At 71.6% G+C, this 55,383-nt stretch carries 54 protein-coding genes and 1 pseudogene (2 of these 55 cut by a window edge); 17 read left to right on the plus strand and 38 right to left on the minus strand.

All coding sequences use genetic code 11. The features are described 5' to 3' along the window. Positions 1-297, minus strand: partial view of an alkaline phosphatase PhoX gene (locus tag ACIGAN_RS20845; RefSeq protein WP_399859409.1) — the 5' portion only. 1,149 nt of this gene lie to the left of the window's left edge; 297 of the gene's 1,446 nt are visible here — the first part of the coding sequence; the start codon lies at positions 295-297; its stop codon lies beyond the left edge, outside the window. Between the two features lie 212 nt (positions 298-509). Further along, positions 510-1,928 (minus strand): hypothetical protein, encoded by a 1,419-nt coding sequence (locus ACIGAN_RS20850; RefSeq protein WP_399859412.1) that lies wholly within the window; start codon positions 1,926-1,928, stop codon positions 510-512. A 304-nt stretch (positions 1,929-2,232) separates the two neighbouring features. Between ACIGAN_RS20850 and ACIGAN_RS20855 the strand changes: the two genes are divergently transcribed. After that, on the plus strand, positions 2,233-4,062 hold the full coding sequence (locus ACIGAN_RS20855) for an endonuclease/exonuclease/phosphatase family protein (protein WP_399859414.1): 1,830 nt from the start codon (positions 2,233-2,235) through the stop codon (positions 4,060-4,062). Between the two features lie 42 nt (positions 4,063-4,104). Here the strand turns inward: ACIGAN_RS20855 and ACIGAN_RS20860 are convergent, their stop codons facing one another. From ACIGAN_RS20860 to ACIGAN_RS20880, 5 genes and pseudogenes are all read right to left on the minus strand, one after another. Further along, positions 4,105-4,800, minus strand: a complete 696-nt coding sequence (locus ACIGAN_RS20860) for an antibiotic biosynthesis monooxygenase (protein ID WP_399859416.1) — start codon at positions 4,798-4,800, stop codon at positions 4,105-4,107. 221 nt (positions 4,801-5,021) lie between these two features. Continuing rightward, a complete protein-coding gene (locus tag ACIGAN_RS20865; RefSeq protein ID WP_365739857.1) occupies positions 5,022-5,387 on the minus strand; it encodes a DUF3618 domain-containing protein in 366 nt (121 codons plus the stop codon). Beyond that, positions 5,384-5,599: pseudogene (locus tag ACIGAN_RS20870) on the minus strand (phage holin family protein); the annotation flags it as partial. The gene ACIGAN_RS20865 and the pseudogene ACIGAN_RS20870, both read right to left, overlap by 4 nt. Before the next feature lie 125 nt (positions 5,600-5,724). After that, positions 5,725-6,450, minus strand: a complete 726-nt coding sequence (locus ACIGAN_RS20875; protein WP_399859419.1) for a hypothetical protein — start codon at positions 6,448-6,450, stop codon at positions 5,725-5,727. After that, positions 6,447-6,611 (minus strand): hypothetical protein, encoded by a 165-nt coding sequence (locus tag ACIGAN_RS20880; RefSeq protein ID WP_365089083.1) that lies wholly within the window; start codon positions 6,609-6,611, stop codon positions 6,447-6,449. Before ACIGAN_RS20880 ends, ACIGAN_RS20875 begins: the two co-directional genes overlap by 4 nt. Positions 6,612-6,763: 152 nt before the next feature. Here ACIGAN_RS20880 and dapA point away from each other — a divergent pair, with 152 nt between their 5' ends. Continuing rightward, positions 6,764-7,660, plus strand: a complete 897-nt coding sequence (gene dapA, locus ACIGAN_RS20885) for a 4-hydroxy-tetrahydrodipicolinate synthase (protein WP_399859423.1) — start codon at positions 6,764-6,766, stop codon at positions 7,658-7,660. A 173-nt stretch (positions 7,661-7,833) separates the two neighbouring features. Here the strand turns inward: dapA and ACIGAN_RS20890 are convergent, their stop codons facing one another. From ACIGAN_RS20890 to ACIGAN_RS20905, 4 genes are all read right to left on the minus strand, one after another. Then, the gene (locus ACIGAN_RS20890) at positions 7,834-8,064 is read right to left on the minus strand and encodes a hypothetical protein (protein WP_365089082.1); all 231 of its coding nucleotides are present in this window, start codon (positions 8,062-8,064) and stop codon (positions 7,834-7,836) included. Between the two features lie 105 nt (positions 8,065-8,169). Beyond that, a complete protein-coding gene (dapD, locus tag ACIGAN_RS20895) occupies positions 8,170-9,159 on the minus strand; it encodes a 2,3,4,5-tetrahydropyridine-2,6-dicarboxylate N-succinyltransferase (protein WP_365739863.1) in 990 nt (329 codons plus the stop codon). Between the two features lie 279 nt (positions 9,160-9,438). Beyond that, a complete protein-coding gene (locus ACIGAN_RS20900) occupies positions 9,439-9,993 on the minus strand; it encodes a TetR/AcrR family transcriptional regulator (protein ID WP_399859426.1) in 555 nt (184 codons plus the stop codon). Then, positions 9,993-10,313 carry a DMT family transporter gene (locus ACIGAN_RS20905; RefSeq protein WP_365739865.1) on the minus strand — a complete coding sequence of 107 codons (321 nt, stop codon included), beginning with the start codon at positions 10,311-10,313 and terminating at the stop codon, positions 9,993-9,995. The genes ACIGAN_RS20900 and ACIGAN_RS20905 overlap by 1 nt, the downstream gene beginning before the upstream one ends. 199 nt (positions 10,314-10,512) lie before the next feature. On the opposite strand from ACIGAN_RS20905, the gene ACIGAN_RS20910 reads away from it, so the two are divergent. After that, the gene (locus ACIGAN_RS20910) at positions 10,513-11,349 is read left to right on the plus strand and encodes an AbfB domain-containing protein (RefSeq protein ID WP_399859429.1); all 837 of its coding nucleotides are present in this window, start codon (positions 10,513-10,515) and stop codon (positions 11,347-11,349) included. A 57-nt stretch (positions 11,350-11,406) separates the two neighbouring features. Here ACIGAN_RS20910 and ACIGAN_RS20915 read toward each other — a convergent pair whose 3' ends face one another. Genes ACIGAN_RS20915 through ACIGAN_RS20950 form a run of 8 tightly spaced genes read right to left on the minus strand, consistent with a single transcriptional unit; the run spans position 11,407 to position 18,000 of the window. After that, the gene (locus tag ACIGAN_RS20915) at positions 11,407-11,739 is read right to left on the minus strand and encodes a metal-sulfur cluster assembly factor (protein ID WP_006131178.1); all 333 of its coding nucleotides are present in this window, start codon (positions 11,737-11,739) and stop codon (positions 11,407-11,409) included. Beyond that, entirely contained in the window at positions 11,736-12,206 is a 471-nt protein-coding gene (sufU, locus tag ACIGAN_RS20920) for a Fe-S cluster assembly sulfur transfer protein SufU (RefSeq protein WP_062926164.1), read from the minus strand. Before sufU ends, ACIGAN_RS20915 begins: the two co-directional genes overlap by 4 nt. An 18-nt stretch (positions 12,207-12,224) precedes the next feature. Next, on the minus strand, positions 12,225-13,481 hold the full coding sequence (locus ACIGAN_RS20925; protein WP_362282160.1) for a cysteine desulfurase: 1,257 nt from the start codon (positions 13,479-13,481) through the stop codon (positions 12,225-12,227). Beyond that, positions 13,478-14,242, minus strand: coding sequence for a Fe-S cluster assembly ATPase SufC (sufC, locus tag ACIGAN_RS20930; protein ID WP_365089074.1), 765 nt, complete (start codon positions 14,240-14,242; stop codon positions 13,478-13,480). Before sufC ends, ACIGAN_RS20925 begins: the two co-directional genes overlap by 4 nt. Positions 14,243-14,249: 7 nt before the next feature. Then, a complete protein-coding gene (locus tag ACIGAN_RS20935) occupies positions 14,250-14,567 on the minus strand; it encodes a non-heme iron oxygenase ferredoxin subunit (RefSeq protein ID WP_020273986.1) in 318 nt (105 codons plus the stop codon). Then, positions 14,564-15,784: a Fe-S cluster assembly protein SufD gene (gene sufD, locus ACIGAN_RS20940; protein ID WP_365739867.1), complete on the minus strand. Its 1,221-nt coding sequence runs from the start codon at positions 15,782-15,784 to the stop codon at positions 14,564-14,566. The genes ACIGAN_RS20935 and sufD overlap by 4 nt, the downstream gene beginning before the upstream one ends. A 54-nt stretch (positions 15,785-15,838) precedes the next feature. Further along, complete coding sequence (gene sufB, locus ACIGAN_RS20945) at positions 15,839-17,260, minus strand: Fe-S cluster assembly protein SufB (RefSeq protein ID WP_365089070.1); 1,422 nt, start codon at positions 17,258-17,260, stop codon at positions 15,839-15,841. After that, entirely contained in the window at positions 17,257-18,000 is a 744-nt protein-coding gene (locus ACIGAN_RS20950; RefSeq protein WP_365089069.1) for a helix-turn-helix transcriptional regulator, read from the minus strand. The genes sufB and ACIGAN_RS20950 overlap by 4 nt, the downstream gene beginning before the upstream one ends. A gap of 161 nt (positions 18,001-18,161) precedes the next feature. Between ACIGAN_RS20950 and ACIGAN_RS20955 the strand changes: the two genes are divergently transcribed. Genes ACIGAN_RS20955 through ACIGAN_RS20970 form a run of 4 tightly spaced genes read left to right on the plus strand, consistent with a single transcriptional unit; the run spans position 18,162 to position 21,750 of the window. Further along, positions 18,162-18,956, plus strand: a complete 795-nt coding sequence (locus tag ACIGAN_RS20955; protein ID WP_365089067.1) for an aminoglycoside N(3)-acetyltransferase — start codon at positions 18,162-18,164, stop codon at positions 18,954-18,956. Between the two features lie 49 nt (positions 18,957-19,005). After that, complete coding sequence (locus tag ACIGAN_RS20960; RefSeq protein ID WP_399859436.1) at positions 19,006-19,929, plus strand: ABC transporter ATP-binding protein; 924 nt, start codon at positions 19,006-19,008, stop codon at positions 19,927-19,929. Next, on the plus strand, positions 19,926-20,696 hold the full coding sequence (locus tag ACIGAN_RS20965) for an ABC transporter permease (RefSeq protein WP_365089063.1): 771 nt from the start codon (positions 19,926-19,928) through the stop codon (positions 20,694-20,696). The genes ACIGAN_RS20960 and ACIGAN_RS20965 overlap by 4 nt, the downstream gene beginning before the upstream one ends. A 46-nt stretch (positions 20,697-20,742) precedes the next feature. Next, positions 20,743-21,750 (plus strand): COX15/CtaA family protein, encoded by a 1,008-nt coding sequence (locus ACIGAN_RS20970; RefSeq protein ID WP_399859438.1) that lies wholly within the window; start codon positions 20,743-20,745, stop codon positions 21,748-21,750. A 5-nt stretch (positions 21,751-21,755) separates the two neighbouring features. Here ACIGAN_RS20970 and ACIGAN_RS20975 read toward each other — a convergent pair whose 3' ends face one another. From ACIGAN_RS20975 to ACIGAN_RS20985, 3 genes are all read right to left on the minus strand, one after another. Further along, on the minus strand, positions 21,756-22,871 hold the full coding sequence (locus ACIGAN_RS20975; protein WP_365089059.1) for an amidohydrolase family protein: 1,116 nt from the start codon (positions 22,869-22,871) through the stop codon (positions 21,756-21,758). A 149-nt stretch (positions 22,872-23,020) separates the two neighbouring features. Next, positions 23,021-23,353, minus strand: coding sequence for a hypothetical protein (locus tag ACIGAN_RS20980; protein WP_399859440.1), 333 nt, complete (start codon positions 23,351-23,353; stop codon positions 23,021-23,023). A gap of 67 nt (positions 23,354-23,420) precedes the next feature. Then, positions 23,421-24,374: a heme o synthase gene (locus ACIGAN_RS20985; protein ID WP_399859443.1), complete on the minus strand. Its 954-nt coding sequence runs from the start codon at positions 24,372-24,374 to the stop codon at positions 23,421-23,423. A 346-nt stretch (positions 24,375-24,720) separates the two neighbouring features. Between ACIGAN_RS20985 and tkt the strand changes: the two genes are divergently transcribed. Genes tkt through pgl form a run of 5 tightly spaced genes read left to right on the plus strand, consistent with a single transcriptional unit; the run spans position 24,721 to position 31,350 of the window. Next, positions 24,721-26,808, plus strand: coding sequence for a transketolase (gene tkt / locus ACIGAN_RS20990; RefSeq protein WP_365089054.1), 2,088 nt, complete (start codon positions 24,721-24,723; stop codon positions 26,806-26,808). A gap of 34 nt (positions 26,809-26,842) precedes the next feature. Next, positions 26,843-27,961 carry a transaldolase gene (gene tal / locus ACIGAN_RS20995; protein ID WP_365739872.1) on the plus strand — a complete coding sequence of 373 codons (1,119 nt, stop codon included), beginning with the start codon at positions 26,843-26,845 and terminating at the stop codon, positions 27,959-27,961. A gap of 4 nt (positions 27,962-27,965) precedes the next feature. Continuing rightward, positions 27,966-29,489 (plus strand): glucose-6-phosphate dehydrogenase, encoded by a 1,524-nt coding sequence (gene zwf, locus ACIGAN_RS21000; RefSeq protein ID WP_365739873.1) that lies wholly within the window; start codon positions 27,966-27,968, stop codon positions 29,487-29,489. Then, positions 29,486-30,568, plus strand: coding sequence for a glucose-6-phosphate dehydrogenase assembly protein OpcA (opcA, locus tag ACIGAN_RS21005; RefSeq protein ID WP_365739874.1), 1,083 nt, complete (start codon positions 29,486-29,488; stop codon positions 30,566-30,568). The genes zwf and opcA overlap by 4 nt, the downstream gene beginning before the upstream one ends. Beyond that, positions 30,565-31,350, plus strand: coding sequence for a 6-phosphogluconolactonase (gene pgl, locus ACIGAN_RS21010; RefSeq protein ID WP_399859447.1), 786 nt, complete (start codon positions 30,565-30,567; stop codon positions 31,348-31,350). The genes opcA and pgl overlap by 4 nt, the downstream gene beginning before the upstream one ends. An 85-nt stretch (positions 31,351-31,435) precedes the next feature. On the opposite strand, the gene ACIGAN_RS21015 is transcribed toward pgl, so the two are convergent. Then, positions 31,436-32,017 carry a TetR/AcrR family transcriptional regulator gene (locus ACIGAN_RS21015; RefSeq protein WP_399859449.1) on the minus strand — a complete coding sequence of 194 codons (582 nt, stop codon included), beginning with the start codon at positions 32,015-32,017 and terminating at the stop codon, positions 31,436-31,438. Positions 32,018-32,144: 127 nt separating this feature from the next. Here ACIGAN_RS21015 and ACIGAN_RS21020 point away from each other — a divergent pair, with 127 nt between their 5' ends. Beyond that, positions 32,145-32,597, plus strand: a complete 453-nt coding sequence (locus ACIGAN_RS21020) for a nuclear transport factor 2 family protein (protein WP_365745051.1) — start codon at positions 32,145-32,147, stop codon at positions 32,595-32,597. Beyond that, positions 32,594-33,451: an NmrA family NAD(P)-binding protein gene (locus ACIGAN_RS21025; RefSeq protein WP_399859452.1), complete on the plus strand. Its 858-nt coding sequence runs from the start codon at positions 32,594-32,596 to the stop codon at positions 33,449-33,451. Before ACIGAN_RS21020 ends, ACIGAN_RS21025 begins: the two co-directional genes overlap by 4 nt. A 16-nt stretch (positions 33,452-33,467) precedes the next feature. Here the strand turns inward: ACIGAN_RS21025 and ACIGAN_RS21030 are convergent, their stop codons facing one another. The 5 genes from ACIGAN_RS21030 to ACIGAN_RS21050 all read right to left on the minus strand — a co-directional run bounded on the left by ACIGAN_RS21030 (position 33,468) and on the right by ACIGAN_RS21050 (position 40,067). Further along, positions 33,468-34,307, minus strand: coding sequence for a carbohydrate ABC transporter permease (locus tag ACIGAN_RS21030; RefSeq protein ID WP_365089044.1), 840 nt, complete (start codon positions 34,305-34,307; stop codon positions 33,468-33,470). Further along, positions 34,304-35,668, minus strand: a complete 1,365-nt coding sequence (locus ACIGAN_RS21035; RefSeq protein ID WP_399859455.1) for an ABC transporter permease subunit — start codon at positions 35,666-35,668, stop codon at positions 34,304-34,306. Before ACIGAN_RS21035 ends, ACIGAN_RS21030 begins: the two co-directional genes overlap by 4 nt. Positions 35,669-35,674: 6 nt before the next feature. After that, positions 35,675-37,000, minus strand: a complete 1,326-nt coding sequence (locus ACIGAN_RS21040; protein WP_365745057.1) for an ABC transporter substrate-binding protein — start codon at positions 36,998-37,000, stop codon at positions 35,675-35,677. 37 nt (positions 37,001-37,037) lie between these two features. Further along, complete coding sequence (locus ACIGAN_RS21045) at positions 37,038-38,660, minus strand: glycoside hydrolase family 13 protein (protein WP_365745059.1); 1,623 nt, start codon at positions 38,658-38,660, stop codon at positions 37,038-37,040. A 135-nt stretch (positions 38,661-38,795) separates the two neighbouring features. After that, on the minus strand, positions 38,796-40,067 hold the full coding sequence (locus ACIGAN_RS21050) for an ABC transporter substrate-binding protein (protein WP_399859458.1): 1,272 nt from the start codon (positions 40,065-40,067) through the stop codon (positions 38,796-38,798). Between the two features lie 120 nt (positions 40,068-40,187). On the opposite strand from ACIGAN_RS21050, the gene ACIGAN_RS21055 reads away from it, so the two are divergent. Genes ACIGAN_RS21055 through ACIGAN_RS21065 form a run of 3 tightly spaced genes read left to right on the plus strand, consistent with a single transcriptional unit; the run spans position 40,188 to position 43,777 of the window. Further along, a complete protein-coding gene (locus ACIGAN_RS21055; RefSeq protein ID WP_309097075.1) occupies positions 40,188-40,703 on the plus strand; it encodes a PadR family transcriptional regulator in 516 nt (171 codons plus the stop codon). Continuing rightward, entirely contained in the window at positions 40,700-41,455 is a 756-nt protein-coding gene (locus ACIGAN_RS21060) for an ABC transporter ATP-binding protein (protein ID WP_365745062.1), read from the plus strand. The genes ACIGAN_RS21055 and ACIGAN_RS21060 overlap by 4 nt, the downstream gene beginning before the upstream one ends. 39 nt (positions 41,456-41,494) lie before the next feature. Beyond that, positions 41,495-43,777, plus strand: coding sequence for an ABC transporter permease (locus ACIGAN_RS21065; RefSeq protein ID WP_365089035.1), 2,283 nt, complete (start codon positions 41,495-41,497; stop codon positions 43,775-43,777). A gap of 30 nt (positions 43,778-43,807) precedes the next feature. On the opposite strand, the gene ACIGAN_RS21070 is transcribed toward ACIGAN_RS21065, so the two are convergent. From ACIGAN_RS21070 to whiA, 10 genes are all read right to left on the minus strand, one after another. Next, complete coding sequence (locus tag ACIGAN_RS21070) at positions 43,808-44,686, minus strand: hypothetical protein (protein ID WP_399859462.1); 879 nt, start codon at positions 44,684-44,686, stop codon at positions 43,808-43,810. A 105-nt stretch (positions 44,687-44,791) separates the two neighbouring features. Next, complete coding sequence (pgi, locus tag ACIGAN_RS21075; RefSeq protein WP_399859465.1) at positions 44,792-46,444, minus strand: glucose-6-phosphate isomerase; 1,653 nt, start codon at positions 46,442-46,444, stop codon at positions 44,792-44,794. Positions 46,445-46,519: 75 nt separating this feature from the next. After that, positions 46,520-47,764: an MFS transporter gene (locus tag ACIGAN_RS21080; RefSeq protein WP_399859468.1), complete on the minus strand. Its 1,245-nt coding sequence runs from the start codon at positions 47,762-47,764 to the stop codon at positions 46,520-46,522. Between the two features lie 144 nt (positions 47,765-47,908). Then, a complete protein-coding gene (locus ACIGAN_RS21085) occupies positions 47,909-48,244 on the minus strand; it encodes an RNA polymerase-binding protein RbpA (RefSeq protein ID WP_010352468.1) in 336 nt (111 codons plus the stop codon). A 207-nt stretch (positions 48,245-48,451) separates the two neighbouring features. Then, a complete protein-coding gene (secG, locus tag ACIGAN_RS21090) occupies positions 48,452-48,682 on the minus strand; it encodes a preprotein translocase subunit SecG (protein ID WP_009300451.1) in 231 nt (76 codons plus the stop codon). Positions 48,683-48,783: 101 nt separating this feature from the next. Continuing rightward, a complete protein-coding gene (tpiA, locus tag ACIGAN_RS21095; protein ID WP_365737575.1) occupies positions 48,784-49,560 on the minus strand; it encodes a triose-phosphate isomerase in 777 nt (258 codons plus the stop codon). A gap of 5 nt (positions 49,561-49,565) precedes the next feature. Beyond that, a complete protein-coding gene (locus ACIGAN_RS21100; protein ID WP_399859470.1) occupies positions 49,566-50,777 on the minus strand; it encodes a phosphoglycerate kinase in 1,212 nt (403 codons plus the stop codon). Positions 50,778-50,916: 139 nt separating this feature from the next. Beyond that, on the minus strand, positions 50,917-51,924 hold the full coding sequence (gene gap, locus ACIGAN_RS21105) for a type I glyceraldehyde-3-phosphate dehydrogenase (protein WP_309094746.1): 1,008 nt from the start codon (positions 51,922-51,924) through the stop codon (positions 50,917-50,919). Between the two features lie 265 nt (positions 51,925-52,189). Then, the gene (locus ACIGAN_RS21110) at positions 52,190-55,144 is read right to left on the minus strand and encodes a M14 family metallopeptidase (RefSeq protein WP_399859474.1); all 2,955 of its coding nucleotides are present in this window, start codon (positions 55,142-55,144) and stop codon (positions 52,190-52,192) included. Positions 55,145-55,312: 168 nt separating this feature from the next. Then, positions 55,313-55,383 carry the 3' end of a DNA-binding protein WhiA gene (gene whiA / locus ACIGAN_RS21115; protein ID WP_365089487.1) on the minus strand. The gene runs 919 nt beyond the window's last position, so only the last 71 of its 990 coding nucleotides appear in the window; its start codon lies beyond the right edge, outside the window — the gene reads right to left on this strand; its stop codon occupies positions 55,313-55,315.

Raw genomic sequence — 55,383 nt, forward strand, 5'->3', positions numbered from 1 at the left:
GCCGTCGTGGTTGGACGGCGTGAACTCACCCGACTCCAGCTTCGTCCTGCCGCTGTAGGTGATGATCCGGTACGAGAACCCGGCGGGCAGGGCGAGGATGCCCCGGGGGTCGGGCACGAGCGGCCCGTAACCGGCCCCGTGCCGGGCGTCCGCCGTGCCCTCCGCGCTGTCGGTGTCGGTGTCGTAGGACGCGAGGGCGTTCGGCGCGGTGGCGAGGGCGCCGACGCTGCCGGCCAGCGCGACACCGGCACCGGTGATCGCGGAGGTTCTGGCGAAGTCCCTGCGGGTGAGCGACATGGTGTCTCCTGTGACGGGATGCCGTGGAGGGTGGCGAACCTCGTTCGCCGACACCGTCCCGCCCACAGGTGAACGAGGACTGAACAACACCCCGGGCCCACGGAGAACGCCCCGCCAAGCGACGAGGGCGCCCCGGTCGCACCCCCGCACCGGGAGAGCCACACGCGGGCCGGCGCCGTGCCCTCGGCCGCGGTCGGGCTCGCCCCGGCAGGTCAGCCCCCCTGCTGTGACCGCGCCTTGAACGCCGCCTTCCGCGCTTCCTTCGCCACCTTCTTGTCGGGATGCAGCCGCCCCATCGCCTCCAGCACGTCGGCAGTGGCGGGGTGATCGACCCGCCACACCGCCGCGAAGAACCCGCTGTGCTGCTGCGCCAGCCCCTCGACCAGCGCCCGCAGCTCCTCGGAGTTGCCCTCCGCCGCCAGCTGCGCGGCCACCGTGTCGATGGTCAGCCAGTACACCATCGCCTCGGACGGCGCGGGCACGTCCGTCGCGCCCTGCTCGGTCAGCCACACCCGGGCGAGCCCGCCCAGTTCGGCGTCGTCGAGCACCTCGCGCAGCGCCGGCTCGGCCACCGGACCCACCAGCGACAGGGCCTGCTGGCACCGCAGCCGCCGCAGCGGCGCCCCCGTGTCGGAGCCGCGGGCCGCCGCCAGCAGCTCCCGGGCCGCCGTGAGGGCCTCGCGCCGCTGCAGCCACTGCTCGGTCTCGGCCTGCGCCGCGGCCGGCGGGAACATCGCCGTGCCGTCGAGCAGCGCGTCGGCCCCCTTGTCCGCGAGGTCCCCGACGGCCGGCGCCTGGAACCCGGCCTCCAGCAGCCGCGCCCGCATCCCGTACAGGCCGAGCGGGGTGAGCCGGACCATGCCGTACCGGGAGACGTCGGTGTCGTCCACGGGCGCTGCGGGTTCCTCGTCGGCGTCGACCATGAGCGCCTCGTCGACGGGCTGGTACTCCACCAGGCCCACCGGCTCCAGCATGCGGAACTGGTCGTCCAGGCGCATCATCGCGTCGGAGACCTGCTCCAGGACGTCGTTGCTGGGCTCGCCCATGTCGCCGGGCACGAGCACCGAGGCGGCCAGCGCCGGCAGCGGCACCGGGGCCCCGCCGGGCGTGTCGTCGCCGGCGGTCAGCAGGTAGAGGTTGCCGAGCACGCCGTCGAGGAACTCGGCCTCGGCCTCCGGGTCCCAGTCGAGGGCGGAGAGGTCGACCTCGCCGGCCTCGTCCAGCAGTCCGTCGAGGTCGGGCACGCTCGCGTCGGCGAGCACGGTCTCCAGGGCGGCGAGCCACACGGCCAGGACGTCCTGCGGCGAGCCGCCGGTGAGCAGCGCGAGGTCCTCGCCCGCGCGGACGGTTCCCCGCTCCTCGTCGACGACCTCGACGAGCCCGGCGTCCAGGGCCACCCGCCACGCCTCACTGGCGTCGGCTGCGGCGTCGTCCCCGCTCAGCCCGAGCGCCTCGGCGGCGGCGGGCAGCTGTGCGTCGACGAGCCCTCCCCCGGCGTCCACGCGGGTGTCCGGCCCGGCCCAGCGGGCGAGCCGTACGGCCCGGGACAGCAACGGTGTGGACAGCGCGTCGCGCGCCAGCTCCGCTTCGGGGTGCAGCCGCACCGGCGGCAGGGGGGAGCTGTCTGACATCGGCTTGTTTCTCCTAGCGCGCCTCAGGTGACTCAGCCGCTCAGCCTAGACGGATTTCCACCCATGCCGCCCACTTCATCTCCCCGTCGACTGCCGTACATGGCCGAAACCTTGACAAGTGACATGGACAGGCTGGAGATTGACGCGCGTAGAAGTCGGCGGACACTTGTTCACCGGACCTGCCCCACCAGGCACCCGGCCCGCCGTCGTCCACGCGCGTCATGCCGCCCGTCCCCCAGGTGGCGGCCCAGTCCGAGCACCACCCTCGTCCCGGCGCCCTGTCACGTCCCCGGAGGGAATCCCGTTGCCCAGCAAGTCCTCCGCGCGCCTCGCCGCGCTCACCGTCGCCGCCGCGTGCTCCGCGGCCTCCACGATCGTCCTCACCACCCCCGCGCACGCGGAATCGGTCCGCGTCCACGACATCCAGGGCAACACCCGGACCTCCCCGTACGCCGGGCGGCAGGTCACGGACGTGACCGGAATCGTGACCGGTGTCCGCACCTACGGCTCCTCCCGCGGCTTCTGGATCCAGGACCCGAGCCCGGACGCCGACCCGGCGACCAGTGAGGGCGTCTTCGTCTTCACCAGCTCCACCCCCAAGGGCGTCGCCGTCGGCGACTCCGTCGAGGTCAGCGGCACGGTCTCGGAGTTCGTGCCCGGCGGCACCGCCTCCGGCAACCAGGCCCTGACGGAGATCACCAAGCCGACCACCACGGTCCTGTCCAGCGGCAACGAACTGCCCGCCGCCACCCCCGTCACGGCCCGGTCGGTCCCCGCCGCCTACACCCCCACGGGTGACACCGCGGCGAACGGCTCGATCAACGCCCTCCCCCTCCAGCCCGCGAAGTACGCCCTGGACTACTACGAGTCCCTGGAGGGCATGACCGTCGCGGTCGCCGACACCCGCGTGGTCGGCGCCACCGACCCGTACACCGAGCTGTGGGTGACGGTGAAGCCGCACGAGAACCGCACCCGCCACGGCGGCACGGTCTACGGCTCCTACGACGACCAGAACACGGGCCGTCTGCAGATCCAGTCCCTCGGCCCGACGGCCGACTTCCCGAAGGCGAACGTCGGCGACACCCTGACGGGCACCACCGAAGGCCCCCTGGACTACAACCAGTTCGGCGGCTACACCCTGGTCGCGAGCGAACTCGGCACCCTCAGGAGCGCCGGTCTGCAGCGCGAGACCACCCGCAAGCAGCGCTCCTCGGAACTGGCCGTCGCCACCTACAACGTCGAGAACCTCGACCCGGCCGACGACACGTTCGCCGCGCACGCCTCCGCGATCGTGAACAACCTGCAGTCGCCGGACATCGTGTCCCTGGAGGAGATCCAGGACAACAACGGCGCGAAGAACGACGGCACGGTCGCGGCCGACCAGACCCTGACGAAGCTGATCGACGCGATCGTCGCGGCCGGCGGCCCGCGCTACGACTGGCGCTCGATCGACCCGGCCGACGGCACCGACGGCGGTGAGCCCGGCGGCAACATCCGCCAGGCGTTCCTGTTCAACCCGGAGCGCGTCTCCTTCGCGGACCGCCCGGGCGGCGACGCCACGACGGCCACCGGCGTGACGAAGATCCGTGGCAAGGCGCACCTCACGCTCAGCCCCGGCCGCATCGCCCCCGCCGACGAGGCGTGGAAGAACAGCCGCAAGCCCCTGGCCGGCGAGTTCGTCTTCCGCGGCCGCACGGTCTTCGTGATCGCCAACCACTTCAACTCCAAGGGCGGCGACCAGGGTCTGACCGCCCAGTACCAGCCGCCGTCCCGCAGCTCGGAGACGCAGCGCCACCAGCAGGCCACGCTGGTCAACGCCTTCGTCAAGGACATCCTCGACACCCAGAAGAACGCGGACGTCGTCACGCTCGGCGACATCAACGACTTCGAGTTCTCCCGGACCGCGGAGCTCCTGGAGGGCCGCGGCGAGCTCTGGTCGGCGATCAAGTCCCTGCCGCGCGGCGAGCGTTACTCGTACGTCTACCAGGGCAACAGCCAGGTCCTCGACCAGATTCTGATCAGCCCGTCGATCCGCCGCGGCTGCGACTTCGAGTACGACAGCGTGCACGTCAACGCGGAGTTCCACGACCAGATCAGCGACCACGACCCGCAGGTCCTGCGGTTCCGCCCTTAGGGGGACGGGCCGGCCGAACCCGGTGTTCGGCCGGCCCACCCCTCAGGGCACCAGCCCCAGGACGTGGTCGTAGCGCCGCACGGCGCTCTCCCGCAGGCCCGGCCAGTTCTGCACGCGCTTCCACTGCTCGGTCGCCGAACCGACGCCGTCGCCCGGCGCGGCCAGGGCGTCGATGTGCGCCTGGGCGCTTTCCCACTCGGCGTAGTTGAGCACCCGGGTGCCGTCCGTACCGAGGTGGAAGTGGGCGGAGATCCCGCCGGGGTGCTGTTCCGGATCGCTCTGCAGGGCCTCGAACACCGCGTCGACCCAGGCGCGCTGCCGCTCCGCGTCGGGCCCGTCGAAGCGGACGTCGACGATCACGACGCACCCCGGGACGGCCGCGTCCTCCCGCCGGGCGCTGCGGTAGTGCCGGTACCGGCCGAGCCACACCCGCTCGATGCCCGGCACGGCCGTGTCGATCTCGTCGACGCGCTCCTGCCGGTGGGTCTTCACGAACGCCTCGTAGGCCTGCTCGCTGCGCCACTGCGAGTAGTGCAGCAGGGTGTCCCCGTCGTGTCCGGCGTACACGTGGTATCCCAGCAGGTCCCCGGTCGGCCAGGGCCGCCGCTCCCAGGCCCGCGCGATCGCCTCCACGGCCTGCCGCTGCCGCTCGGGGGTTCCCACCCGCCAAGTGCTGAAGAAGGGAGCACCGATGCGGGGGTCGGTGAGATCCGGATGCCGTGAGGTTCGCCGGGCCATGGGAGCACTCCAGTCGTGTCGGCCGATCGTTACGCCCTCACCTTCGGACCTCGACCGAACTTGAGGTCAAGTGGGCTCCTCGGGCCCGGCTTTTCCACCGGCGACGGACGACCGCGCGACGACGCGAAGCCACGACGACACGGCCACGCGGCACACCACGGCGACGCCATGACGCCACGACGCCACGACATCACGACGTCACGACGCCACTGTCACGACTGTCACCGGTGTCCGTGCGCATGCCTCCACCGCGCGACCCCGACCGCCATGACGGCCCCCGCCGCCCCGGCCATCAGCACCGGCTTGGGATGCCGCATCCCGGCCTGCACCACGGTCCGCACCGGCCGAGGCCCCATGTGCGCGGCCCGGTCCTGCACGGAGTGCCCGGCCTGCGCCGCGCTGCTGCGCAGCTGCACCGTCATCGCCCCGGCCTTGTCCCGCAGGTCGGCGGCCCGCGCCAGCGCCCGGCCCTTCACATCGGCCTTCCCGGCCAACTCGTGCACCGTGTTGCCGAGTTCACCGCGCGTCCGCTCGATCTGCCGCCGCAGCTCGTCGGGCCCCTTGGCCCCACCCGTCGGCTCCGTCATCGATGCGCCCTTTCCCTGATCTCCTCGACATCCGCCTTCACGCTGCCGATCGCCCGTTCAGGCGTGGGCGGCGCGGCCCGCCGCAGTTGTCCGCGGCCCATCGCGGCCAGCACCACCGCGATCACGAACAGCACCCCCGTCACGATCAGCGCGGCGGCCCACACGGGCAGCACCAGCGAGAGCGCGGCGGCACCCGTCCCGGCCGGCGCGAGGGGCCTGACCGACGAGTTCGCCCACGGAGTGGTGCTCCTCGCGCACGGCCCGATGGTCCATCGTCCCGGTCACGGTTCCGCCTCCTCTCGAAGCAGGAACCCCCGAGTACCCGTCCGCCCTGCGGCTACCCCTGCGGCTCCCCCTGCTGACCGCCCGGGTCCCCCCGCTGCCCGAGCCGTGCCAGCTGCGTCTGGAACCAGTCGAGCCGCGCCTGCAACAGCGCGGCCTCGGCCACGAGTTCGGGCACGCCCAGCCCGTCCGCCGCCTCGATCCCGCCCGGCACCGCGCCCGTGCCCTCACCGCCGGGCGTGCTACCACCCCCGGCGACGACCCGCACCCCGTGACCGGCCAGCCGGGCGAACCGGCCGAGCGACACCGCGGCCCGCCCTCGCGCACACACCGCGCACACCGGCGCGAGCCCGCGCCATCCGGCCCGTCCCCACCCGGCGTCGGCCAGCACCCGCGCGACCGCCCCGCAGTCGCACGGTCCCACCGTCACGACCCGCACCCGCTGCCGCGCGTACCGGAACCCCCGCTCGAAGCGGATGTAGGCCCCGAGGACGGACACCTCCAGCAGCACGGCGCCGCGGTGCCCGGCGGTGCACAGCAGCGCTTCCGCGGCGGACCGGTCGTGGACGCAGTGGAAGCCGCAGTCGCAGCGGCGGTGCGGCGCCCGGTGCCGCAGCCCGTACACACAGGCCGCCTCGGCCACCACGCCGTACGGCAGCGCACCGCCCAGCGACACACCGGTGAACCCGGCCCGGGTGCCGTCCTGGGACAGCACCGGGTGGGCGATCTTGTATCCGGTCGGCGGCTCCGTCGGACGCTCCGAGGGAAGCCGCAGCCTCATCGGGCGGCCGGAACCTCTTCGGCCACGGCGGCCTCGCGCACCTCGACGCGCTCACCGGGCCCTTCCGCCCGCAGCCGCTCGACGTCCTGTCCGAGGCCCTCGCCCCGCGCCTCCGGCTGCTCCTCCGCGAACCCCGTGGCCAGTGCCTTGCCGAGCTTCATGACGCCTCCCAGGACATCCGTCGCCGACCGTCCCGGCCATGGTGACGCATGGACACCCGGCTGGGAAGAACACCTTCATTGAAGCAACCCTGATGATCAACGTGTAGCAGAATTAAGTAGAGCTACACAGTGATCCCGTCGACACTCCTGTCATGACCCCACCCCACGCACCTCCCTTCGGCCGCGCGCTGTGCGCCATGATCACCCCGTTCACCGACTCCGGCGCCCTGGACCTGGACGGCGCCCGGCGGCTCGCCGCCCATCTGGTCGCGAGCGGCTGCGACGGTCTCGTCCTCTCCGGCACGACGGGCGAGTCCCCGACCACCACGGACGCCGAGAAGTCCGCACTGATCACCGCAGTCCGCGAGGCCGTGGCCGGCAGCGCGACGATCGTCGCGGGCATCGGCACCGCCGACACCCGCCACACCGCCGCACTGGCCCGGGAGGCCGAGAAGGCGGGCGCGGACGGTCTGCTGGTGGTGGCGCCGTACTACAGCCGGCCCCCGCAGGACGCCGTCGAGGCGCACTTCCGCGAGATCGCCGACACCACCGGACTCCCGCTGATGCTCTACGACATCCCGGCCCGCACCGGCGTCCGCGTGGCGGCCGAGACGCTCCTCCGCCTCGCCGGCCATCCCCGGATCGTCGCGGTCAAGGACTGCTCCGGCGACTTCCTGGCCGCGCAGAAGGTCATGGCCCGCACGGACCTGGCGTACTACGCGGGCTGCGACGAACACGACCTCGCGCTGTACGCCGTGGGCGGCGCGGGCTACGTCAGCACGGTCGCCAACGTGATCCCGCGCCACCTGCGAGCCGTGCTGGACGCGTTCGACGCGGGCGACACGGCACGGGCCGCCCGCCTCCAGCAGCGGGCCACCCCTCTCATCGAGGCGATGATGTCGGCGGGCCTGCCGGGGGCCGTGACCGCCAAGTCACTGCTCACCGCCCTGCACCTCCCCGCAGGCCCGGTCCGCGCCCCCCTGCGCCCCGCCGACCGCCCCACGGCCGCCGGACTGCTCTCCCTCCACCAGGACCTGACCGGCGGCTGATCACCGCTCGGCCTCGCCCCCGAAGGTGCCCGTGTCCGCTCCCCGTACCCCCTGTGACGCGTGCCGGGGCGTCGCGCTATGCCACCCCCGCGCGGAAAAGCGGGACGGCCCGCGCCGCAGGTGTCTGCGGCGCGGGCCGTCCGGGCGATGCGAGGCCTGTGCCCCGGTCCGGCTCACTTCCAGACGTAGCCGTCCCCGAGGAGCAGCGTGTGCTCCAGCACGTCCTCCGCCGGGTCGTCGATCTGACCGACGTTGACGTTGATCAGACCGACCCGGTGGCCGTTGTGGGAGTCCTTGTTGGTCTCGTCGGCGTGCGCGGCACCCGCCGGCAGCCAGGACACCGCCAGCACCGCGACGGTCCCCACCAGCGAGCGCACCACGCCCCGCCCCCGCTCGTTCCTCATGCCCCGGTCCTCGTTTCGTCGGTTCGGCCTCTGATCGGACTCTGCGTCCACCCGTTCATCTGCCGAAACGACCACGAGGTCACGCGGGGTACCTCGTACGGGTCGTCAGTTGTGGCTGTGCAGGATCTCGTTCAGGCCGCCCCACACCGCGTTGTTCGGCCGGGCCTCGACGGTGCCGGTGACCGAGTTGCGACGGAAGAGGATGTTGGAGGCGCCGGACAGCTCGCGGGCCTTGACGATCTGGCCGTCGGGCATGGTCACGCGGGTGCCGGCGGTGATGTACAGGCCTGCCTCGACGACGCACTCGTCGCCCAGCGCGATGCCGACGCCCGCCTCGGCGCCGACCAGGCACCGCTCACCGATGGAGATGATCACGTTGCCGCCGCCGGACAGCGTGCCCATGGTCGACGCGCCGCCGCCGATGTCGGAGCCGTCGCCGACCACGACACCCGCCGAGATACGGCCCTCGACCATCGACGTGCCGAGCGTGCCGGCGTTGAAGTTGACGAAGCCCTCGTGCATGACGGTGGTGCCCTCGGCGAGGTGCGCGCCGAGCCGGACCCGGTCGGCGTCGGCGATGCGGACGCCCTTGGGGGCCACGTAGTCGGTCATGCGGGGGAACTTGTCCACGGAGGTCACCTGGAGGTGCAGGCCCTCGGCGCGGGCGTTCAGCCGGACCTTCTCCAGGTCGTCGACGGCGACCGGGCCCAGCGACGTCCAGGCGACGTTGGCGAGGTGGCCGAAGATGCCCTCCAGGTTCTGGCCGTGCGGCTTGACCAGGCGGTGGGAGAGCAGGTGCAGGCGCAGGTAGACATCGTGCGCGTCGATCGGCTTCTCGTCGAGCGAGGCGATGACCGTGCGGACCGCGACCACGTCGACGCCCCGGCGGGCGTCCGGGCCGATCGCCGCGCCGGCGCCGTCGCCGAGCAGCTCGGCGGCCCGCTCGGCGGACAGCCGCTCGGTGCCGGACGGGCCGGGCGCGTCGGCCAGCTCGGGCGCGGGGAACCAGGTGTCGAGAACGGTGCCGTCGGCGGCGATCGTGGCGAGGCCGGCGGCCACGGCGCCGGTGGTACGAGGAGCAGTCGTGTCGGTCATGAGGGCAACCTAACCGGCGGACACGGGTCGATGCGAACCGGTTCCCGCACGTCTCACGAGCCGGTCGGTGCCGCCCGGCCCGAGCCCCCTCTCAGCAGCCGGGACACCCGCCCGGCAGCCCGGGAACCCACCCCGCCGACGGCCCGCCACCGACCAGGAGTGGCCCCACCCTCCCGAACGCCGACACGCCGCCCGGCCCCCGTCAACGCCTCCCAACCCCCGTCATCGCGTCCCGAACCCCGGCCGCCGGACATCACCCCGGACCCCCCGGAACGCCCCTCACCGCCCCCCGGACGCCCCCGCCAGCACCCGCCCCAGCACATCCCGCGCGTACGCCTCGTCGTACGGGGCCCCGGTCAGCAGCACCTGCAGGCAGATCCCGTCGACGACCGCCACCAGGGCCCGCGCGGTGACCGGGTCCATGTGCCGGGACAGTTGCTCGGTGACCCCCTCGGCCCACTCGGCGGCGACGGGCCGCAGGGCGGGCCGGCGCAGCGCGGCCAGGTACAGCTCGTACTCCAGTTCCACCCCCGTGCGGTCGCCGGAGAGCCACTGACCGATCCAGCCGGCGAGCGCGGCGGCCGGATCGGTCCAGGGGTCGTCCAGACCGCCGCACGAGGCGATCACCTTGGCGAAGCCCTCGTTGGTCTGCCGCAGCGCGGCGACCAGCAGTTCGTCGAGGGTCTTGAAGTGGTACGTCGTGGAACCGAGCGGCACGTCGGCCTCGGCCGCCGCGGTGCGGTGGCTCAGCCCGGCGATGCCCTTCGACCCGACGACCCGGATCGCCGCGTCGATGATCCGCTGCCGGCGCTCGGGATCGTGCCGCCGGGGCATCAGTGCGCACCTCCCAGGTTCAGCACGACGACGCCGACGATGATCAGCGCGATCCCGGCGGCCTTGGCGACGGTCATGCCCTCGCCCAGGAAGACGATGCCGATCGTGGCGATGGCGGCGGTGCCGACCCCGGCCCAGATGGCGTAGGCCGTGCCGACGGAGACCGTTTTCAGCGTCTGCGCGAGCAGCGCGAAGGAGAGCACGTAGCCGAGGAGCGTGAACAGGGAGGGCCCGATCTTGCTGAACCCGTCGCTGTACTTCATGGCGGTGGTCGCGGCCACCTCGGCGACGATGGCGCCGGCCAGCAGGAGATAACCCATGTGTACGAGCGTACACAGCATCTGTACGGGCGTACACAACGGTGGTACGGACCTGCGCACAACGGCTTGATATCGCCGGGAAACCGCTCTCATCAATCGAGCCACCGGCGTCTCACCTGTCCACTACGGTGTCACCGATCGCACACCGGGCCGCCACGACTGCGCCGCCGTCAAGGGTGCCCCGCCGGAGGAACCGCGCATGTCAGACGAGAAGTCCCGCCCGCCCCAGGACCGTCCCTGGGAGAGCGGCTGGGGCCCGGACACCACCCGTGCCCCGGGAACACGACGGCTCTGGCTGGCGGGCGCGCTGGCCCTGGCCACGATCGCCGCGTGCGTCACGGCCGTCACCGTGATGGAGAACGCGTCCGAGGAGCCGGCCCACCGGGCGGCGGAACCGGCCGCCCTCGGCAGCTCCGCCCCGGGCGGCCTGATCTCGTTCGCGACGCCCTCCGGGAGCGGCACCGGGACGCCCGGCACGGGCCGCGTCCACCCGTCCCCCACTCCGGCGAGCAGCGCTCCCGGCACCGACCCGGGTCCGGAGCCCTCCCCCACGTCCCCCGAGCCGCCGCCGAAGGCGTCCAGCGCGCCCGCGAAGCGCCCGAAGCCCCCCTCCTCGCCCGGCATATCCGTGCGCGCGGTCAACTTCCCCGACCGCTACTGGCGAGTGCGCGACGGCTCCGTGCGCCTCGACCGGATCGGCTCGGATCCCGGGCAGCGCGAGGACGCCACCTTCCGGCGCGTGCCCGGCCTCTCCGACTCCTCCTGCTACTCGTTCACCACGTCGGACGGCCGCCACCTGCGCCACCGCGGCTTCGTCCTGGTCGCGGACCGGGACGACGGCTCGTCCCTGTTCCGCCAGGACGCCACCTTCTGCCCCCGCGTCCGGCCCCGGTCGGGCACCCTCTCGCTGGAGTCGGTCAACTACCCGGGGCGCTTCCTGCGGCACCGCGACTTCCAGCTGCGGCTCGACCCCTACGAGCACAGTCACCAGTACCACTCGGACGCGTCGTTCCGGATCGTGCCCGGGCTGGGCTGAGCATGCGTGAGGGCGGCACCCGTGAAGGATGCCGCCCTCAGCCACGCCGGACGGGCCTCAGACGTTGAACCCGAGCGCCCGGAGCTGCTCACGGCCGTCGTCCGTGATCTTGTCGGGGCCCCACGGCGGCATCCAGACCCAGTTGATGCGCAACTCGTTGACGAGGCCGTCCGTCGCGGACTTGGCCTGGTCCTCGATGACGTCCGTCAGCGGACAGGCCGCCGACGTGAGGGTCATGTCGACCGTGGCCACGTTCGAGTCGTCGATGTGGATGCCGTAGATCAGGCCCAGGTTGACGACGTCGATGCCCAGCTCGGGGTCGACGACGTCCATCAGGGCCTCGCGGAGTTCCTCCTCCGAGGCCGGCTTCATCTCCACGGTCTCACTCATGCCGTCGTCTCCTTCTCGGCGTCGGCTCCGCCCAGTACCTGGGCCGTAGCGTCCTTCCAGGCCATCCAGCTCAGCAGGGCGCACTTGACCCGGGCCGGGTACTTCGACACCCCGGCGAACGCGACCGCGTCCTCCAGGATGTCCTCCATCGCGTCGTCGGGCTCGAGCTTCCCCTTGGACTGCATCAGCTCCAGGAAGGTCTCCTGGATCTTCCGCGCGTCGGAGAGCTCCTTGCCGACGAGGAGGTCGTTCAGCACGGACGCGCTGGCCTGGCTGATCGAACAGCCCTGGCCCTCGTACGAGACGTCCTCGATCGTCGTGCCGTCGTACTTCACGCGCAGCGTGATCTCGTCGCCGCACGTCGGGTTGACGTGGTGCACCTCGGCGTCGCCGTCCCGCAAGCCCCGCCCGTGCGGGTTCTTGTAGTGGTCCAGGATGACTTCCTGGTACATGGAGTCCAGCTTCACGGTCTCAGCTCACGCCCTTCAGCCGAAGAAGTTCCGAACGTGCTCCAGGCCGTCGACCAGCGCGTCGATCTCGGCCGGCGTGGAGTACAGATAGAACGACGCTCGCGTGGTCGCAGGAATTCCGTACCGCAGGCAGACCGGCCGTGCGCAGTGGTGTCCGACCCGGACCGCGATGCCCTGCTCGTCCAGGACCTGGCCCACGTCGTGCGGGTGGATGTCGCCGAGGGTGAAGGAGATCGCCGCGCCGCGCTCCTCGGCCGTGGTCGGGCCGATGATGCGCAGGTCGGGGACCTCCAGCAGCCGCTTGACCGCGTACTCGGTCAGGGCGTGCTCGTGGGCGAGGATCTTGTCCATGCCGATCGAGTTGAGGTAGTCGATCGCCGCGCCGAGCCCGACCGCCTGGGCGATCGGGGGCGTGCCCGCCTCGAACTTGTGCGGGGCGGGGGCGTACGTCGACGAGTGCATCGACACCGTCTCGATCATCTCACCGCCGCCGAGGAACGGAGGCAGGTCCTCCAGCAGCTCCTGGCGGCCCCACAGGACGCCGATGCCGGTCGGGCCGCACATCTTGTGTCCGGTGAAGGCCACGAAGTCGGCCTGCAGGGCCTGCACGTCCAGCGGCATGTGCGGGGCGGCCTGGGAGGCGTCGACGCAGACCAGCGCGCCGACCTCCTGGGCGCGGCGCACGATCGCCTCGACCGGGTTCTGGGTGCCGAGGATGTTGGAGACCAGCACGAAGGAGACGATCTTCGTCTTCTCGGTGATGACCTCGTCGATGTTCGACAGGTCCAGGCGGCCGTCGTCGGTGAGGCCGAACCACTTCAGCTTCGCGCCCGTGCGCTGCGCGAGCAGCTGCCACGGCACGATGTTGGAGTGGTGCTCCATCTCCGTGATGACGATCTCGGTCTCGGCGTCCACGCGGTAGGGCTCGTCGGCCCAGCCCAGCATGTTCGCCACGAGGTTGAGCGACTCGGAGGCGTTCTTGGTGAAGATCACCTCGTCGCGCGAGGGCGCGTTGACGAACTCCGCGACCTTGTCGCGCGCGCCCTCGTACAGCGCCGTGGCCTCCTCGGCGAGCACATGCACACCGCGGTGGACGTTGGCGTTGTAGCGCTCGTAGTACTCACTGAGTGCGTCCAGCACCTGACGCGGCTTCTGGCTGGTGGCCGCGTTGTCCAGGTACACGAGCTTCCGGCCGTCGTGGACCTGGCGGTCCAGGATGGGGAAGTCCTTGCGGATCGCCTCGGTGTCGAGGAGGCCCGGCAGCTGTGTCACGCGGATGCGCCACCCTTCGTGTAAACCTCGTAGCCCTCGTTCTCCAGCTTGTCGGCGAGCTCGGCGCCGCCGGACTCGACGATCCGGCCGCCGGAGAAGACGTGCACGTGGTCGGGCTTGATGTAGCGGAGGATGCGCGTGTAGTGGGTGATCAGCAGGGTGCCGACCTCGCCCGTCTCGCGCACGCGGTTCACGCCCTCGGACACCACGCGCAGGGCGTCGACGTCCAGGCCGGAGTCGGTCTCGTCGAGGATCGCGACCTTCGGCCGGAGCAGCTCCAGCTGGAGGATCTCGTGGCGCTTCTTCTCACCGCCGGAGAAGCCCTCGTTGACGTTGCGCTCGGCGAAGGCGGGGTCCATGTTGAGGCGCTCCATGGCCTCCCTGACCTCCTTCACCCAGGTGCGCAGCTTGGGGGCCTCGCCGCGGACGGCGGTGGCGGAGGTGCGCAGGAAGTTGGAGACGGAGACGCCGGGGACCTCGACCGGATACTGCATGGCGAGGAACAGGCCGGCGCGGGCGCGCTCGTCGACGGACATCTCCAGGACGTCCTCGCCGTCGAGGGTGACGGTGCCGCCGGTGATCGTGTACTTGGGGTGACCCGCGAGGGAGTAGGCGAGGGTCGACTTGCCCGAGCCGTTGGGGCCCATGATGGCGTGCGTCTCGCCCTGCTTCACGGTGAGGTCGACGCCCTTGAGGATCTCCTTCGTGGCGTTGTCGGCCTCGACGGTGACGTGCAGGTCTCGGATTTCAAGCGTTGCCATGGGTGCCTCAGGACTCCTGGGTGAGGGAGACGAGCACGTCGTCCCCTTCGATCTTTACGGGGTATACGGGGACGGGACGCGTCGCCGGAAGGGCGTCGGGCTTGCCGGAGCGGAGGTCGAAGCGCGAGCCGTGCAGCCAGCACTCGATGTGGCAGTCGTCGACCTCGCCCTCCGACAGGGAGACGTTCGCGTGCGAGCAGATGTCGTGGATCGCGAACACCTCGCCCTCGGTCTGCACGATGGACACGGGCGTGCCGTCGAGTTCCACCCGCTTGGGGGTGTCCTCCTCCAGCTCGCCCAGTCCACAGGCGCGTACGAAGGTCATGCGACGGCCGCCTCCAGCTCCTCCTCGATCTTGGTGATCAGGCGCTCCTCGATGTCGGGGAGGCCGATCTGCTGAACCAGCTCGGCGAAGAAGCCGCGGACCACCAGCCGGCGGGCCTCGTACTCCGGGATGCCGCGAGCCATCAGGTAGAACAGCTGCTCGTCGTCGAAGCGGCCGGTCGCCGAGGCGTGACCGGCGCCGACGATCTCGCCGGTCTCGATCTCCAGGTTGGGTACGGAGTCCACGCGCGCCCCGTCCGTGAGGACCAGGTTGCGGTTCATCTCGTACGTGTCCGTGCCCTCGGCCTTGGCCTCGATGAGCACGTCGCCGATCCACACGGCGTGCGCCTGCTCGCCCTGGAGCGCGCCCTTGTAGACGACGTTGGACTTGCAGTGCGGGACGTTGTGGTCGACCAGGAGGCGGTGCTCCTGGTGCTGGCCCTGGTCGGTGAAGTAGAGGCCGAACAGCTCGGCCTCGCCGCCGGGGCCGGCGTAGCGCACGCGCGGGTGGAGCCGCACGACGTCTCCGCCGAAGGTGACGACGACGGACTTGAAGGAGGCGTCGCGGCCGACGAGCGCGTTGTGCTGCGCGACGTGGACGGCCTTGTCGTCCCAGTCCTGGACGGAGACGACGGTGAGCTTGGCGCCGTCGCCCAGCAGGTAGTCGACGTTGGCGGCGAGCACCGCGTCACCGGTGTGGTCGATGACCACGACGGCCTCGGCGAAGGCGCCCAGCTCGATCACCTGGTGGCCGAAGGCGGTGCCGCCCTCGCCGTGCACCGTGATGCGGATGGGCTCGGTGAGGACGGTCTCCTTGGGGACGGTCACGACCGAGGCCTTCTCGAAGGCCGAGTAGGCCTGGGCGGCGATCCGGTCCACCGGGGTGCCCGCCTTGCCGAGCCGCGCGTCGTCACGGCCGACGGTCTCGACGGTGACGCCCTCGGGAGCCTGGACGTCGACCTTCACGCCGTTGCCGGTGGCGACGGCGGTGCCGTCGTGCAGGCCGCGCAGGCGCTCCAGCGGGGTGAACCGCCACTCCTCCTCACGGCCGTGCGGGACGGGGAAGTCCGCGACGTCGAAGGACGGCGGCGCGCTCATGCGCGTGGCGACGGTCGACTCCGCGGCGACCGCGATCGAGCCGGCGGTGGTCGAACCCACGGGTGGGGGTCCCCCCGCTCGAGCGGAGCCGAGAGTGGGGGAGTTCTGGGCCTCAGCCATGGCTGTCGTAGTGCTCTCTTTCCTGAATGGGACGTCTGCTGTCGCGGGGGCGGGTCAGCCGACCGCGCCCTCCATCTGCAGCTCGATCAGCCGGTTGAGCTCCAGCGCGTACTCCATGGGGAGTTCCTTGGCGATGGGCTCGACGAAGCCGCGCACGATCATCGCCATGGCCTCGTCCTCGCTCAGGCCGCGGCTCATCAGGTAGAAGAGCTGGTCCTCGGAGACCTTGGAGACGGTCGCCTCGTGGCCCATGGACACGTCGTCCTCGCGGACGTCCACGTAGGGGTAGGTGTCCGAGCGGGAGATCGTGTCCACCAGCAGCGCGTCGCAGAGCACGTTGGACTTGGAGCCCGGGGCGCCCTCGCCGATCTCGATCAGACCGCGGTAGGAGGTGCGGCCGCCGCCTCGCGCCACCGACTTGGAGACGATGTTCGAGGAGGTGTTCGGGGCCATGTGGACCATCTTGGCGCCGGCGTCCTGGTGCTGGCCCTCGCCGGCGAAGGCGATGGACAGGGTCTCGCCCTTGGCGTGCTCGCCCATGAGGTAGACGGCCGGGTACTTCATCGTCACCTTGGAGCCGATGTTGCCGTCGATCCACTCCATGGTCGCGCCCTCGTACGCCACGGCGCGCTTGGTGACCAGGTTGTAGACGTTGTTCGACCAGTTCTGGATGGTCGTGTAGCGGCAGCGGGCGTTCTTCTTGACGATGATCTCGACGACCGCGGAGTGCAGCGAGTCCGACTTGTAGATCGGGGCGGTGCAGCCCTCGACGTAGTGCACGTAGGCACCCTCGTCGACGATGATCAGGGTCCGCTCGAACTGGCCCATGTTCTCCGTGTTGATGCGGAAGTAGGCCTGGAGCGGGATCTCCACCTGCACGCCCGGCGGCACGTAGATGAAGGAGCCGCCCGACCACACGGCGGTGTTCAGCGCGGCGAACTTGTTGTCACCGGCGGGGATGACGGTCCCGAAGTACTCCTTGAAGAGCTCCGGGTGCTCCTTCAGCGCGGTGTCGGTGTCGAGGAAGATGACGCCCTGCTCCTCCAGGTCCTCGCGGATCTGGTGGTAGACGACCTCCGACTCGTACTGCGCGGCGACACCGGCGACGAGGCGCTGCTTCTCCGCCTCGGGGATGCCGAGCTTGTCGTACGTGTTCTTGATGTCCTCGGGCAGGTCCTCCCAGGACTCCGCCTGCTTCTCCGTGGAGCGCACGAAGTACTTGATGTTGTCGAAGTCGATGCCGGACAGGTCCGAGCCCCAGTTCGGCATGGGCTTCTTCTCGAACAGGCGCAGCCCCTTGAGACGGAGCTTGGTCATCCACTCCGGCTCGCTCTTCTTGGAGGAGATGTCCCGGACGACGTCCTCGCCCAGGCCGCGACGCGCCGACGCACCGGCCTCGTCCCGGTCGGCCCAGCCGTATTCGTACTTGCCCAGGCCCTCGAGCTCAGGGTGGGCAGTCTCCGTGGGGAGAGTCATGCGGGGTTCCTCCCGGCCGTGCTTGCAGATGCGTTGTGGGAAATCTTGGGGATGAACGTCGTGCAGACGCCGTCGCCGTGGGCGATGGTGGCGAGCCGCTGTACGTGCGTACCGAGCAGCTCCGCGAAAAATTCCGTCTCCGCCTCGCACAGCTGCGGGAACTGCTCGGCGACGTGGGCGACCGGGCAGTGGTGCTGGCAGAGCTGCTCACCCTTCTGCGGGTGGGGCGCGCTGCGCGCGGTAGCAGCGTACCCGTCCGCGCTCAGGGCCTTGGCCAGCGCTTCGGTCCGCTTCTCGGGCGGGGCCGCCTCGACCGCCCGCCGGTAGGCGCCCGCCTGGGCGGCGATCCGCGCGCGGGCGAAGGCCGCGATCGCCTCGCTGCCGCCCTCGCGGTCGGCGATCCAGCGCAGCGCGTCCGCCGCGAGCGTGTCGTAGGACTGGTCGAAGGCGTCCCGGCCGCAGTCCGTCAGGGCGAACACCTTGGCCGGGCGGCCGCGGGTGCGCGTGCCGTAGACCCGCTGTTCGCGGGCCTCCACGACCCGGTCCCCCGCGAGGGCGTCGAGATGCCGGCGTACGGCCGCCTGGGTGAGGCCCAGCCGCTCGGCGAGCTCCGCGACGGTCGAGGGGCCGTGGTCCAGGATGGACCGCGCGACCCGGTTGCGCGTCGAGCGCTCCCCGGTCGCGAGCTCCTCCTGCGGGGCCCCCGTGGGGGTCTCCCGAGCCTCGCCGACGTTTTTCACAACGCCATTGTTGCGTAATTCCTCTGGACCGGGCAAGCCGCGTCCCGCCCGCCCGAAGGTGCCCTGCGTCACTTAGGCATACCTAATCTGACCTGCGGAAATGATCTCTGATCGATCAAACAGGTGGCGCCGGGCAGTTGCTTCGGGAAGACTCCGGCACCATGGCCACACCCCCTCCCACCGGCCCACTTGTCACCCGGGACACCCTGCGCGCCCAACTGCGCGAGCTGGGTGTGCGCCCCGGCGAGACCCTCCTGGTGCACTCCTCGCTCAGCGCCCTCGGCTGGGTCAACGGCGGCGCCGTCACGGTCGTGCGGGGACTGCTCGACGCGCTCGGGCCCACCGGCACGCTGGTGGTCCCCACGCAGACCGGCGAGCTCTCCGACCCGGCGCTGTGGAGCAACCCGCCCGTGCCCCCCGAGTGGTGGGCCGACATCCGCGCCACGATGCCCGCCTACGACCCGCTCGTCACGCCCAGCCGCGGCGTCGGCGTCGTCCCGGAGACCGTGCGCACCTGGCCCGGCGCCCTGCGCAGCGCGCATCCGCAGACCTCGTTCGCGGCGCTCGGGCCGCGCGCCGCCGAGATCGTCGAGGGACACGCGACCGACTGCCGGCTCGGCGAGCGCAGCCCGCTGGCGACGCTGGAGGCCATGGACGCCCGGGTCCTGCTGCTCGGCGCCGGCTACGCCTCCTGCACGAGTTTCCACCTCGCCGAATACCGCATCCCGTCCCCGCGCGTGGCCGTCGGCCGCCCGGGCCCGGACGGCTGGGAGACCGTGACCGAGGTGTCCATCAGCTCGGACCGGTTCGACGAACTGGGCTACGACTTCGAGCGGGACCGCCCGGTTGTGCGCGGCAAGGTCGGGGCGGCCGAGGCGCGGCTGTTCCCGGTGCGGGACGCGGTGGCCTACGCCGAGCGGTGGCTGGCGACGCACCGGCCGCGCGACGAGGAGTAGCCGCACCCCCCGCTCCGGACCCCCGGCCGCGTACCTAGACTCTGGAGTCATGCGAAGCGAGCCCGTGGTCCAGGTCCAGGCCCTGGTGAAGCGGTACGGCACGAAGACCGCGGTGGACGGGCTGGACCTGGTGGCCCACCGGGGCGTGACCGCCGTGCTCGGGCCGAACGGCGCGGGCAAGACCACCACCGTCGAGACCTGCGAGGGGTACCGGAAGCCGGACTCCGGCACGGTGCGCGTCCTGGGCCTCGACCCGGTGGGGCAGTCCGGGGACCTGCGGCCCCGCATCGGCGTGATGCTGCAGTCCGGCGGCGTCTACTCCGGCTCGCGCGCCGAGGAGATGCTCCGCCACGTGGCCCGGCTGCACGCCCACCCGCTGGACGTGGACGCGCTGATCGAACGCCTCGGGCTCGGCTCCTGCGGCCGTACGTCCTACCGGCGGCTGTCGGGCGGGCAGCAGCAGCGGCTCGCCCTCGCCATGGCCGTGGTGGGCCGCCCCGAGCTGGTGTTCCTGGACGAGCCGACCGCCGGCCTCGACCCGCAGGCCCGCCGCGCCACCTGGGACCTGGTCCGGGACCTGCGCTCCGACGGTGTCTCCGTGATCCTCACCACGCACTACATGGACGAGGCCGAGCAGCTCGCCGACGACGTGGCGATCATCGACGCCGGCCGGGTCATCGCCCAGGGCTCCCCGGAGGAGCTGTGCCGGGGCGGCGCCGAGAACACCCTCCGCTTCTCCGGCCGGCCCGGGCTGGACGTGGGGTCGCTGCTGAAGGCCCTGCCCGCCGACTGCTCGGCCGCCGAGCTGACACCGGGCTCCTACCGGGTCACCGGCAAGGTCGACCCGCAACTGCTCGCTACGGTCACCTCCTGGTGCGCCCAGCACGGCGTGATGCCGGAGCGGATCTCGGTCGAGCGCCACACTCTGGAGGACGTCTTCTTGGAGCTCACCGGCAAGGAGCTGCGCGCATGACCGCCACCGGGACGTACACGCCGAAGCCCGGCGCGGCCCCGCTGCCCCGCATGATCGCGGCACAGGCCCTGCTCGAGACCAAGATGCTGCTGCGCAACGGCGAGCAGCTGCTGCTGACCGTCGTCATCCCGACGCTGCTGCTGGTCCTGTTCAGCACCGTGGACATCGTCGACACGGGCTCCGGGGAGGCGGTCGACTTCCTCGCCCCGGGCATCCTGGCGCTCGCGGTGATGTCGACGGCGTTCACCGGCCAGGCGATCGCGACCGGCTTCGAGCGGCGCTACGGCGTGCTGAAGCGGCTGGCCTCCTCGCCCCTGCCCCGCTGGGGGCTGATGACGGCGAAGACGCTGTCCGTCCTGGTCACCGAGGTGCTCCAGGTGATCCTGCTGACGGTGATCGCGTTCTCGCTGGGCTGGTCGCCGCGGGGCAACCCGGTCGCGGTGCTGCTGCTCCTGGTCCTCGGCACGGCGGCCTTCTCGGGCCTGGGGCTGCTGATGGCCGGGACGCTGAAGGCCGAGGCGACGCTGGCCGCGGCGAACCTGGTGTTCCTGCTGCTGCTCGTCGGCGGCGGGGTGGTCGTCCCCCTCGACAAGTTCCCGGAGGGCGCGCAGGACGTGCTCGGCCTGCTGCCCATCGCGGCACTGTCGGACGGGCTGCGGGACGTCCTGCAGCACGGGGCCGGGACGCCCTGGGGCGACCTGGGGATCCTCGCGGTCTGGGCGGTCGCCGCCCTGGCCGCCGCCGGTGCGCTCTTCCGCTGGGAGTGAGGCCGTGCCGGACCCTCGTGAAAGCGTGCACAAGCGGACGCCTACGATGGGACGCGTGCCAAACGTGACCCGCGCCGACGCCCTGGCGGCCCTGCGGAACCCGCTCGCCTTCATCGCCGCACGCTGGACCCCGGAACCCCGGACCGTCCGGCGCGCGACCCTGTCCGCACTCGTGATGTCGGTGCTCATCGTCGTCACCGGCGGTGCCGTCCGGCTGACCGGCTCGGGGCTGGGCTGCCCGACCTGGCCCAAGTGCACCGACGACTCGCTCACCTCCACCGCCGAGATGGGCGTGCACGGCGCCATCGAGTTCGGCAACCGGATGCTGACGTACGTGCTGTGCGCCGCCGTCGGCTGGGCCATCATCGCCGCGCGCTCGCAGAAGCCGTACCGGCGGGGACTGGTCCGGCTGGGCTGGGCGCAGTTCTGGATCGTGATGAGCAACGCGGTGCTCGGCGGCATCGTGGTGCTGGTCGGTCTCAACCCGTACACGGTCGCGGCGCACTTCGTGGCGACGTCGGCGCTGATCGCGGTGGCCGCGGTGATGTGGCAGCGCGCCGGTGAGGGCGACGGGGAGCCGCGCCCGCTGGTCGGCACGGCCGTGCGGCAGCTGGTGTGGTTCCTGGTGGCCGCGTCCGTGCTGCTCATCCTGGTCGGCACGGTCGTCACCGGCGCCGGACCGCACGCCGGCGACTCCAGCGAGGTCGAGCGGATGCCGGTCGACTGGGAGACGGTGAGCAAGCTGCACGCCGTGCTGGCGTGGATCGTGGTGACGCTGACGTTCGCCCTGTGGTTCGTCCTCAAGGCCGTCGACGCGCCCGGGGGCCCGCTGCGCCGCACCCGCGAGCTGTTCCTGATCCTGCTCGCCCAGGGCGCCATCGGTTACGTCCAGTACTTCACCGACCTGCCCGAGGTCCTGGTCGGCCTGCACATGTTCGGCTCGGCCGTGATGTGGATCTGGGTGCTGCGCGTGGTGCTGTCGCTGCGCGAGCGTCCGCAGCTCGTGACCGAGGTACCCGGCCCCGCGACCGAGGCCAGCCTGACCAAGGCCTAGGGTCCTCACCCGCCCTGTCCCAGCCCGTAGACCCGGCGCGCGTTCGCCGACGCCAGCATGCCCGCCACGCGCTGCGCGTCGTGCAGGGACCATGCGCCCTCGGCGACCCACGTGCCCAGGACCCGTCCGAGCGCCTCGCGGAACAGCCGGGCGCCCACCACGTGCAGTTCGGGCAGCCCCTGGGCGCCCGTGGAGAAGAGGATCTTGCCGAAGGGGGCCAGCTCCAGGATCTCCGCCAGGACGGTCGCGGCCCGGGCGCCGGTGCGGACCAGGGCGGCGCCGGAGTCGACGTAGACGTGCGGGAAGACGCCGGCGAGATGGGCCGCGTGCCGGTGGTAGGGGTAGGCGTGCAGCAGCACGAGGTCCGTGCCGAGCCCGGCGGTGGCCCGGACGAAGTCCGTCAGCAGCACGGGGTCCGTGCGGTCGATGCGCAGGCCGGGAGCGCCGAGCCCCGCGTGCAGCTGGAGCGGCAGCCCCGAGGCGACCGCGCTCCACAGCAGGTGCCGCAGCAGCACGGGATCGCTCAGCTCACCGCCGACCCCGCGCCCGGCGAGCCAGCGGCCCACCGCCCCCCGCACCTCCCCCGGCCCGGGCGGCTCCGGGGCCAGCGCGAGACCGTGCCGTACCCCGGCGACGGAGGTGAAGGCGACGGCGTGCGCGGCGGCGGCGTGCACGGACTCGGCGAGGTTGGCGAGGAAGGACTCGACGGTCCCGGAGGTGTCGGCGACCTGCTCGGCGAGCAGTTCCAGCCGGACGATCTCGTGGGCCTCGGCGCCTCCGGCGGAGGCCAGCTCGCCGGGTTCCGTGAGGTCGCCGGGGAGTCCGGTGTCGACCAGGTAGGTGGTGATGCCGCTGCCGCGCAGGAGTCTTCGCCCCGATTCCAGTACGCCGAGCTCGCGGCGGCGGGCCAGGTAGCGGGCCGGTGCGCAGTGGGGTTCCAGGCCGAGCAGGGGCGGGCACCAGCGGCGCACCGCGAAGCCGGTCTGCGTGTCGAAGAGGGTGGTGCCGGGGGCGGGCGGGCCCTCGGTGCGCGAGAGGTGGGCCTCGAAGGTGCCGAGGCCCAGCTCCGTGCGCAGCACTCCGTGGCAGTACTGGTCCACGAGGGACGGCGTTTCGATCATCCGGGCTCCCGGGTGTGGACCCTGTGCTCTCAGGGGTCCTAACGGGTGAACCGGGTTCGAGGTCGCGGTCCGGTGCGGGGCCGGTGCGGTTCGGCGGGTGCGGGTCGCGTGGGTCGCTCGCGCCGTTCCCCGCGTCTCCGGGAAGAAGGTCAGTCGTGCTTCGGGCCGCCCACCTGGATCCCCGCCATGCGCGACCACTCGTAGCGGCCCGTCCTCACCTTGGCGGCGAACTCGCCGTCGAAGGACTCGTGGCGGGTGATGCCCGCCTTCTCCACGGCCTTCTCGGCGATGTCGAAGGACGGGGCGACCAGGTCGCCCCAGTTGCCGTCCTCGCCGACCAGCACGATGCGGGCGCCGCGCTCGCCGAGGTAGGCGATCTGGCCCTCGGCGCCGCCGTGGGCCTTGGAGAAGGAGCTGATCTGCTGGGCGAGCCGGGCGGCCTTGCGCTCGGCCTTCGGGTCAACCTGCTGCGTCTCTGCCATGACCAGGATGCTACTCACGAGTAGATCGACTGGCGAGGGCAGGGCCCTGTGACGTGCGTCGGTCGCGTCAGCGCAGGAAGGGGTCGACCGCGACCGCCACGAACAGCAGCGACACGTAGGTGATCGACCAGTGGAACAGGCGCATCTCCTTCAGCTTCGCGCCCGTCACCTCCGCCTTCGCGCGGTTCTGCAGGCCGTGCGCCTCCCAGAGCCAGAAGCCGCCCGCCAGCAGGGCGACCGCGGTGTAGAACCAGCCGGTGTAGCCGAGCGGGGTCAGCAGCAGCGAGACGGCGACCATGACCCAGCTGTAGATCACGATCTGCTTGGCGACGACCTTGTTGGAGGCGACCACGGGCAGCATCGGCACGCCCACGCGCGCGTAGTCCTCCCTGACCTTCATGGACAGCGGCCAGTAGTGCGGCGGCGTCCAGAAGAACATCACGAGGAACAGGATGACCGGCGCCCAGGACATCGAGTTCGTGACCGAGGACCAGCCGATCAGCACCGGCAGGCAGCCGGCGATGCCGCCCCAGACGATGTTCTGCGAGGTGCGGCGCTTGAGGATCATCGTGTAGACGACCACGTAGAACAGCAGCGCGCCCAGGGAGAGCCAGGCGCTCAGCCAGTTCACGGTGAGGCCGAACAGCAGGGTGGAGGCGATCGCCAGGGTGATACCGAAGGCGAGGCACTCGCGCGGGCTGACCATGCCGGTGACCAGGGGGCGCTGCGAGGTGCGGTCCATCAGCGCGTCGATGTCGCGGTCGATGTACATGTTGAGGGCGTTGGCACCGCCCGCGGACATGTAACCGCCGACGCACGTCAGCAGCACCAGCGTCAGGTCGGGCACGCCCTGCTGCGCCAGGAACATCACCGGCACCGTCGTGATCAGCAGCAGCTCGATGATCCGCGGCTTGGTGAGAGCCACGAACGCCATGACACGGGCCCCGAACGGCCGGTGGGCCGGGCTCTGGTCCGTCCCGAGCAGACCCGCTGGACGGGATTCAACGGCCGTCACGCACACCCCTACAGAGACAGTCCAGCGAGCCCCACCGTGTGAAGTGACGGTAAAGGCTCGCGCGTACCACGCCACTTTAGACGTTGCCCAGAGTCGGACATTCGCGGGGGTCGCCTCGTGTTGGCGGGCGGCTTCCGACGGGCGGCCGGAAGCTCGATTGAGCACCCGGATGAGCGGCTCCGTATTCACCTGTCGAATGCGGTACGGACCGGTCGGGAGGCGGATCGGAATGAGGCCCTGCACTCTGGAGTGACTCGGAAGAACGCACGTCCCACGGGGGTAGGCTCGGCTGCGGCCGGTGGGCGCCCCGAGACACCGGCATCCGACATGTGGAGAGGAGCCCTGACCCAGGGTGAGCATCAAGCCGACCACCACAGACCTCGAGTGGACCGAGCTGGACCAGCGGGCCGTCGACACCGCGCGTGTCCTGGCCGCCGATGCCGTACAGAAGGTCGGTAACGGCCATCCCGGTACGGCGATGAGCCTGGCGCCCGCCGCCTACACCCTCTTCCAGAAGGTGATGCGGCACGACCCGGCGGACGCCGACTGGGTCGGGCGGGACCGCTTCGTGCTGTCCGCCGGCCACTCGTCCCTGACCCTCTACACCCAGCTCTACCTGGCCGGCTTCGGCCTGGAGCTGGACGACCTGAAGTCCTTCCGCACCTGGGGTTCCAAGACCCCGGGCCACCCCGAGTACGGGCACACGACCGGTGTGGAGACCACGACCGGCCCGCTCGGCCAGGGTGTCGCCAACGCGGTGGGCATGGCGATGGCCGCCCGCTACGAGCGCGGCCTGTTCGACCCGGAGGCCCCGGAGGGCGAGTCGCCCTTCGACCACTTCGTCTACTGCATCGCCGGTGACGGCTGCCTCCAGGAGGGCATCTCCGCCGAGGCGTCCTCGCTGGCCGGCCACCAGAAGCTCGGCAACCTGATCCTGCTGTGGGACGACAACCACATCTCGATCGAGGGCGACACCGAGACGGCCGTCTCCGAGGACACCGTCAAGCGGTACGAGGCCTACGGCTGGCACGTGCAGCGCGTCGAGCCCCAGGAGAACGGCGACCTGGACCCGGCCGCGATCTACGAGGCGATCCAGCGGGCCAAGGCCGTCACGGACCGGCCGTCGTTCATCGCTATGCGCTCGATCATCGCCTGGCCGGCCCCGAACGCGCAGAACACCGAGGCCGCGCACGGCTCGGCGCTCGGCGACGACGAGGTCGCTGCCACCAAGCGCGTCCTGGGCTTCGACCCGGAGCGGACCTTCGAGGTCTCCGACGAGGTCATCACGCACACCCGCAAGGCGCTGGAGCGGGGCCAGGCGGCCCGCGCGGTGTGGGAGAAGGCGTACCAGCAGTGGCGGGACAACAACCCCGAGCGCGCCGCCGAGTACGACCGGATCGCCAAGGGTGAGCTGCCCGAGGGCTGGGAGGAGAAGATCCCGGTCTTCGAGGTCGGCAAGGGCGTGGCCACGCGTGCCGCCTCCGGCAAGGTCCTCCAGGCGCTCGGCGCGGTCATCCCCGAGCTGTGGGGCGGCTCGGCCGACCTGGCCGGTTCGAACAACACCACGATCGACAAGACCAGCTCCTTCCTCCCGGCGGACAACCCGCTGCCGGAGGCGGACCCGTACGGCCGCACGATCCACTTCGGCATCCGCGAGCACGCCATGGCCGCCGAGATGAACGGCATCGCGCTGCACGGCAACACCCGCATCTACGGCGGCACCTTCCTGGTGTTCTCCGACTACATGCGCAACGCGGTGCGCCTGTCGGCCCTGATGCACCTGCCGGTGACCTACGTGTGGACGCACGACTCCATCGGTCTCGGCGAGGACGGCCCGACCCACCAGCCGGTCGAGCACCTCGCCTCGCTGCGCGCCATCCCGGGCCTGAACGTCGTGCGCCCGGCCGACGCCAACGAGACCGCGATCGCCTGGCGCGAGATCCTCAAGCGCTGGACGAAGGAGTTCGGCAAGGGCCAGCCGCACGGTCTGGCGCTGACCCGCCAGGGCGTGCCGACCTACGAGCCCAACGACGACGCCGCCAAGGGCGGTTACGTCCTGTTCGAGGCCGAGGGCGGCGAGCCGGAGGTCATCCTGATCGCCACCGGCTCGGAGGTGCACGTCGCCGTCGAGGCGCGCGAGCAGCTCCAGGGCGCCGGCGTGCCCACGCGCGTGGTGTCGATGCCGTCCGTGGAGTGGTTCGAGCAGCAGGACCAGGGGTACCGGGACAGCGTCCTGCCGCCGTCCGTCAAGGCGCGTGTCGCGGTGGAGGCCGGTATCGGTCTCACCTGGCACAAGTACGTCGGGGACGCCGGCCGCATCGTTTCCCTGGAGCACTTCGGTGCTTCGGCCGACGGCAAGGTGCTCTTCCGGGAGTTCGGCTTCACTGCCGAGAACGTGGCCGCCGCCGCCCGGGAATCGATCGCCGCAGCCCAGCGCTGACGCTCATATACGACACGTAGGAGATGGAATTTCCATGACAGACGCACTCAAGCGCCTCTCCGAGGAAGGCGTGGCGATCTGGCTGGACGACCTGTCGCGCAAGCGGATCACGTCCGGCAACCTCGCCGAGCTGATCGACCAGCAGCACGTCGTGGGCGTCACCACCAACCCCTCGATCTTCCAGAAGGCGATCTCGCAGGGCGACGGCTACGACACGCAGCTGACCGACCTGGCCGCCCGCGAGGTGACCGTCGAAGAGGCCATCCGCATGATCACCACGGCGGACGTCCGCGACGCCGCCGACGTGCTGCGCCCCGTCTTCGACGCCACCGGCGGCCAGGACGGCCGGGTGTCGATCGAGGTCGACCCCCGCCTGGCGCACAACACGCGGGCCACGGTCGCCGAGGCCAAGCAGCTCGCCTGGCTGGTGGACCGGCCCAACACCCTCATCAAGATCCCGGCGACCGAGGCGGGCATCCCGGCCATCGCCGAGACCATCGGCCTGGGCATCAGCGTCAACGTCACGCTGATCTTCTCGCTGGAGCGTTACCGCAAGGTCATGGACGCGTTCCTGACCGGCCTGGAGAAGGCCAAGGAGCGCGGCCTGGACCTGTCGCAGATCCACTCCGTGGCCTCGTTCTTCGTCTCCCGCGTGGACACGGAGATCGACAAGCGGATCGACGCGCTGGGCACCGACGAGGCCAAGGCGCTGCGCGGCAAGGCCGCCGTCGCCAACGCCCGGCTCGCCTACCAGGCGTACGAGGAGGTCTTCTCCTCGGACCGCTGGGCCGCGCTGGAGAAGGCGGGCGCGAACAAGCAGCGTCCGCTGTGGGCGTCGACCGGTGTGAAGGACAAGGCGTACAGCGACACCATGTACGTCACCGAGCTGGTCGCGCCGAACACGGTGAACACCATGCCCGAGGCGACCCTGTTCGCCACCGAGGACCACGGCGAGATCACGGGCGACACCGTCGCCGGCACGTACGAGCAGGCCCGTGCCGACCTCGACGCGGTCGAGCGGCTGGGGATCAAGTACGACGAGGTCGTCCAGCTGCTGGAGAAGGAGGGCGTCGAGAAGTTCGAGGACGCCTGGAACGACCTGCTGAAGTCGACCGAGGCCGAGCTGAAGCGCCTCGCCCCCTCGGAGGGCTGAACAGGTGTCGAGCAGCAATCCGCTGCGTGACCCGGCGGACCGGCGGCTCCCGCGTATCGCGGGGCCGTCGGGCCTGGTCATCTTCGGCGTCACGGGCGACCTCTCCCGCAAGAAGCTGATGCCCGCCGTCTACGACCTCGCCAACCGGGGTCTGCTGCCGCCGGGCTTCTCGCTGGTGGGCTTCGCCCGCCGCGAGTGGGCGCACGAGGACTTCGCGCAGGAGGTGCACGACGCGGTCAAGGAGCACGCGCGCACGCCCTTCCGCGAGGAGGTCTGGCAGCAGCTCATCCAGGGCATGCGGTTCGTGCAGGGCACGTTCGACGACGACGACGCCTTCGAGCGGCTGCGCTCCACGATCGAGGAACTGGACAAGGCGCAGGGCACGGGCGGGAACTTCGCGTTCTACCTCTCCGTGCCGCCGAAGTCCTTCCCGGTGGTCATCCAGCAGCTGAAGAAGCACGGGCTTGCGGACCAGACGGGGGGTTCGTGGCGGCGCGCGGTGATCGAGAAGCCGTTCGGCCACAACCTGAAGTCTGCCGAGGAGCTCAACAAGGTCGTCCACGAGGTCTTCTCCCCGGAGCAGGTCTTCCGCATCGACCACTACCTGGGCAAGGAGACGGTCCAGAACATCCTGGCGCTGCGCTTCGCCAACACGATGTTCGAGCCGATCTGGAACCGGTCCTTCGTGGACCACGTGCAGATCACCATGGCCGAGGACATCGGCATCGGCGGCCGGGCCGGGTACTACGACGGCATCGGCGCCGCCCGTGACGTCATCCAGAACCACCTGCTCCAGCTGATGGCCCTGACCGCGATGGAGGAGCCCGCCTCCTTCGACGCGGACGCGCTGGCCGCCGAGAAGACCAAGGTCCTCGGGGCGGTGCGGCTGCCGCAGGACCTGGGCCGCGACACCGTGCGCGCCCAGTACGCGGCCGGCTGGCAGGGCGGCACCAAGGTGCGCGGTTACCTGGAGGAGGACGGCATCGACGCCTCCTCGAAGACCGACACCTACGCCGCGATCAAGCTGGAGATCGACAACCGCCGCTGGGCGGGCGTCCCCTTCTACCTGCGCACCGGCAAGCGGCTCGGCCGCCGGGTCACGGAGATCGCGGTCGTCTTCCAGCGGGCCCCGCACTCCCCCTTCGACTCCACCGCCACCGAGGAGCTCGGCTCCAACGCGATCGTCATCCGCGTCCAGCCGGACGAGGGCGTGACGGTCCGCTTCGGCTCGAAGGTGCCGGGCACGTCGATGGAGATCCGGGACGTGTCGATGGACTTCGCGTACGGCGAGTCCTTCACGGAGTCCAGCCCGGAGGCGTACGAGCGGCTCATCCTGGACGTCCTGCTCGGCGACTCGAACCTGTTCCCGCGCACGGAGGAGGTCGAGCTGTCCTGGAAGATCCTCGACCCGATCGAGGAGTACTGGGACACCCACGGCAAGCCCGCCCAGTACCCGGCCGGTACCTGGGGGCCCGTCGAGGCGGACGAAATGCTCGAGCGACACGGACGGAGCTGGCGCCGGCCATGAAGATAGACCTGACCGACACCACGGCCAGCAAGATCAACAAGGCGCTGGTGCAGGGCCGCCGGGCGATCGGCACCCCGGCGGTCGGCATGGTGCTCACGCTGGTCATCGTGACGGACGAGGAGAACGCCTACGACGCGCTGAAGGCCGCGAGCGACGCCTCCCGCGAGCACCCCTCGCGCACGCTGGTGGTCATCAAGCGCGTCTCCCGCTCGCCCCGCGACCGTACGCAGTCCCGCCTGGACGCGGAGGTCCGGGTCGGCGCGGACGCCGGCACCGGCGAGACGGTGGTGCTGCGGCTGTACGGCGAGGTCGTCGACCACGCCCAGTCGGTGGTGCTGCCGCTGCTGCTGCCGGACGCCCCGGTGGTGGTGTGGTGGCCGGTGAACGCGCCGCTCGACCCGGCGAAGGACCCCCTGGGCGCCCTCGCCCAGCGCCGTGTCACCGACACCTACGCCTCCGAGCAGCCGGTGCGGGACCTGGCCACCCGGTCGGGGACCTACACCCCCGGCGACACGGACCTGTCCTGGACCCGCATCACGCCCTGGCGCTCCATGCTGGCGGCGGCGCTGGACCAGGTCGCCTGCGAGGTCAGGGCCGTCGAGGTGGAGGGCGAGGAGTTCAACCCGAGCTGCGAGCTGCTGGCGATGTGGCTCGCGGACCGGCTGGACGTCCCGGTGAAGCGCTCCCTGTCGAGCGGCCCGGGGCTGACGGCGGTGCGCATGGACACCACCTGCGGCCCGATCCGCCTGGACCGCGCCGACGGCTCCCTGGCGACGCTCTCCATCGAGGGCCAGCCCGACCGTGCGGTGGCGCTCAAGCGCCGGGACACGGCCGAGCTGATCGCCGAGGAGCTGCGGCGGCTGGACCCGGACGACACCTACGCGTCGGCCCTGCGGTACGGGGTGGACCGGCTGAAGGCCGCGGGCCCGGTGCCCAAAAGTGACGGGCGGGCCCGACTCGCCCGCCCCGCTCCCGTCGAGGAGGCTGCGAAAGCTCCCGCTGCGCAGGCGACGGCGCAGGCACCGGTGAGGCAGGAGCCGCCCACGCCGGAACCGGTACGGAAGGCGGAGGCGACGTGAGCACGGCACCGCAGCTGGTCGTCCACCGCGACAAGGAGCTGATGGCGCAGGCCGCGGCGGCCCGGCTGATCACCAGGATCGTGGACGCGCAGGCCTCCCGGGGCTCGGCGTCCGTGGTCCTGACGGGCGGCCGCAACGGCAACGGCCTGCTGGCCGCGCTGGCGGCGGCGCCCGCGCGGGACGCGGTCGACTGGTCGCGGCTGGACCTGTGGTGGGGCGACGAGCGGTTCCTGCCCGAGGGCGATCCGGACCGCAACGTCACGCAGGCCCGCGAGGCGCTGCTGGACGCGGTGCCGCTGGACCCGAAGCGGGTGCACGCGATGCCCGCCTCGGACGGCCCGCACGGCGACGACGTGGAGGCGGCGGCCGCCGCCTACGCGGAGGAACTGGCGGCCGCGGCCGGCCCGGAGAACCACGGGCCCGTCCCCGCGTTCGACGTGCTGATGCTGGGCGTCGGCCCGGACACGCACGTGGCGTCGCTGTTCCCTGAGCTGCCGGCGGTCCGGGAGACCGACCGCACGGTGGTGGGCGTGCACGGCGCGCCCAAGCCGCCACCGACGCGGGTGACGCTGACGCTGCCGGCGATCCGTGCCGCCCGCGAGGTCTGGCTCCTCGCGGCCGGCGAGGACAAGGCGCGGGCGGCGGCGATCGCGCTGTCCGGCGCGGGTGAGATCCAGGCCCCGGCGGCCGGGGCGTACGGCCGCAGCCGCACCCTGTGGCTGCTGGACGCCGCGGCGGCCTCCCAATTGCCGCGCTCGCTGTATCCGCCGGCTTCGGCCTGACCGGCGCGAGCGCCGAACGGTCTGCCCGGTGAAGCGGCCGGATCCCCTGGAGACGGGGGGTCCGGCCGCTTCGGCGTTCCCTGGCTCAGTCGCCGGCCAGCACCCGTGCGGTGAAGGCGGCCAGCTCGGCCCGGAGGCGCTCGCGCGGCAGCTGCTGCCGCTCGGTCAGGTGGTCGACGAGGTCCGCGCGGACCGCGGCCAGCAGCGCGTGGGCGGTGAAGGCCGCGTCGGTGAAGCCGGGCAGCTGCTCCAGGACGCCGCGCAGCGTGCCGTGCCACCAGTCGTAGTGGGCGGCGCCGTAGGGACTGTCGCTTCCCGTGCCCTCCAGGGCCACGGACAGGTGCCGGTGGTCGAGCTTGAAGCAGAGCAGGGCGTCGAGCAGGGCCGGGACGCGTTCGGCGGGGGGCGTGGCGGGCCCGAGGGGGCGGGGGCCCTCGGCGACGGCCTGGCGGAGGGGTTCGAGCCGGGACTCGTGGAGCGCGCGGATCAGGCCCGTGCGGTCGCCGAACCCGCGGAAGAGGGTGCCCTTGCCGACGCCGGCCGCGGCGGCGATGTCGGCCATGGTGACGTCCTCGGGGCTCGCGCACGTGGCGAAGAGCCGGTCGGCCGCCGCGAGGACGGTCTCGCGGTTGCGCAGGGCGTCCGCGCGGGGTTTGCGTTCGGGCAACGGGGTGCCTCCGTCTCCTTCGACCCGATAAACGGACCACGGGTCCGCATCTTGCGCAACCGGACCGCCGGTCCATATTCTTTCCTTCAAGCGGACCAGTGGTCCGCATCGTAGCGGAGGGATTCCCATGACTTCATCCACGACTGCATCCACCACCGCATCCACCTCACCGGCCGACCTGTTCCGGGAGAGCCTGCGGCTGCTGCTCGACAAGGACATCGCCGGCTGGGTCGCGCTCTGGCACGACGAGGGCGTGATGGAGTTCCCGTTCGCCCCCGACGGCTGGCCGAGGCGACTGGAGGGCAGGGCGGCCGTCCACGACTACATCCGGGACTATCCCGCCCACATCGACCTGCACGCCTTCCCCGACCTGACGATCCACCGGACGGACGACCCGGCGACCATCGTGGCCGAAATGCGCGGAGTGGGGCGGCTGGTGCGGAGCGGAGACCCGTTCGACATGAGGTACATCGCCGTGGTGACGGCCGTCGACGGCCGCTTCACGCACTACCGCGACTACTGGAACCCGCTGGCCCTCCCCCAGGACGGCACCGCCGACTTCGCGGGGAGCGACCGGTGACCGCCGCCACCCTCGTCATCGGCGCCACCGGCACGACCGGCGGACGCGTGGCCCGGCTGCTCGCCGGGCAGGGGCGGCGGGTGCGGGCGGCGAGCCGCCGCGCGGCCCCCGTCGCCGGTGCCGAGCCCGTCCGTTTCGACTGGTACGACCCCGGGACGTTCGAGGACTCACTGACGGAGGTGGACCGGGTCTATCTGGTCCCACCGGTCGGGGACCCCGACCCCGCCGCCGTCATGCTGCCGTTCCTGGCCAGGGCCCGCGCCCGCGGGGTGGAGCGGGCCGTGCTGCTGTCCTCCTCGGCGATCCCCTCCGGCGGCCCGGCCGTCGGACAGGTGCAGCAGGCCCTGCCCGGCCTGTTCGAGACCTGGGCGGCGCTGCGGCCCTCCTGGTTCATGCAGAACCTCACGGGCGACCACGAGCACGCCCGGAGCATCCGCGAGGAGGGCGTCATCCGGACCGCGACGGACGACGGGCGGGTGGCCTTCGTGGACGCCGACGACATCGCCGCCGTCGCCGTGCACGCGCTGACCGCCGGCCGGGACGCCGGCGGTGACCTGGTCGTCACCGGCCCCGAGGCGCTGAGCTACGACGACGCCGCCGCCGTCATCAGCGAGGTCACGGGCCGCCCGGTGACCCACCGGCGGCTGACCTTCGAGCAGCTGCGCGACCGGCTGGCGGAGCTCCTTCCGCCGGAGTTCGCCGCGGTGCTCGCCGGTCTGGACCGGGCCATCGCCGAGGGAGCCGAGGACCGGGTCACCGACACGGTCGAACGCCTCACCGGCCGCCCGCCGCGCAGCCTGCGCGCTCATGTCGAGCGCGCCATGGCGGCGGGGGACGGCCGGCGGGCCGGGTGACGGGCCGGGCCCGCGGTCACTTGACCGAGCCCGCCATCACCCCCTGCACGAAGTGCTTCTGGAAGGCGAAGAACACCGCGACCGGGACGATCAGGGACAGGAACGCCCCCGGAGCCAGGACGTCGATGTTGCTGCCGAACTGGCGTATCTGCGACTGCAGTTCCACGGTCAGCGGCTGCGCGGAGCTGTCGGCGAACAGCAGCGCCACCAGCATGTCGTTCCACACCCACAGGAACTGGAAGATGGCCAGGGAGGCGATCGCCGGGCGGCCGACGGGCAGCACCAGGCGGGTGAAGATGCGCCACTCGGTGCCGCCGTCCATGCGGGCCGCCTCCAGCATCTCCTTCGGCATCTCGGCGAAGTAGTTGCGCAGGAGGAACACCGCGAACGGAAGGCCGTAGGCGACGTGGAAGAGGACGACCCCGGGGATCGTGCCGAACAGGCCGAGCTGCCCGAAGAGTTTGGCGACCGGCAGCAGGCCGATCTGCACGGGCACCACCAGCAGGGCGACCACGACCAGGAAGACCGTGTCCCGCCCGGGGAAGTCCAGCCACGCGAAGGCGTAGCCGGCGAGCGCCGCCACGACCACGACCAGCACCGTCGTCGGCACCGAGATCAGCACCGTGTTCCAGAAGGCCTGGGTGATGCCGGCGTTCTCCAGCAGCGCCGAGTAGTTGTCGAAGGACAGTTGCCCCGGGCTGGAGAACACCGTCCACCAGCCGCCCTTCGCCGTGTCCTCGGCGGACCGCAGGGAGGACAGGAACAGTCCGGCCAGCGGGGTCATCCACACCAGCCCCACGACCACGAGGAAGGCCTGGACGACTCCGTTGCCCAGGGAGCGCCGCACCGCGTTCATCGCTGACTCCTTCTGAAACGGCGGACGTTGAACACCATGGCCGGGACGACCAGCAGCAGGAGCAGCACACCGAGCGCGCTGCCGAGCCCCTGGTTGTTGCCGCCGCCGAACGACACCAGCCACATCTGCGTCGCGAGCACGGTCGCGTCCTCCTGCACGGGCCCGGGCGCGATGATGTAGACGAGGTCGAAGACCTTCATCACGTTGATCACGAGGGTGACGAAGACGACCGTGAGGACCGGGGCCAGCAGCGGCACCGTGATGCGGCGGAAGATCTGCCACTCGTTGGCGCCGTCCATCCGCGCCGCCTCCAGCGCGTCCCGGGGCAGCGTCGACAGGCCCGCCCCGATCAGCACCATCGCGAAGCCGGTCCAGATCCACAGGTAGGCGCCGATGATCGCCGGGGTGACCAGGGCGGGGCCGAGCCAGGAGACGCCCTCGTAGGGCGCGGCGAAGTTGGACGCCGGGAGTTCCACCGCGTAGGAGCCCGGTTCCAGGCCCTCGAAGCGGAACGAGCCGTCGGCGGCGGTCGTCGCCGTGGCGACCCGCTCGCCGTCGCGCACCGCCTCGACCTTCATCCCGGGCAGTCCGCTCTCCCGCGCGTCGACCTTGCCCTGTTCCCCTCCCCCGCCGGGGGTGAAGTCCAGGTAGACGACACCGCGCAGCTCGTCCGCTGCGGCCTTGCGCTCCGCCGCTCCCGCGGCAGGCCGGGCGTCACCGGGCAGGTCGGCGGGCTGTACGCCGACCAGGCCCAGCGTGACCGCGTCCCCGGGCGAGACGGCCGCACTGCGGTACGAGCCGTCCTTCTCCTTCGTCAGGCCCTGCCCGTCACGCGCCCGGGCCGTCGGGTAGGACGACTGCTCCTTGAACGCGTCGTGCACCGAGACGACCGCCGCGTTCAGCACGCCCTTGTCGGGGTCCTCGTCGTAGGCGAGGCGGAAGATGATGCCGGCGGCGAGGAAGGAGACCGCCATCGGCATGAAGAGCAGCAGCTTGAAGGCGGTGGCCCAGCGCACCTTCTCCACCAGGACGGCCAGGATCAGGCCGAGCCCGGTGAGCAGGGCCGGGGCCACGACGACCCAGATGGCGGTGTTCCGCACGGCCTTGAGGGTCGCCGGGTCGCGGAACATCTCGGTGTAGTTCTCGCCGCCGACGAAGGTCGTCCCGGAGGCGTCGAAGAAGCTCCGGCCGATGCTGAACAGCACGGGGTAGACCACGAGCGCGCCGAGCAGCAGCAGCGCCGGGAGGGCGAAGAGCAGGGCGACGATCCGGCCGCGCCGCCGCAGGCGCCGGGTGCGGTCGGCGACCGGGCCGGGCGGCGGTGTCGGCGGGCTCGTCTCTTTCACGAGGGTGGCTGTCATGGCGTATCAGTCCTGGTACGCCTTGGCCGCCGCGGCCTCCAGCTTCGCCGCGGTGCCCTTCGGGTCGGACGGGTCGCGCAGGAAGTCCTGCAGCAGCTTCCACTCGCCGGCGCCCTTGGTGCCGCCGAAGGCCGCCGGGGCCTGGTCGGACATGTCGAAGCGGACCGAGTCGCCGGCCTCGACCAGGGACTTGGCGGTGGCGCGGGTGACGTCGTCGCCGTAGGAGGCGAGGTCGAGCTTCTTGTTCGGGGAGAGGAAGCCGCCCGCCTCGGCCCACACCGCGGAGGCCTCCGGGGTGGCCAGGAACTCCAGGAGGGCCTGGGCTGCCTTCTGGTTCTTGCCGTCCTTGAGCACCACGGCGGCGTCTCCGCCGCTGACGACCGGGGCCTCGCCGCCGCCGACCGCCGGGAACGGGAAGAAGTTCGCGTCCTCGCCGACCTTCTTGCCGAACTGGTCCTTGGCGACACCGGCGACGAAGTCGCCCTCGTAGACCATGCCGGCCTCGGGCTCGGGTCCGAACACCTTCTCCACCGAGCCGGGGAAGTCCGTGTTCAGGGCGCCCTTCTGGCCGCCGGCGATCAGCTGCTTGTCCTTGAAGAGCTTGCCGAGCGTGGTGAGGGCGTCGACGACGGAGGAGTCGGTCCACTTCAGCTCGTGGGCGGCGAGGGCGTCGTACTTCTCGGGCCCGGCCTGGGACAGGTAGATGTTCTCGAACCAGTCGGTGAGCGTCCATCCGTCCTGACCGGCGACGGAGAACGCGGCGAGCCCGGAGTCGGATATGGTCTGCCCGGCCTTCAGCATCTCGTCGTAGGTCTTCGGGGGCTTCACTCCGGCCTGGGCGAGGGCGTCGGGGCTGTACCAGACGGTCGACTTGTGGGCGGCCTTGAAGTACAGGCCGTACAGGGTGCCGTCGACGCTGCCGTACTCCTTCCACACGGGCGCGTAACCGGCGTCGACGGACTGCTCGGTCTTCTTCGACAGCGGCTTGAGCCAGCCGTTCTGCGCGAACTGCTTGAGCACGCCGACCTGCGGGACCATCACGACGTCGGGGGCGTTGCCGCCCTCGATCTTGCTGCCGACGACGGTGGAGACGTTGTCGCCGGTGGAGGTGAACTGCGTCTTGGCGCCGGTCTTCTCGGTGAAGGCGTCGAGCACCTTCTGGAAGTTCTTCTGCTCGGTGCCGGACCAGACGCCGGCCACGGTGACCGTCTGGCCGTCGAGGGCCTTGTCGCCGCCGCCGGCCGCGACGGGGCCGCCGCCGCAGGCGGTCGCGCCGAGTGCCAGGACCAGGGCGGTGCAGCCGGTGAGCAGGGTGGTACGTCGTCGCATCATCGTTGATGTCCCTTCGGGGAGTTGACTTGCGGGGCGGTCAGGAACGGATCCACCAGGCGGCCGTGGAGCCGGAGAGGACTCCGGGCGGGCAGGGGCCGCTGGTGAGCAGGGGCGAGCCGGGGACCGGCGCGGGGGTGGGGGCGGTGCCGAAGTTGACGGCGCACACCAGGCCGTCGCCCCGCTCGAAGGCCAGGACCCCCGGCGGGGTGTCCAGCCAGCGCAGCGTGCCCTCGCCCAACTGGGGCAGCGCGGCGCGCAGTTGCAGGCCGTCGCGGTACAGGTGCCAGAACGAGCGGGTGTCGGCGAGGGCCCGGTCGGTGGCGTACTCGGCGAAGTACTCCGGCTGCGGCAGCCAGGGCTTGGCGCTGTCCACGCCCGAGGTGAAGCCGAACGGCGAGGCCTGGCCCGACCAGGGCAGCGGCACCCGGCAGCCGTCGCGGATGCGGGCCCTGCTGCCGGTGCGGCGGAAGATCGGGTCGGTGAGCACGTCGTCCGGCAGGTCCACGACCTCGGGCAGCCCCAGCTCCTCGCCCTGGTAGATGTAGGCGGCGCCGGGCAGCGCCAGCATCAGCAGGGCGGCGGCGCGGGCCCGGGCGGCGCCCAGGCCGCTGCCCTCGGTGGCGGGTTCGCCGTAGCGGGTGACGGTGCGGACCTGGTCGTGGTTGTTGAGGACCCAGGTGACCGTGGAACCGGTGCCGGCGATGTCCTGCATCGCCTCCGAGATGACCTTGCGGAAGGCGTCCGGGTCCCAGGGCGCGCTGAGCAGGTCGAAGAAGAAGGCCTGGTGCAGTTCGTCGGGGCGGACGTACCGGGCGTGCTCACGCGCGGTGGGGACGGAGACCTCGCCGACGAGGAGGCGGTCGCGGCCGTCGCGCTCGGTGTACTCCTCGCACAGGGAGCGCCAGCGGCGCCACACGTCGTGGACCTCGGGCTGGTTCCAGGCGAGCGGGTTGACCGAGTCGCGGGTGCGGGCGTCGGCCTCCGGGTCGTCGGAGTCGGGCAGCTGAGGGTGCTTGAACAGACCGGCGGCGACGTCGATGCGGAAGCCGTCGATGCCCCGGTCCAGCCAGAAGCGCAGGATGCGGTCGAACTCGGCGGGGATCTCGGGGTTGCGCCAGTTCCAGTCGGGCTGCTCCGGCGCGAACATGTGCAGGTACCACTGGCCGGGCCGGCCGTCGGGCTCGGTGACCCGGGTCCAGGCGGGGCCGCCGAACATGGAGTGCCAGTTGTTGGGCGGCTCGGACCCGTCGGGGCCCCGGCCGTCGGCGAAGTGGAAACGGGCCCGGGCGGGGCTGCCGGGCGGGGCGGCGAGCGCCTCGCGGAACCAGGGGTGCTCGCTGGAGCAGTGGTTCGGGACGATGTCGAGCAGCACCTTGATGCCGAGCCGCCGCGCGGAGGCCATGAGCAGGTCGAACTCGCCGAGGTCGCCGAAGACCGGGTCGACGTCGCAGTAGTCGGCCACGTCGTAGCCGTGGTCGTGCTGCGGCGAGGGATAGAAGGGGCTCAGCCAGATCCCGTCGACGCCGAGCTTCTTCAGGTACGGCAGCCCGGCCCGGACCCCGGCGAGATCGCCGATGCCGTCGCCGGTGCTGTCGAGGAAGCTGCGGACGTAGACCTGGTAGATGACCGCGTCCCGCCACCAGTGGTACTTACTCAGCATGCATGCATGTTAGGTAGCGGCGTCAGAAGGGTGTCAACGAAAAGAACAGAAGTGACCGGCCAGTTGGCGTTCCAAACAGGGACTTACTCGGACACACCGGAGCCAGTTGAGATGTCCTCGTTACCTAACATGTAACTAGCGGTTGGAGATGACCGCCAGTTCACGCGCCAGCCGGCGCACCGCCGCCTCGGGCGTCTGCCGCCCGGCCATCGCGTCGTGCACGACCGCCTGCACCACCAGGCTGACCTGGTCGTAGTGCGGGCTCTTGGGACGCGGCTCGGCCGCGAGCACGCTCGCGCGCAGGGTCGGCAGGTAGGGGAACCTGCGGATGAGCGCGGGGTCCGTGTAGAGGTCGGCCCGCACGGGTGGCAGCGCGCCCCGCGTGAGGACCTGGCGCTGGACCGGCTCACTGGTGAGGTAGGCGATCAGGCGCGCGGCGGAGTCGGGGTGCCGCGCGTGCGCGCTGACGGCCAGGTTGGACCCGCCGAGCACACTGGTCCCCGGCCCGTCCGGACCCGGCAGCGGTACGGCGCCGACCTCGCCGGCGATCTTCGAGCCGGGGGCGGAGGCGCCGACGTAGGCGTACGGCCAGTTCCGCAGGAAGAGCAGCCGGCCGTCCTGGAAGGCCCGCTTGGACTCCTCCTCCTTGTACGTCAGGGCTTCCTTCGGGATCCAGCCCTCGCGCACCCCGCGCGCCAGGAAGCCGATGCCCTCCCGGGCCGCCGCCGAGTCGACCGTGACGCGCTCGCCCTCGTCCCCGAGGATCGAGCCGCCCGCCGAGTAGACGGCCTCGGCCGCGTTGACGGTGAGGCCCTCGTACGGCAGGAACTGCCCCGCGTACCCGTCGAGGCCGTGCTTCGGGGCGATGGTTCTCGCATACCGCTCCAGCTCCGCCCAGGTGCGCGGCGGCGCGACGCCCTCCTCGGCGAGGACGTCCTTGCGGTACAGGAGCAGTCCGGCGTTGGTGACGTACGGCACGGCGTAGAGCTGTCCGTCGTAGGTCGCCGTGTCCACGACCGGCTGGAGGAAGGTCTTCAGCGGGAAGCGGTCCGGGGGCAACGGCCTGATCCAGCCGGAGGCGGCGAACTCCGAGGTCCAGTTGACGTCGATGTTGAGCACGTCGAACCGGCTGCGGTCGCCGTCGCGCAGGTCGGTGGCCATCTGGGCCCGGGTCTCGTCGGCCGAGTCGGGCAGTTCCACGAGCGTGACCCGCTCGCCGGGGTGGGTGCGGTTCCAGCCCTCCAGCAGGGGGCCGAGATAGCCGGTCAGGTCCCCGGCGGTGGCCAGGGTGAGCGGTCCGCGACCGCCCGCCGGCCGCTCGCCCGCCTGCGCTCCGGCGGCGACGTGACCGGCCAGGACCACGACGAGAACGAGAAGGCCCCTACCCGCGGCATGGATCCACCGCATAGGTTCCTCCCTGTACACCGGCGACGGGCACCCTTGCCCGGACAGAGGCCATGTATACCTGTTAGGTATGGGCGATACTAGGGCCTGGAGCACATTGGACCGGACAGGAGGACTGCACGCGTGCGCCTGCCCCTCCTGGCCCTCCTGGCCCGCGGACCCGCCCACGGCTACGAGCTCAAGCAGGACCTTGAGCAACTGCTGGGCTCCGCGTACCCTCAGCCGAACGTCGGCCAGATCTATGTGACCCTCGGCCGCCTCGAGAAGTCGGGACTGATCGAGGGCGAGGACGTGGCGCAGTCCAGCCGGCCGAACAAGAAGGTCTACCACCTCACCGACGCCGGGCGGGAGGCGCTGCGCGCCTGGTTCGAGGAGCCCGAGGACGAGCCGCGGGTACGGGACGAGTTCTTCATGAAACTGGCGCTCGCCCCGCAGACCGGCCTCGCCGACCAGATCGCCCTGATCAACCAGCAGCGGCGCCAGTACCTGAACACCATGCGGCAGATGTCGAAGCTGGCCGCCGCAGAAGACCGCGACAACCGCATCGCCCACCTGCTCATCGAGGGCGCGATGCTGCACCTGCAGGCCGACCTCGACTGGCTGGAGCGGTGCCAGGAAGAGCTGGAGGAGCTGGAGTGAGCGACGACCGTCCCGCTCCTGTGCTGCGCGCCGAGGGGCTGGTGAAGACCCACCACGGCGAGGGCGCGCCCGCCCACGCCGTGCGCGGGGTCGACCTGTGCGTCCACCGGGGCGAGTTCGTGGCGATCACCGGCCCGTCCGGCGCCGGGAAGTCGACGCTGCTGCACCTGCTCGGCGGGCTCCAGCGGCCGGACGCGGGCAGCATCTGGCTCGACGGCGAGCCGACCGACGCCTACAGCGAGGCCCGCTGGGCGGTGGAGCGCCGCAAGCGGATCGGGATCGTCTTCCAGTTCTTCAACCTCGTGTCCAACCTGTCCGTCGCGGACAACGTGGAGCTGCCCGCCCTGCTCGCCGGGGTCGCGCCCAGGCGGGCCCGGGCCGAGCGGGAGCAGCTCCTGGCCGAGCTGGGCCTGACCGGCAAGGAGCGCAGCATGCCGGGCGAGCTGTCCGGTGGTGAGCAGCAGCGCGTGGCCCTCGCCCGGGCCCTGGTCAACCACCCGCCGCTGCTGCTGGCCGACGAGCCCGCGGGCAGCCTCGACAGCAAGGGCACCCGCGAGGTGATGCGGCTGCTGTCCCGCTTCCACCAGCGTGGCCAGACCATCCTGCTGGTCACGCACGACGCCCGGCTGGCCAGCGCCGCGGACCGGGTGATCAGCTTCTTCGACGGCCGCATCGCCGACGACGCGACCCTGGACGGCGGCACCCCGCCGCGCCGGGCCGGCATATCCGGCGTGCTGGAGCTGAAGGACTGAGATGCGCGTGTACGACGATCCCCGGACGGGCTGACCCGTATGCGAGCGACCCTGCGCTGGGCCCACTCCGATCTGCGCACGCACCGCGGCGAGGCGCTGTTCCTCGTCCTCGCCACCGCGGGCATCGTCGCCTCCCTGCTGCTGGCCACGGCCCTGTTCGGGTACGCGACCAACCCCTGGCAGCGCGTCTTCACGCAGTCGCACGGCGCGCACGTGTGGCTGCACACCGACACCGCCGCCGACACCCGCGAGCTGGCCGCGCTGGACGGCGTCGACGAGGTGGCCGGCCCCTACCCCACCGCGGCCACCACCGTCTCCGCACGCGGCAGCCGCGCTTCCGTGGAGCTGCGGGCCACCGCGGAACGCCCGTCCGTCGGCCGCCCGCCCCTGGTCTCCGGCCACTGGCTGGACCCCGCCACGCCGAACGGCGTCGTGCTGGAGAGCCGCCTGGCGCGCGCCCTGCTCGCCCAGCCCGGCGACCTGCTCACCGTGCCCGGCACCGCCCGCGAGCTGACCGTCGTCGGTGTCGCCGACAGCGCCGAGCCGCGCTACCGGCCCGGAGAGCAGCCGGGCCTGGTCTGGGCGCTGCCGCAGGCCGTGCCCGACCCCGGCGGCCAGGTGATCGGACTGCGCCTGACGGACCCCGACGACACCTCCTACCTCGTGCAGCGCGCCGTGACCGTGCTGGGCGCCGGGGCCATCGGCGAGGTCTCCACCTGGCAGCAGGCCCGGGCCGAGGCGCAGGGCGACAACCGGCTGCTCGGCCAGGTGCTGGGCCTGTTCGGGCTGGGCGCGCTGGTCGCCGCCGGACTCGCCGTGCACGGCGCGATCGGCACCCGCATCCGGGGCCATCTGCGCGACCTGTCCGTCCTGAAGGCGATCGGCTTCACCCCCGGCCAGGTGGTGCGGATCTTCCTGCTCCAGCACCTCGCCTACGCCCTGCTGGGCGCCGTGGCCGCCGCCGCGCTCGCCGAGGCGCTGGGCAGCCGGATCCCCGGGCGGCTCGGGGACGCGGTCGGTGTGTGGCAGGGCCTGCCCGGGCACACCGTGGCCCTGCTCGTGATCCCGGCCGGGGCGGTGCTGTTCATCGGCGCCACCACCGGGCTGGCCGCGTGGCGGGCCGGACGGGTGCCGCCGGTGCCGGTGCCGCGGCCGGCCGCGACCCCGGGCGGGCGGCTGTCCGGGGTGGCCCGCCGGGCCCTGGGGATGCGGGTGCCGCCCGCGCTGGTGCTGGGCTGGCACAAGGCGTTCACCCGCCGCCCCCGGTCCCTGGCCACCGTCGCCCGCCTCACCCTGCCACTGCTGCTGATCGTCGTGGCGATGAGCGCCTGGACCACCATCGACCGCTTCCACAGCCGGCCCGAGCAGATCGGTCTGCCCACCACGCTCAGCGTCCGCGCCGACGCCGGACTGAGCGAGCGGCAGGCCCGCTCTCTGCTCGAACGCGACCCGCAGGTCGCCGCCGCCTACCCCGGTGTCGAGACGGCCGCGCTGGTCCCCGGCCAGACGGCGACCATCGCCCTGCGCGGCCTGGGCACCCACCGGGAGCCCTACCCGTACACCCTCGCCGAGGGCCGTCCCGCCCGCGGCGCCGACGAGGCCGTGGCCGGGCAGGGGCTGCTCGACCTGCTCGACGTGCGCGTCGGCGACTGGGTGCGCATGACCGTCGGCGACCAGCCGCAGATCCTGCACATCGTGGGCCGCAGCATCGAGCCGGAGAACGCGGGCCGGGTCATCACCACCTCCCTCGACACCCTCCGGGACAACGACCCCGGCCTGCGCCCGACCCTCTACGAGCTGCGGCTTGCCCCCGGTGCCGACCCCGGGCAGGTCGCCGAACGGCTGACCGCGGCCGGGCGCGGCCATCTCGACGTGCACGCCGTGACCAACCCCGCCGACGGGCTCTCGCCCCTGCGCGCGGTGGTCGCCGGGCTGATCGCCGTCCTGGCCCTCATCGGGCTGATCGAACTGCTCACCGCGATCGGCGGCACGGTCCGCGAGGGCGAGCGGGATCTGCTCGCTTTGAAGGCCATCGGCCTGTCCCCGCGGCAGATCACCGCGATCACCGTCACGGCCACCGGCCTCACGGCCCTCGCGGCCGTGCTCGCCGCCACCGCCCTGGGCCTGCCGCTCGCCCACTGGCTGATCGACGCCCAGGGCCGGTCCAGCGGCATCGGCGCCGGGATCGCCCAGGGCCCGTCGGCGGTGCTGATGCTGCTGGTCGGGGCCGCCGCCGTGCTCTGCGCGGCGGCGCTGGCCGCGGTCCCCGCCGCCCGGTCGGCCCGCCGCCGCCTCGCGGACACGCTCAGCGCGGTGGCCTGACCGGCCCGGACCACCGGGGGCCCTGCCGCATCAGCCGCCGCCGTGGGGGTGGCGCGGGCGCGGGTGCGGGCGTGGGTACGGCGTCTGCGGCCGGCCGTACGGGTGGCCCTGCGGCGGCACGTACGGGTTTCCCGCCGGAGGCGTCCCCGGAGGCATGCCCGCCGGAGCCAGGGTCGCCGGGTGCGCGGTCAGTCTGATCCCGTACCGCCGCTTGAGCCGGCCCATCTCCAGCAGCGCGATCGCGGTGACCGTCACGGGGGCGCCCAGGATGAAGACGTACCCCAGGGTGAGGCTGAGCCCGTGCAGATCCCCGGTGACCAGGTCCGGGACGGCCACCAGCCAACTGGTCACCATGGCGAGCAGCGGGGGGAGACAGCGGTGCGTGGCGGCCGTGCCGAAGAAATTGCCGGAGACCCGCACGGCCCCGTACGCCGTGAAGACCAGCAGCCACAGCATCGTCAGCCCCGCCCCGATGATGACGACCGGGTTCGCCGACGCGTTCACCGTCCGCACCAGCAGCAGCAGTACGGCCACGCACGCCACGAACAGCACCAGCAGCGCGGCGGAGTCGAGCAGCGGTCCGCGCAACTGCCGCACCGTGCCCCCGCGCCGCCAGACGAAGAGCATCACCCCGACCGTCAGCGGTGTGAGGAAGAGCAGCACGACCGAGGCCGTCAGCGCGTTCTCCAGCAGCTCCGTCACGTCGAAGCCGCCCTCGACGAACGTGTAGACCCCCAGGGAGGCGACCGCCCCGGCGACGACCCGGAACCTCTTGAGCCGCTCCACGGACCGGTCGAGCGCCTGAGGGATCCAGGCCGGATGGAACACCGCCCGGGCCGCGTGCTGTGGCTTCAGGACCGCCCCGGCCGTCAGCGTGCCGCCCGTCCAACTCCCCCGTGTGCGTGCCATCCCGCGCTCCCCCGAGCACTCGTTGTCATGATCGCCGGGAGTCTACGGGACGCGGACGGCACACCGCCGCCGCGTCCCCTGCCCGGCCTGTGACGATCGCCGGCCCTAGTCCCGGCCGCGCAGCTCCCGGTAGGTCGCGACCAGCGCCTTGGTGGACGGGTCGAGACCGGGGACGTCCGCGCCCTCGGTCAGGGCGGGTTCGACGCGCTTGGCGAGGACCTTGCCGAGTTCGACGCCCCACTGGTCGAAGGAGTCGATGTTCCACACCGCGCCCTGGACGAACACCTTGTGCTCGTACAGGGCGACGAGCTGCCCGAGGACCGACGGGGTCAGTTCGGTGGCCAGGATGGTGGTGGTGGGGTGGTTGCCGCGGAACGTGCGGTGCGCCACCTGCTCCTCGGGCACCCCCTCCGCGCGTACCTCTTCGGGCGTCTTGCCGAAGGCGAGGGCCTGGGTCTGGGCGAAGAAGTTGGCCATGAGCAGGTCGTGCTGCGCTTTGAGTTCGTCGCTCAGCTCGGCGACGGGCCGGGCGAAGCCGATGAAGTCGGCCGGGATGAGCTTGGTGCCCTGGTGGATCAACTGGTAGTAGGCGTGCTGCCCGTTGGTGCCGGGCGTGCCCCACACCACCGGTCCGGTCTGCCACCGCACCGGCTCGCCCTGGCGGTCCACCGACTTGCCGTTGGACTCCATGTCGAGCTGCTGGAGGTAGGCGGTGAACTTGGACAGGTAGTGGCTGTAGGGCAGCACCGCGTGCGACTGGGCGTCGTGGAAGTTGCCGTACCAGATGCCCAGCAGGCCCATGATCAGCGGGGCGTTGGACTCGGGCGGCGCGTTGCGGAAGTGCTCGTCGACGATGCGGAAACCGTCCAGCATCTCCCGGAAGCGGTCCGGACCGATCGCGATCATCAGGGACAGGCCGATCGCCGAGTCGTAGGAGTAGCGGCCGCCGACCCAGTCCCAGAACTCGAACATGTTGTCCGTGTCGATGCCGAACTCGGTGACCTTCCCGGCGTTCGTCGACAGGGCCACGAAGTGCCTGGCCACCGCCTTGTCGTCCCCCAGCGCCTCCAGCAGCCAGGAGCGCGCGGAGGTGGCGTTGGTGATCGTCTCGATGGTGGTGAAGGTCTTCGACGCGACGATGAACAGCGTCTCGGCCGCATCCAGGCCGCGGATCGCCTCGTGCAGGTCGGCGCCGTCCACGTTCGACACGAAACGCACCGTCAGCTCACGGTCGGTGAAAGCGCGCAGCGCCTCGTAGGCCATCGCCGGGCCGAGGTCGGAGCCGCCGATGCCGATGTTGACGACGTTGCGGATGCGCTTGCCGGTGTGGCCGGTCCACTCGCCCGAGCGGACCCGGTCGGCGAAGGCGGCCATCCGGTCCAGCACGGCGTGCACACCCGGCACGACGTTCTCACCGTCGACCTCGACCACCGCGTCCCGCGGGGCCCGCAGCGCGGTGTGCAGCACGGCCCGGTCCTCGGTGGAGTTGATCCTCTCACCGCGGAACATGGCGTCCCGCAGCCCGAACACGTCGGTGGCCGCGGCCAGTTCCCGCAGCAGGGCCAGCGTCTCGTCGGTGACCAGGTGCTTGGAGTAGTCGATGCGCAGGTCGCCGACGCGCACGACGTAGCGCTCGGCGCGGCCCGGGTCCTCGGCGAACTGCTCGCGCAACTGGACCTCGCCCAGCTCCTCACGGTGCCTGGCCAGCGCCGCCCACTCGGAGGTCCGGTTGAGCCTGGTACGGCCGTCCTTGTTCATCTCGACTTCAGCCTTCTTTCCTGTCCTGCCTGTGCTGCCGCGTACCTGCCCCGCTGCCGGTCCCAACCTAGTTGATCAGCGGTTGCCGTGGCCCGTCGTCGCACCGTCCTGCGGCACGACAACAGGTACGTCCCGGCGGCGCACGGGTATCAGCGCGCTGACGGACAGGACGAAGAAGGCGGCCGCGAGCAGGGCCGGGGTGTTCTCCCCCCAGGCCGTGGCGACGGCCCCGCCCAGCAGTGCGCCCAGGGGCGCGCCCGCGACGGCGAGCGTGCGGTAGGCGGAACTCACCCGGCCCAGCAGCTCGGCGGGGCTGCGCTGCTGCATCAGCGTCGTGGTGTTGACGTTCCACACCATGCCCATGAACCCGAAGAGGGCCAGGGCGGCCGTCAGCGCGAACATGCTGCGCACCGAGCCCATGACGAGGAGCGCTGCCGTCTGCGCCGTCCCGGCGACGAGGACCATGCGCAGCCGCCCGAAGCGGGTGACGAGCCGGCCGCCCGCCACTCCCCCGGCCAGGCTGCCGGCCGTGAAGGCGGTCATCGCCGCCGCGTAGCCCGCGTTCCCGGCGTCGAGCCAGCCGGTCACCAGGACCACGAGCGTGGCGACGAGGGCGCCCATGCCGATGTTGCACAGGGCGGTGGCGGTGCACAGGCCGCGCAGGGCCCGGTCGCGCGCCAGCGTGCGCAGCCCTTCGGCGATCTCGCGGCGCAGGGTGCTGCCCGCCGGTCTCGGCTTCCGCTCGGTCGCGGTGGCCGGCAGGGAGGCGATGAGCACGGCGGCCACCAGGAACGTCACGGCGTCGGCGGCGAAGGGCACGGCCGCCCCGGTCATCAGCAGCAGCGGCACCGCGGGTGCGCCGAGCAGTCCGCCCGCGATGCGCTGGCCGGTCAGCAGCCGGGCGTTGGCACTGCCCAGCGCGTCCCGGTCGACCAGGGCGGGCAGCAGCGCCGTGGCCGCGTTGTCGAAGAGGGTCTGGAGCGTGGTCAGGGCGAAGGCCAGCGCGAGGAGCAGGCCGATCGACGCGTGGCCGAGGGCCACGGCCACCGCGAAGGCGCCGACCAGCAGCCCGCGCACGGCGTCCACGAGCCACATGGCGCGCCGCTGGTCGACCCGGTCGGCGACGGCCCCGCCGAGCAGGCCGAAGACGATCCAGGGCAGATAGCCGCAGGCCGTGACCGAGGCGACCAGCAGCGGCTCGTCGGTCAGCGTGACCGCGAGCAGGGGCAGCGCGGCCGTGCGCAGCGCGTCCCCGAAGCTGGACAGCACGGCGGCGCTCCACAGCTGTCCGAAGCCCCCGCGCCACGCGGGCGCACGCACGCCTCGCACCTCGGTCGTCGCCACCGCTCCCCCTCAGTTCGCCCGATGCACAAACCGTAAGGGGCACCACTGACAGTCGGTCGCGGCGGACCGGGAAGGCAGCTCCGGCCGGGCACCCGCTGGTGCCCGGCCGGCTTTCGACTTCTAGATCTCGCCCCGCAGTTTGGCGAGCGCCTCGGCGAGGATCGCCTCCCCGTCCGCGTCACTGCGCCGCTCACGCACATACGCCAGGTGCGTCTTGTAGGGCTCGGTGCGCGGCGGGGCCGGGGGGTTGTCCCGGTCCTGGCCGGCCGGGAAGCCGCAGCGGGGGCAGTCCCAGGTATCGGGCACCTGCGCGTCGCTGGCGAAGCTCGGCTGAGTCTCGTGTCCGTTGGAGCACCAGAAGGAGATGCGCAGCCGCGGCGCGGACTCGCCGCGCTCGGCCTCGCCCATCGGCCCCGCTCCGACCCGGCTTCCCCGGATCGCGTTGCCACTTGCCACGGTCGTAACTCCCTGCGTGATGGTGCCGCGAAGCGAGTCGGCGTTCCGCTTCGCTGCGAGCGCCTCAGTCTACGTAAGGCCCAACGCGCGTCCAGTGATTGGAGTTACAACCCTCACACCTAGACGCAAGCCCCATGATAGGCCGCGCTCAGCTGCGCGTACCGAACATGGGGCCTTACGTACGGGTTCCGTGCGATCGGGGCTCGGTCAGTTGTTCACCTTCATCAGGATGCCGAGCACGACAATGCACGCGAACCACAGCAGACCGACCACGACGGTGATCCGGTCGAGGTTGCGCTCGGCGACCGAGGAACCACCGACGGAGGACTGCATGCCGCCACCGAACATGTCGGAGAGGCCGCCGCCCTTCCCCTTGTGCATCAGCACCAGCAGCATCAGCAGCAGGCTGAAGACGATCAGGGCGATCGAGAACCCCAAAACCACGGCTGGACCAACTTCCTCGGACTCGGATGGACGACGCGGGGCCCAGCACGGCGCTGGACCCCGCAAGGGTACGACGAATCGCCGTTAGCGCATACTCACTGGTCGCGGAAGCGCACGATCTTGACGAACTCGTCGGCGTCCAGGGAGGCGCCGCCGACCAGGGCGCCGTCGATGTCGGCCTGCGCCATGATCTCGGCGACGTTGCCCGACTTCACGGAGCCGCCGTACTGGATGCGGACCTTGTCGGCCAGCTCCTGCGTGTACAGCTCGGCGATCCTGCCGCGGATGGCGGCGCAGACCTCCTGGGCGTCCTCGGCGCCGCAGACCTTGCCGGTGCCGATGGCCCACACGGGCTCGTAGGCGATCACGACGGTCTCGGCCTGCTCGGCGGGGAGGTCCTGCAGGCCGCCCTCGACCTGGGCGAGGGTGTGGGAGACGTGGTTGCCGGCCTCGCGGACCTCCAGTTCCTCGCCGACGCACAGGATGGGGGTCAGGCCGTGCTTGTAGGCGGCCTTGACCTTGGCGTTCACCAGCTCGTCGGTCTCGCCGTGGTACTGGCGGCGCTCGCTGTGGCCGATGGCGACGTAGGTGCACTTCAGCTTGGCCAGCATCGGGCCGGAGATCTCGCCGGTGAAGGCGCCGCCGTCGTGCGCCGAGATGTCCTGGGCGCCGTACTTGATCTTGAGCTTGTCGCCGTCGACCAGGGTCTGCACGGAGCGCAGGTCGGTGAAGGGCGGCAGGACGGCGACCTCGACGGCCTCGTAGTCCTTGTCGGCCAGGGCGAAGGCGAGCTTCTGGACGTGCGCGATGGCCTCGAGGTGGTTGAGGTTCATCTTCCAGTTGCCCGCCATCAGCGGCGTGCGCGTGCTCATGTAGGTCAGTCCTCCAGTGCGGCGAGGCCGGGGAGCGTCTTGCCCTCGAGGTATTCGAGGGAGGCGCCGCCGCCGGTCGAGATGTGGCCGAATGCCGTCTCGTCGAAGCCCAGGGTGCGCACGGCCGCGGCGGAGTCGCCGCCGCCGACCACGGTGAAGCCCGGGGAGTCGATGAGGGCCTGGGCGACCGCCTTGGTGCCCTCGGCGTAGTCGGGGTGCTCGAAGACGCCCATGGGGCCGTTCCAGAAGACGGTGGCGGCGTCGGCGAGCTTGGACGCGTACAGCTTGCGGGTCTCGGGTCCGATGTCGAGACCCTCCTGGTCGGCCGGGATGGCGTCCGCGGCGACGGTGGTGGGGTTGGCCGGGGCCTTGGTCTTCAGGTCCGGGAAGTCGGCCGCGACCAGGGTGTCGATGGGCAGGACCAGTTCTACCCCGGTCTTCTCGGCCCGCTCGATGTACTCCCGCACGGCCGGGATCTGGTCCTCCTGCAGGAGGGACTTGCCGATCTCGTGCCCCTGGGCCTTGAGGAAGGTGTAGGCCATGCCGCCGCCGATGAGGATCCGGTCGGCCTTGCCGAGCAGCTGGTCGATGACGGCGAGCTTGTCCGAGACCTTGGCGCCGCCGAGGGCGACGACGTAGGGCCGCTGGACGTCGTCGGTGAGCTTTTTGAGGACGCCGACCTCAGCCGCGATGAGGTGGCCGGCGTAGTGCGGCAGCCGGGCCGGGAGGTCGTAGACGGAGGCGTGCTTGCGGTGCACCGCGCCGAAGCCGTCACCGACGTAGACGTCCGCGAGGGCGGCGAGCCGGTCGGCGAAGGCGGCGCGCTCGGCGTCGTCCTTGCTGGTCTCGCCGGCGTTGAAGCGGAGGTTCTCGAGGACGGCGACCCGGCCGTCCGCGAGGCCGGCGACGGTCGACTCGGCGGACTCGCCGACCGTGTCGGCCGCGAACGCCACGTCGGCGCCGAGGAGTTCCCCGAGACGGGCGGCGGCGGGCGCGAGGGAGAAGGCGGGGTCCGGGGCGCCCTTGGGGCGGCCCAGGTGCGAGGCGACGACCACGCGGGCGCCCGCCTCGGCGAGGGCCTTGACGGTGGGCAGCACGGCGCGGATGCGGCCGTCGTCGGTGATGGTCGTGCCGTCCAGCGGCACGTTCAGGTCGGCGCGGACGAAGACCCGCTTGCCCGCGACTCCTTCGGTGAGGAGTTCGTCGATCGTCTTCATGGGGACTCCTGCAAGTGCTCGTGATCGCTCGGAAGCGCTCGGGATCGAACAGGTCGGTTCTGTACGTGAGTCAGGGCTCGGACCGCGCGGTCACGCGCTGCCCGAGCCCTGCCCTCACATGGAGGCCTGCTCTATTCGATCAGAGCTGGTTGCCGACGAAGACCGTGAGGTCGACGAGGCGGTTGGAGTAGCCCCACTCGTTGTCGTACCAGCCGATGACCTTCACGTTCTTGCCCTCCTGGACCATGGTCAGGGAGGAGTCGAAGGTGCAGGACGCCGGGGCGTTGACGATGTCGGACGAGACGATCGGGTCCTCCGTGTACTCGAGGATGCCCTTCAGCTCGCCCTCGGCGGCCTTCTGGAAGGCGGCGTTGACCTCTTCCTTGGTGACCTCGCGGCCCAGCTCCAGGACCAGGTCGGTGACCGAGCCGGTGGGGACCGGAACGCGCATGGCCATGCCGTCCAGCTTGCCCTTCAGCTGGGGCAGGACCAGGGCGGTGGCCTTGGCGGCACCGGTCGTGGTCGGAATGATGTTCTCGGCGGCGGCACGCGCGCGGCGCAGGTCCTTGTGCGGGAAGTCCAGGATGCGCTGGTCGTTGGTGTACGCGTGCACCGTCGTCATCAGGCCCTTGACGATGCCGAAGTTCTCGTCGAGGACCTTGGCCATCGGCGCCACACAGTTGGTGGTGCAGGAGGCGTTGGAGATGACGTGGTGGTTCGCCGGGTCGTACGTGTCCTGGTTGACGCCCATCACGATGGTGACGTCCTCGTCCTTGGCCGGAGCCGAGATGAGGACCTTCTTCGCTCCGCCCGCGATGTGCTTCTCGGCGTCGGCCTTCTTGGTGAAGATGCCGGTCGACTCGATGACGATGTCGACGCCCAGCTCGCCCCACGGGATGTCGGCGGGGTTGCGCTCGGCGAGGACCTTGATGGTCTTGCCGCCGACGGTGATGGTGTCCTCGGTGTGCGTGACCTCCTGCTTGAGGCGGCCGAGGATGGTGTCGTACTTCAGCAGGTGAGCGGTGGTCGCGGTGTCACCCAGGTCGTTGACAGCCACGATCTCGATGTCTGCACCCTGCTCCAGCAGCGCGCGGAAGTAGTTACGACCGATGCGGCCGAAGCCGTTGATGCCTACGCGGATCGTCACGAACCGATCTCCTCGTTGGTACGCCGGCCATGAAGAGCCGGCGAGCTCTGTTTGGGATGTCCCCGACCGCCTCCGACCCTACCTCCCTGAGGCCCCGGTGGTGACATCCAGATGCCCCATACACGGCAGGGCGGTCCGTACCGGCCAGTAGGGGTACGGACCGCCCGACCCCGGGAGCGAGGATCACCCGATCTCGCTACCCGGAGTGGTGCCTGTCGTGCGCGGAGTTCCCCCTTCGGGTGAGGTCACACGTCTTCGGGGGAGATCACACGTCGAGGGAGGCGAGCGCCTTCCTCATCAGTGCCGCCCGGTCGGCGGCGGTGGCGACGTGCTCCAGGCCGAAGCCCAGCAGCACGGTGTCGTCCGTGGTGACCGCGCCGTAGGTCTGGAACAGGGCCCCGGTGCGGGTCCAGTCCTTGGTGACGGCCGGGCTGCCGGCGGGCGGTCCGGCGGCCTTCCACGCGCCGAGCGAGGTCTCGAAGCCCTCGGTCTCCTTCGCCGTGCCGCCCACGACCAGCGAGGCGTCGTCGGCCAGGACGCCGTGGCCGCCGGTGCCCGGGTCGGTGACGTAGCTGATCGCGACCTCGATCGTCCTGCCCGCGTAGGCGCTCAGGTCGAACTCCACCTGCTGCCAGCCGCCGGAGCTGCCGGTGAGGCTGTTCCACGCGCCCGTGCTGCCGGTGGCCGTGCAGCCGTCGTCGGACCGGGTCAGGTAGTGCGTCAGCCAGGGGTGCTCGCGGACGTAGAACCCGCCCTCGCACTCCGTCGGCACGGTCGCCCTGGTCGCGCCGCCCTTCTCGGGGAGGGTCGTCCAGTCGTCGGCGCCCGCCGTGTGGGCCTCGATCAGGACGTTGTCGTAGCCCGGCTCGGTGTCCCACATCAGCTGGGTGCGCAGCGTGGGCCGGTCCGCCGCCGTGACAGCGGTGAGGTCCACGGTGCGCATGAGGCGCTTGTAGCCGTCGTCGGTGTGGACGGCCGCGGCCATCGAGGAGCCGGCGTACGGGCCGTAGGGGTTCACGGCTCCGGCGAACTGCCCGGCGCCCTTGCTCGCGAACTGCGGGAACCGCTCGACGGGCAGTTCGTCGGAGGTGACGCTGTAGCGGCCCGCCTTGTCGAGCGGGTTGCCGGGGGCGGCGGCGAGCGGGCCCGAGAAGCCGCGCAGCTCACCGGCGCCGGTGAAGCCGGTGGCTCCGCCGGCCGAGGTCCGGCTGTAGGCGCCCAGGTAGTACTGGCTGAAGTCGTCCGACAGGGCACCGCCGCCGAGGTCGACGCTGCCGCCGGCCTGCTCGCCGGCCTCGATCAGCCGCCCGCCCTCGTTGAGGAAGGCCCGCAGCTGCAGCTGGGTGGCGTTGCCGGGGACGCTCGCGCCGGTGTAATGGACGACGGTGTCGAAGTGGCTCAGCACGCCGAGCGCGTCGGGCGCGCCGCTGCGGGCGACGTCCCAGACGACCGCCGTGCGGCCGCTCGCCCGGAGCGCGTCCACGTACTTCTGCGCCTGCGTGGCGGTCGCGCCCTCCTCGGCGACGACGAGGGTGTTCGCCCGGGGCCGCTCGGCGACGGTGTAGGTGAAGCGCTCACTGGAGACCTTCTTGCCGCCGCGCGTCTCCGCGGTGAACCACACCTCCACCTTGTCACCGGGCCCGCCGTCCTTGACCTTCGCCCGGTACTCGTCGAAGTAGAGGTTGTCCTCACCGCCGTAGGTCTCGCCGCCCTTCCACGGCTTGAGCGCCATGTCGTGGGTGCGGCCGCCGTTGACCCGGTACTTCAGTTCCTTGTCGCGCAGCGCCTTGCGCGCGACGACGGAGACCTCCTGGTCGGCGCCGCGCCCGTACGACGTCGGGAACGCGGCCGGGGTGAAGTCGGCGGCGCTCAGTCCCACCGACGACTTCGGCCGGTCGGGGCGGGCGGCGGACTCGGCCACGGAGAGCGCGAACGGGACGTTCTTGGCGAACTCCTGCTGGATCAGCTTCTCGTCGTCCGGGAAGGTGAAGACCGAACGGCAGTCGGAGGCCTTCCACTCGTCGTCCGGGTCCAGGTTGGAGGCGGTCTGGCAGGTCGACATCTCCGGGGTGAACATCGCCAGCCCGTTGACGTTCGCCGCGTGGCCGTCGGCCTCGCCGTTGGTGGTGTACAGCTCGGAGGAGACCTGGGGGTGGTAGCCCGGGACCGCGGGGTTGTCGGGCGTGCCGGCGAGCGCCTTGTACGCGACGTCGTCCGGGGTGTTCGTGGCCACCTGCCAGCCGACTCCGTAGAGGATCAGTTCGGCCGCGGAGTGGTAGTTGATGCCGTACGTGAAGCCGATCCGCTTCTGGAAGGCGTCCAGGGCCTTGGTCTCCGGCTCGGAGTTCGGGCCGGCGCCGCGGTAGGTCTCGCTGGTGGGGTTGGGGGACGAGCCCTCGTTGTCGTAACCCCACTTGTAGGCGAAGTTGCGGTTGAGGTCGACGCCGTCGCCGGTGGTGATGGCGCCGTCGCCGTTGACGTCCCGGAGGTTCTTGCGCCACATGCGGTTGGCGTCGTCGGCGTGGGTGAAGTCGTAGCCGTCGGGGTTGGCCGAGATCAGGAACCACAGCTCGGTGGAGTCGACGATCTTCTTGACGCGCCGGTCCTTGCGGTAGTTGTCCAGGTAGTGGTGCATCAGGCGCCGGGTCATCTCCGGCGTGATCCACTCGCGCGCGTGCTGGTTGGACATGTAGAGGACGGCGGGCTTCGAACCGTCCTTGGTCTTCTTCGCGCCCTTGGTGAGCTTCAGGGCGAGGATGTCCTGGCCCTTCACGGTCTTGCCGATGGAGACGACCTTGGTGAGGCCGGGGTTGTCCTGCGCGGCCCGGAGGATCTCCTCCTTCAGGCCGCCCTGCCCGCTGTACGGGCGGAACACGCCGTCGGCGGCGGCCTCGACGCGGGCGTCCGCGCGGGCGGAGAGCGTGTGCTCGGCGAGGTCGACGCCCTGCTTCTCCAGCTTCTCGGCCTGACGCTCGGTCAGGTAGACCTCGACGTCGGCGGTGCCCTTCTCGGGCACCCGCTCACTGAGTTCGTGGCCGTCCTGGCCGGCCGCCAGCAGCAGGGGTACCTGCTGCCGGGTGACGTCGGCGCGGAAGACCTTGACCTCGTCCGGGTCGGACGGATTCGAACGTGCCGGTTGTGCCTGGGCGATGGGTGCGATGCTCGCTCCGCCGAACAGGAGCGCGCCGACAGCGAGGATCGATCTCGCTCTTCGTCTCATGAACCCCCCTAGCGTGGGTCCGCCACAGCAGCGAACAGATGCCAGGCTCATGACAGTCCATGATCGAGTCAAGGGTGCCCGACCGACACGCGAAAGCCGGTGCCGACCACCCAAGTGGCGGTCGGCACCGGCTTCTTGACACCGTGTGGGTCCTGCGGGGATCCGGGGTCAGCCCACGAGGTTGTCGGCGAGTTCGTCGCTGAGGTTGGCCTCCGTGCCCGGGATGCCGAGGTCGGAGG

Source organism: Streptomyces sp. NPDC085931, assembly GCF_044540565.1.
Lineage (GTDB): Bacteria > Actinomycetota > Actinomycetes > Streptomycetales > Streptomycetaceae > Streptomyces.

What these genes read in the sequence shown, in the direction of transcription:
- ACIGAN_RS20935 (WP_020273986.1), bottom strand. Translation starts at nt 14,567, where the DNA reads ATGACCTTCGTACGCGCCTGTGGACTGGGCGAGCTGGAGGAGGACACC.
- ACIGAN_RS20875 (WP_399859419.1), bottom strand. Translation starts at nt 6,450, where the DNA reads ATGAGGCTGCGGCTTCCCTCGGAGCGTCCGACGGAGCCGCCGACCGGA.
- ACIGAN_RS20860 (WP_399859416.1), bottom strand. Translation starts at nt 4,800, where the DNA reads ATGGCCCGGCGAACCTCACGGCATCCGGATCTCACCGACCCCCGCATC.
- ACIGAN_RS21035 (WP_399859455.1), bottom strand. Translation starts at nt 35,668, where the DNA reads ATGACAGCCACCCTCGTGAAAGAGACGAGCCCGCCGACACCGCCGCCC.
- dapD (WP_365739863.1), bottom strand. Translation starts at nt 9,159, where the DNA reads ATGACCGACACGACTGCTCCTCGTACCACCGGCGCCGTGGCCGCCGGC.
- opcA (WP_365739874.1), top strand. Translation starts at nt 29,486, where the DNA reads ATGAAGATAGACCTGACCGACACCACGGCCAGCAAGATCAACAAGGCG.
- ACIGAN_RS20980 (WP_399859440.1), bottom strand. Translation starts at nt 23,353, where the DNA reads ATGGCAGAGACGCAGCAGGTTGACCCGAAGGCCGAGCGCAAGGCCGCC.
- ACIGAN_RS20955 (WP_365089067.1), top strand. Translation starts at nt 18,162, where the DNA reads ATGGCCACACCCCCTCCCACCGGCCCACTTGTCACCCGGGACACCCTG.
- tal (WP_365739872.1), top strand. Translation starts at nt 26,843, where the DNA reads ATGACAGACGCACTCAAGCGCCTCTCCGAGGAAGGCGTGGCGATCTGG.
- ACIGAN_RS20850 (WP_399859412.1), bottom strand. Translation starts at nt 1,928, where the DNA reads ATGTCAGACAGCTCCCCCCTGCCGCCGGTGCGGCTGCACCCCGAAGCG.
- ACIGAN_RS21030 (WP_365089044.1), bottom strand. Translation starts at nt 34,307, where the DNA reads ATGAACGCGGTGCGGCGCTCCCTGGGCAACGGAGTCGTCCAGGCCTTC.
- ACIGAN_RS20900 (WP_399859426.1), bottom strand. Translation starts at nt 9,993, where the DNA reads ATGCCCCGGCGGCACGATCCCGAGCGCCGGCAGCGGATCATCGACGCG.
- ACIGAN_RS20910 (WP_399859429.1), top strand. Translation starts at nt 10,513, where the DNA reads ATGTCAGACGAGAAGTCCCGCCCGCCCCAGGACCGTCCCTGGGAGAGC.
- ACIGAN_RS20905 (WP_365739865.1), bottom strand. Translation starts at nt 10,313, where the DNA reads ATGGGTTATCTCCTGCTGGCCGGCGCCATCGTCGCCGAGGTGGCCGCG.
- ACIGAN_RS20890 (WP_365089082.1), bottom strand. Translation starts at nt 8,064, where the DNA reads ATGAGGAACGAGCGGGGGCGGGGCGTGGTGCGCTCGCTGGTGGGGACC.
- ACIGAN_RS21045 (WP_365745059.1), bottom strand. Translation starts at nt 38,660, where the DNA reads ATGCTGAGTAAGTACCACTGGTGGCGGGACGCGGTCATCTACCAGGTC.
- ACIGAN_RS20915 (WP_006131178.1), bottom strand. Translation starts at nt 11,739, where the DNA reads ATGAGTGAGACCGTGGAGATGAAGCCGGCCTCGGAGGAGGAACTCCGC.
- ACIGAN_RS20865 (WP_365739857.1), bottom strand. Translation starts at nt 5,387, where the DNA reads ATGACGGAGCCGACGGGTGGGGCCAAGGGGCCCGACGAGCTGCGGCGG.
- pgi (WP_399859465.1), bottom strand. Translation starts at nt 46,444, where the DNA reads ATGAACAAGGACGGCCGTACCAGGCTCAACCGGACCTCCGAGTGGGCG.
- dapA (WP_399859423.1), top strand. Translation starts at nt 6,764, where the DNA reads ATGACCCCACCCCACGCACCTCCCTTCGGCCGCGCGCTGTGCGCCATG.
- sufC (WP_365089074.1), bottom strand. Translation starts at nt 14,242, where the DNA reads ATGGCAACGCTTGAAATCCGAGACCTGCACGTCACCGTCGAGGCCGAC.
- tpiA (WP_365737575.1), bottom strand. Translation starts at nt 49,560, where the DNA reads ATGAGCACGCGCACGCCGCTGATGGCGGGCAACTGGAAGATGAACCTC.
- ACIGAN_RS20975 (WP_365089059.1), bottom strand. Translation starts at nt 22,871, where the DNA reads ATGATCGAAACGCCGTCCCTCGTGGACCAGTACTGCCACGGAGTGCTG.
- ACIGAN_RS21050 (WP_399859458.1), bottom strand. Translation starts at nt 40,067, where the DNA reads ATGCGGTGGATCCATGCCGCGGGTAGGGGCCTTCTCGTTCTCGTCGTG.
- ACIGAN_RS21040 (WP_365745057.1), bottom strand. Translation starts at nt 37,000, where the DNA reads ATGATGCGACGACGTACCACCCTGCTCACCGGCTGCACCGCCCTGGTC.
- sufD (WP_365739867.1), bottom strand. Translation starts at nt 15,784, where the DNA reads ATGGCTGAGGCCCAGAACTCCCCCACTCTCGGCTCCGCTCGAGCGGGG.
- ACIGAN_RS21100 (WP_399859470.1), bottom strand. Translation starts at nt 50,777, where the DNA reads ATGAAGACGATCGACGAACTCCTCACCGAAGGAGTCGCGGGCAAGCGG.
- ACIGAN_RS21070 (WP_399859462.1), bottom strand. Translation starts at nt 44,686, where the DNA reads ATGGCACGCACACGGGGGAGTTGGACGGGCGGCACGCTGACGGCCGGG.
- ACIGAN_RS20965 (WP_365089063.1), top strand. Translation starts at nt 19,926, where the DNA reads ATGACCGCCACCGGGACGTACACGCCGAAGCCCGGCGCGGCCCCGCTG.
- ACIGAN_RS20970 (WP_399859438.1), top strand. Translation starts at nt 20,743, where the DNA reads ATGGGACGCGTGCCAAACGTGACCCGCGCCGACGCCCTGGCGGCCCTG.
- ACIGAN_RS21110 (WP_399859474.1), bottom strand. Translation starts at nt 55,144, where the DNA reads ATGAGACGAAGAGCGAGATCGATCCTCGCTGTCGGCGCGCTCCTGTTC.
- ACIGAN_RS21065 (WP_365089035.1), top strand. Translation starts at nt 41,495, where the DNA reads ATGCGAGCGACCCTGCGCTGGGCCCACTCCGATCTGCGCACGCACCGC.
- sufB (WP_365089070.1), bottom strand. Translation starts at nt 17,260, where the DNA reads ATGACTCTCCCCACGGAGACTGCCCACCCTGAGCTCGAGGGCCTGGGC.
- ACIGAN_RS20960 (WP_399859436.1), top strand. Translation starts at nt 19,006, where the DNA reads ATGCGAAGCGAGCCCGTGGTCCAGGTCCAGGCCCTGGTGAAGCGGTAC.
- ACIGAN_RS20880 (WP_365089083.1), bottom strand. Translation starts at nt 6,611, where the DNA reads ATGAAGCTCGGCAAGGCACTGGCCACGGGGTTCGCGGAGGAGCAGCCG.
- ACIGAN_RS21020 (WP_365745051.1), top strand. Translation starts at nt 32,145, where the DNA reads ATGACTTCATCCACGACTGCATCCACCACCGCATCCACCTCACCGGCC.